Origin of the sequence: Centipeda felix (assembly GCF_900186465.1) — a bacterium.
Lineage (GTDB): Bacteria > Bacillota > Negativicutes > Selenomonadales > Selenomonadaceae > Centipeda > Centipeda felix.
The window spans coordinates 575498-625545 of record NZ_LT891958.1; the positions used below are offsets into that span (position 1 = coordinate 575498).

At 57.0% G+C, this 50048-nt stretch carries 48 protein-coding genes, 1 tRNA gene and 3 pseudogenes (1 of these 52 cut by a window edge); 24 read left to right on the forward strand and 28 right to left on the reverse strand.

The window, feature by feature from the left end; translation table 11 throughout:
- Together C1713_RS07160 and C1713_RS07165 are read right to left on the reverse strand one after the other, a co-directional pair.
- A protein-coding gene (locus C1713_RS07160) for a purple acid phosphatase family protein (RefSeq protein WP_102493463.1) crosses the window boundary here: on the reverse strand, positions 1-821 show its 5' portion. It extends 490 nt beyond the left edge of the window; the window shows 821 of its 1311 coding nt (coding positions 1-821); the start codon lies at positions 819-821; its stop codon lies beyond the left edge, outside the window.
- A 61-nt stretch (positions 822-882) separates the two neighbouring features.
- Positions 883-1620 carry a metallophosphoesterase family protein gene (locus C1713_RS07165; protein WP_102493464.1) on the reverse strand — a complete coding sequence of 246 codons (738 nt, stop codon included), beginning with the start codon at positions 1618-1620 and terminating at the stop codon, positions 883-885.
- A gap of 170 nt (positions 1621-1790) precedes the next feature.
- On the opposite strand from C1713_RS07165, the gene purB reads away from it, so the two are divergent.
- On the forward strand, positions 1791-3083 hold the full coding sequence (gene purB / locus C1713_RS07170; RefSeq protein WP_102493465.1) for an adenylosuccinate lyase: 1293 nt from the start codon (positions 1791-1793) through the stop codon (positions 3081-3083).
- A 25-nt stretch (positions 3084-3108) separates the two neighbouring features.
- A complete protein-coding gene (locus C1713_RS07175) occupies positions 3109-4395 on the forward strand; it encodes an adenylosuccinate synthase (RefSeq protein ID WP_102493466.1) in 1287 nt (428 codons plus the stop codon).
- 311 nt (positions 4396-4706) lie between these two features.
- Here the strand turns inward: C1713_RS07175 and C1713_RS07180 are convergent, their stop codons facing one another.
- From C1713_RS07180 to C1713_RS07195, 4 genes are all read right to left on the reverse strand, one after another.
- Complete coding sequence (locus C1713_RS07180) at positions 4707-5195, reverse strand: OB-fold putative lipoprotein (protein ID WP_245871021.1); 489 nt, start codon at positions 5193-5195, stop codon at positions 4707-4709.
- 167 nt (positions 5196-5362) lie between these two features.
- Positions 5363-6007 (reverse strand): DNA glycosylase, encoded by a 645-nt coding sequence (locus tag C1713_RS07185; protein ID WP_102493468.1) that lies wholly within the window; start codon positions 6005-6007, stop codon positions 5363-5365.
- Positions 6008-6021: 14 nt separating this feature from the next.
- Positions 6022-7005 carry a YeiH family protein gene (locus tag C1713_RS07190; protein WP_102493469.1) on the reverse strand — a complete coding sequence of 328 codons (984 nt, stop codon included), beginning with the start codon at positions 7003-7005 and terminating at the stop codon, positions 6022-6024.
- A 39-nt stretch (positions 7006-7044) separates the two neighbouring features.
- Positions 7045-7410 (reverse strand): arsenate reductase family protein, encoded by a 366-nt coding sequence (locus C1713_RS07195; protein ID WP_009753687.1) that lies wholly within the window; start codon positions 7408-7410, stop codon positions 7045-7047.
- Between the two features lie 391 nt (positions 7411-7801).
- On the opposite strand from C1713_RS07195, the gene C1713_RS07205 reads away from it, so the two are divergent.
- Positions 7802-8260, forward strand: a complete 459-nt coding sequence (locus C1713_RS07205; protein ID WP_009753685.1) for an Hsp20/alpha crystallin family protein — start codon at positions 7802-7804, stop codon at positions 8258-8260.
- 76 nt (positions 8261-8336) lie between these two features.
- Here the strand turns inward: C1713_RS07205 and C1713_RS07210 are convergent, their stop codons facing one another.
- From C1713_RS07210 to C1713_RS07220, 3 genes are all read right to left on the reverse strand, one after another.
- Positions 8337-8972, reverse strand: a complete 636-nt coding sequence (locus C1713_RS07210; RefSeq protein WP_102493470.1) for a DUF421 domain-containing protein — start codon at positions 8970-8972, stop codon at positions 8337-8339.
- A gap of 1 nt (position 8973) precedes the next feature.
- The gene (locus C1713_RS07215; protein WP_009753683.1) at positions 8974-9426 is read right to left on the reverse strand and encodes a DUF3290 domain-containing protein; all 453 of its coding nucleotides are present in this window, start codon (positions 9424-9426) and stop codon (positions 8974-8976) included.
- Between the two features lie 353 nt (positions 9427-9779).
- A tRNA-Ser gene (locus C1713_RS07220) sits at positions 9780-9868 on the reverse strand.
- A 571-nt stretch (positions 9869-10439) separates the two neighbouring features.
- On the opposite strand from C1713_RS07220, the gene C1713_RS12440 reads away from it, so the two are divergent.
- The 5 genes from C1713_RS12440 to C1713_RS07240 all read left to right on the forward strand — a co-directional run bounded on the left by C1713_RS12440 (position 10440) and on the right by C1713_RS07240 (position 12762).
- Positions 10440-10937: an SPFH domain-containing protein gene (locus tag C1713_RS12440; protein ID WP_245871022.1), complete on the forward strand. Its 498-nt coding sequence runs from the start codon at positions 10440-10442 to the stop codon at positions 10935-10937.
- Positions 10895-11554 carry a hypothetical protein gene (locus tag C1713_RS12445; RefSeq protein WP_245871024.1) on the forward strand — a complete coding sequence of 220 codons (660 nt, stop codon included), beginning with the start codon at positions 10895-10897 and terminating at the stop codon, positions 11552-11554. Before C1713_RS12440 ends, C1713_RS12445 begins: the two co-directional genes overlap by 43 nt.
- A 123-nt stretch (positions 11555-11677) precedes the next feature.
- Positions 11678-11917, forward strand: a complete 240-nt coding sequence (locus C1713_RS07230) for a hypothetical protein (protein WP_138774480.1) — start codon at positions 11678-11680, stop codon at positions 11915-11917.
- Between the two features lie 69 nt (positions 11918-11986).
- Positions 11987-12187, forward strand: coding sequence for a hypothetical protein (locus C1713_RS07235; protein ID WP_102493472.1), 201 nt, complete (start codon positions 11987-11989; stop codon positions 12185-12187).
- A 65-nt stretch (positions 12188-12252) separates the two neighbouring features.
- A complete protein-coding gene (locus C1713_RS07240; RefSeq protein WP_170950793.1) occupies positions 12253-12762 on the forward strand; it encodes a hypothetical protein in 510 nt (169 codons plus the stop codon).
- A gap of 44 nt (positions 12763-12806) precedes the next feature.
- Here the strand turns inward: C1713_RS07240 and C1713_RS07245 are convergent, their stop codons facing one another.
- A complete protein-coding gene (locus C1713_RS07245) occupies positions 12807-13115 on the reverse strand; it encodes an RtcB family protein (RefSeq protein WP_245871026.1) in 309 nt (102 codons plus the stop codon).
- A 302-nt stretch (positions 13116-13417) separates the two neighbouring features.
- Here C1713_RS07245 and C1713_RS07250 point away from each other — a divergent pair, with 302 nt between their 5' ends.
- A complete protein-coding gene (locus C1713_RS07250; protein WP_245871028.1) occupies positions 13418-14590 on the forward strand; it encodes an MFS transporter in 1173 nt (390 codons plus the stop codon).
- 130 nt (positions 14591-14720) lie between these two features.
- Here C1713_RS07250 and C1713_RS07255 read toward each other — a convergent pair whose 3' ends face one another.
- Positions 14721-16484: a GmrSD restriction endonuclease domain-containing protein gene (locus tag C1713_RS07255; protein WP_102493475.1), complete on the reverse strand. Its 1764-nt coding sequence runs from the start codon at positions 16482-16484 to the stop codon at positions 14721-14723.
- A gap of 107 nt (positions 16485-16591) precedes the next feature.
- Here C1713_RS07255 and C1713_RS07260 point away from each other — a divergent pair, with 107 nt between their 5' ends.
- The gene (locus C1713_RS07260) at positions 16592-17074 is read left to right on the forward strand and encodes a methylated-DNA--[protein]-cysteine S-methyltransferase (RefSeq protein ID WP_102493476.1); all 483 of its coding nucleotides are present in this window, start codon (positions 16592-16594) and stop codon (positions 17072-17074) included.
- Between the two features lie 33 nt (positions 17075-17107).
- On the opposite strand, the gene C1713_RS07265 is transcribed toward C1713_RS07260, so the two are convergent.
- A complete protein-coding gene (locus tag C1713_RS07265; protein ID WP_102493514.1) occupies positions 17108-17665 on the reverse strand; it encodes an acyl-CoA thioesterase in 558 nt (185 codons plus the stop codon).
- Between the two features lie 180 nt (positions 17666-17845).
- Between C1713_RS07265 and C1713_RS07270 the strand changes: the two are divergent.
- The 8 genes and pseudogenes from C1713_RS07270 to sucD all read left to right on the forward strand — a co-directional run.
- Positions 17846-18781 (forward strand): annotated as a pseudogene (locus tag C1713_RS07270) (1-deoxy-D-xylulose-5-phosphate synthase N-terminal domain-containing protein); the annotation flags it as partial.
- 174 nt (positions 18782-18955) lie between these two features.
- A pseudogene (locus C1713_RS07275) lies at positions 18956-19711 on the forward strand (transketolase C-terminal domain-containing protein); the annotation flags it as partial.
- A 209-nt stretch (positions 19712-19920) separates the two neighbouring features.
- Positions 19921-20187, forward strand: coding sequence for an HPr family phosphocarrier protein (locus tag C1713_RS07280; protein WP_039981290.1), 267 nt, complete (start codon positions 19921-19923; stop codon positions 20185-20187).
- 107 nt (positions 20188-20294) lie between these two features.
- Positions 20295-22028, forward strand: a complete 1734-nt coding sequence (ptsP, locus tag C1713_RS07285) for a phosphoenolpyruvate--protein phosphotransferase (RefSeq protein WP_102493477.1) — start codon at positions 20295-20297, stop codon at positions 22026-22028.
- Positions 22029-22381: 353 nt separating this feature from the next.
- A complete protein-coding gene (locus C1713_RS07290; protein WP_170950795.1) occupies positions 22382-22588 on the forward strand; it encodes a ferredoxin in 207 nt (68 codons plus the stop codon).
- Positions 22589-22647: 59 nt separating this feature from the next.
- The gene (locus C1713_RS07295; protein ID WP_102493479.1) at positions 22648-23721 is read left to right on the forward strand and encodes an aldose epimerase family protein; all 1074 of its coding nucleotides are present in this window, start codon (positions 22648-22650) and stop codon (positions 23719-23721) included.
- A 196-nt stretch (positions 23722-23917) separates the two neighbouring features.
- Positions 23918-25108 (forward strand): ADP-forming succinate--CoA ligase subunit beta, encoded by a 1191-nt coding sequence (sucC, locus tag C1713_RS07300; RefSeq protein ID WP_102493480.1) that lies wholly within the window; start codon positions 23918-23920, stop codon positions 25106-25108.
- Between the two features lie 18 nt (positions 25109-25126).
- Positions 25127-26032 carry a succinate--CoA ligase subunit alpha gene (gene sucD / locus C1713_RS07305; protein ID WP_102493481.1) on the forward strand — a complete coding sequence of 302 codons (906 nt, stop codon included), beginning with the start codon at positions 25127-25129 and terminating at the stop codon, positions 26030-26032.
- Positions 26033-26090: 58 nt separating this feature from the next.
- Here sucD and C1713_RS07310 read toward each other — a convergent pair whose 3' ends face one another.
- The 8 genes from C1713_RS07310 to C1713_RS07345 all read right to left on the reverse strand — a co-directional run bounded on the left by C1713_RS07310 (position 26091) and on the right by C1713_RS07345 (position 34433).
- Positions 26091-26408 carry a type II toxin-antitoxin system RelE/ParE family toxin gene (locus C1713_RS07310; protein ID WP_009753632.1) on the reverse strand — a complete coding sequence of 106 codons (318 nt, stop codon included), beginning with the start codon at positions 26406-26408 and terminating at the stop codon, positions 26091-26093.
- On the reverse strand, positions 26392-26706 hold the full coding sequence (locus C1713_RS07315; protein ID WP_009753631.1) for a type II toxin-antitoxin system RelB/DinJ family antitoxin: 315 nt from the start codon (positions 26704-26706) through the stop codon (positions 26392-26394). The genes C1713_RS07310 and C1713_RS07315 overlap by 17 nt, the downstream gene beginning before the upstream one ends.
- Positions 26707-27017: 311 nt before the next feature.
- The gene (locus C1713_RS07320) at positions 27018-27836 is read right to left on the reverse strand and encodes a DUF6630 family protein (protein WP_050341872.1); all 819 of its coding nucleotides are present in this window, start codon (positions 27834-27836) and stop codon (positions 27018-27020) included.
- Positions 27837-27948: 112 nt separating this feature from the next.
- Entirely contained in the window at positions 27949-29073 is a 1125-nt protein-coding gene (locus C1713_RS07325) for a M20/M25/M40 family metallo-hydrolase (RefSeq protein ID WP_102493482.1), read from the reverse strand.
- A gap of 7 nt (positions 29074-29080) precedes the next feature.
- Entirely contained in the window at positions 29081-30361 is a 1281-nt protein-coding gene (gene dcuC / locus C1713_RS07330; RefSeq protein WP_009753628.1) for a C4-dicarboxylate transporter DcuC, read from the reverse strand.
- Between the two features lie 124 nt (positions 30362-30485).
- The gene (locus C1713_RS07335) at positions 30486-31874 is read right to left on the reverse strand and encodes an aspartate ammonia-lyase (protein WP_102493483.1); all 1389 of its coding nucleotides are present in this window, start codon (positions 31872-31874) and stop codon (positions 30486-30488) included.
- A 226-nt stretch (positions 31875-32100) separates the two neighbouring features.
- Positions 32101-33027, reverse strand: coding sequence for a carbon-nitrogen hydrolase family protein (locus tag C1713_RS07340; RefSeq protein WP_102493484.1), 927 nt, complete (start codon positions 33025-33027; stop codon positions 32101-32103).
- Between the two features lie 14 nt (positions 33028-33041).
- Entirely contained in the window at positions 33042-34433 is a 1392-nt protein-coding gene (locus C1713_RS07345; RefSeq protein WP_102493485.1) for an alanine/glycine:cation symporter family protein, read from the reverse strand.
- A gap of 156 nt (positions 34434-34589) precedes the next feature.
- On the opposite strand from C1713_RS07345, the gene C1713_RS07350 reads away from it, so the two are divergent.
- From C1713_RS07350 to C1713_RS07370, 5 genes are all read left to right on the forward strand, one after another.
- Positions 34590-35471, forward strand: a complete 882-nt coding sequence (locus tag C1713_RS07350; protein ID WP_102493486.1) for a LysR family transcriptional regulator — start codon at positions 34590-34592, stop codon at positions 35469-35471.
- Between the two features lie 75 nt (positions 35472-35546).
- A complete protein-coding gene (locus C1713_RS07355; RefSeq protein WP_102493487.1) occupies positions 35547-36587 on the forward strand; it encodes a macro domain-containing protein in 1041 nt (346 codons plus the stop codon).
- A gap of 108 nt (positions 36588-36695) precedes the next feature.
- Positions 36696-37358 (forward strand): vWA domain-containing protein, encoded by a 663-nt coding sequence (locus tag C1713_RS07360; protein WP_102493488.1) that lies wholly within the window; start codon positions 36696-36698, stop codon positions 37356-37358.
- A gap of 349 nt (positions 37359-37707) precedes the next feature.
- Positions 37708-38478 carry a membrane protein gene (locus tag C1713_RS07365; RefSeq protein ID WP_009753624.1) on the forward strand — a complete coding sequence of 257 codons (771 nt, stop codon included), beginning with the start codon at positions 37708-37710 and terminating at the stop codon, positions 38476-38478.
- 29 nt (positions 38479-38507) lie between these two features.
- Positions 38508-39113, forward strand: coding sequence for a hypothetical protein (locus C1713_RS07370; RefSeq protein ID WP_102493489.1), 606 nt, complete (start codon positions 38508-38510; stop codon positions 39111-39113).
- 42 nt (positions 39114-39155) lie between these two features.
- Here C1713_RS07370 and C1713_RS07375 read toward each other — a convergent pair whose 3' ends face one another.
- A complete protein-coding gene (locus C1713_RS07375; RefSeq protein ID WP_102493490.1) occupies positions 39156-42212 on the reverse strand; it encodes a type I restriction endonuclease subunit R in 3057 nt (1018 codons plus the stop codon).
- Between the two features lie 230 nt (positions 42213-42442).
- Between C1713_RS07375 and C1713_RS07380 the strand changes: the two genes are divergently transcribed.
- Positions 42443-42793, forward strand: coding sequence for a PBECR2 nuclease fold domain-containing protein (locus C1713_RS07380; RefSeq protein ID WP_212669098.1), 351 nt, complete (start codon positions 42443-42445; stop codon positions 42791-42793).
- A gap of 21 nt (positions 42794-42814) precedes the next feature.
- Here C1713_RS07380 and C1713_RS12160 read toward each other — a convergent pair whose 3' ends face one another.
- From C1713_RS12160 to C1713_RS07420, 7 genes and pseudogenes are all read right to left on the reverse strand, one after another.
- A complete protein-coding gene (locus C1713_RS12160; protein ID WP_212669099.1) occupies positions 42815-44188 on the reverse strand; it encodes a restriction endonuclease subunit S in 1374 nt (457 codons plus the stop codon).
- Positions 44185-45762 carry a type I restriction-modification system subunit M gene (locus tag C1713_RS07400; protein WP_102493492.1) on the reverse strand — a complete coding sequence of 526 codons (1578 nt, stop codon included), beginning with the start codon at positions 45760-45762 and terminating at the stop codon, positions 44185-44187. Before C1713_RS07400 ends, C1713_RS12160 begins: the two co-directional genes overlap by 4 nt.
- A 30-nt stretch (positions 45763-45792) precedes the next feature.
- Positions 45793-45951 (reverse strand): HepT-like ribonuclease domain-containing protein, encoded by a 159-nt coding sequence (locus tag C1713_RS12700; protein WP_212669100.1) that lies wholly within the window; start codon positions 45949-45951, stop codon positions 45793-45795.
- A gap of 15 nt (positions 45952-45966) precedes the next feature.
- The gene (locus tag C1713_RS12705; RefSeq protein ID WP_212669101.1) at positions 45967-46164 is read right to left on the reverse strand and encodes a HepT-like ribonuclease domain-containing protein; all 198 of its coding nucleotides are present in this window, start codon (positions 46162-46164) and stop codon (positions 45967-45969) included.
- Positions 46154-46459 carry a nucleotidyltransferase family protein gene (locus C1713_RS07410; RefSeq protein WP_039981282.1) on the reverse strand — a complete coding sequence of 102 codons (306 nt, stop codon included), beginning with the start codon at positions 46457-46459 and terminating at the stop codon, positions 46154-46156. The genes C1713_RS12705 and C1713_RS07410 overlap by 11 nt, the downstream gene beginning before the upstream one ends.
- 265 nt (positions 46460-46724) lie before the next feature.
- Positions 46725-49748, reverse strand: a complete 3024-nt coding sequence (locus C1713_RS07415) for an efflux RND transporter permease subunit (RefSeq protein ID WP_102493493.1) — start codon at positions 49746-49748, stop codon at positions 46725-46727.
- Positions 49745-50048: pseudogene (locus tag C1713_RS07420) on the reverse strand (efflux RND transporter periplasmic adaptor subunit); the annotation flags it as partial. The gene C1713_RS07415 and the pseudogene C1713_RS07420, both read right to left, overlap by 4 nt.

Below are 50048 nucleotides of genomic sequence, written 5' to 3' on the forward strand. Positions count from 1 at the left end.
TCCTTCTGCTGCGTGCAGAGCACAACATAGTGCACGTCTCCGTAGTCAAAGGAATAGTAATACCGCTCAAATTCTTTACTTCCGTTGCGCGGGGTCTGAAAGTAGTTCAGATATGCGGCAGGGAGGCGCGTCTGCCACTGGCGGTCGTAGGTCTCGTGATTCCCCATGACAGGCACCATTGGGATCACATGGGCCATCTCATCTATGCCCTTAAAGAACTCTGTCCACTGAAACCGATCCTCGCCGTTGTCAACGAGATCACCAAGGCAGGCAAAAAGTGCCGTATCCGTATTGCGTGCCCACGCGAGATGCGCCATCTGCTGCCAGTCCGCATAGTCGCTCGACTGGCTGTCGGGAAAAAGAAGCATCTTATACGGTGCATCAGCAGCAGGGGTATAGAGTTCCTGCCAGCCCGTCGTCCCGTCATTCGCCTCAATGCGATAGCGATACTTCGTTCCCGGCATCAGCTTGTCGATCTCCGCCGTATACTGATGTACCATCACATCATCATCGGAAAAGCACGTATCGTTCACAGGGATGCGCCGTATCTTCTCCGCGTTCTCCGCCCGTATCTCGACCATCTGATCCATCTCGTCTGCATCGGTCTCCCACATGAGGACACGGCTGCTCCCGGGATCCGAGGTGATGATCTGCCGCAGGCGTTCGATATAGAGAGTATTGGGAAAGGGATGCAGCCCCTTCCTGCGCAGCCACTCCATGCCGGCAAGCTTCCAGAGCGCCGCACCGCCTGCAGCGGCTGTCCCCGCCGCTATCGCTGCCTTGATAAACGTACGGCGCGTAAACGTCTTTTTCCTTTCCATCAACTTCTTCCTCTCTCCTATATAAAGGAATCACTGATACATCTAAGGAATCACACGAGCCTTACCCGCGCTCCGCCTGCATATAGCAGGATGCGCGTTCTCCCGCCGTGAGTGCATGTCCGCCCGCTCGCAGGCGCAGATAGTGTGCCGCGTCCACACAGCTGATGCGTCCGCCGGGCAGATACGCGCCCGTGTCGCAGGCGATGATATTGTTCGGCAAAAAGAGAGGCACTGCTGCGCCGCCGCGCCGCAGCATCTGCGTCGGCGTATGCCCGACAACAACCAGCGTGCTGCCGTGATACCCCGCGAAAAACTTCTCACGAATCCAAAGCATATCCTCCCGGCAGTCCTCCGCCGCAGGATTCACACCCGCATGAACGAAGAGAATGTCCTCACCGGCATGCGATGTGCGGAAGGAAATCGGACGTGACCGAACGAATGCCGTCAGCGATTCCGCCTCCGCCTTTGGCAGAGCGGCAAGCTGCTTCCTCGTGATCCTGCCGCCGTTCGCCAGCCAGAGATCGAAGTGCCCCATGATTGTGCGCCCCAGTCCATACGCATCAATATAGCTGAGCATCATCGCCTCGTGGTTGCCCATGAGTGCGTGGACATTGCGGTACTTCTCCACCTGCCGCTGCACGAACTGCAGGGCACGGACAGGCGCGGTGCCGCGGTCAATATAGTCGCCGAGAAAGACGAGCAGATCCCGCTCATCGTCAAACGCAATCTTCTTCCAGAGACGTTCGAGCCCGTCTGCCTCCCCGTGCACATCGCCGACAGCAAGAATCCGGCGGAACATTCGATCGCCCCCTCCGCAATAAACATTTCTATTATATCGTAAGAACCCTGAAATCCGCATGAGAATATCCCGTATACAAAACGCTGTTTCCGCATAACATTGACAATCGTCCCATGGAGATATATGATAGTGCAGGATAAATTTGTTTATTTTCAGGCAGGAGGACGCACATGATAGAACGCTATACACGCCCGGAGATGGGGCATCTCTGGTCGATTCAGAACGAGTGGCAGACCATTCTGAACGTCGAGATCGCTGCGTGTGAGGCAATGGCGGAACTGGGCGAGATCCCCGCCGCCGCCGTAGAGAACATCAAGGCAAAGGCGAAGTTTGACGTCGCGCGCATCAACGAGATCGAAAAGACCACCGACCACGACATCATTGCCTTTCTCACGAACCTCGAGGAGAATATCGGAGAGGACTCGAAATACATCCACAAGGGACTCACCTCGAGCGACGTGAAGGACACGGCATACTGCGTCATGATGCGCGACGCCGCCGCCATCATCCTCGACGATCTGCAGGAATTCCGCACCGTGCTCCGCCGCCGCGCGAACGAGTTCCGTCATACGCCGTGCATCGGACGTACACACGGCATCCATGCAGAGCCGATGACCTTTGGGCTGAAGCTTCTGCTCTGGAGTGCAGAGATCGAGCGCGACATCGAGCGTCTTACGCATGCCAAGAAAATCGTCTCCGTCGGCAAGCTCTCGGGCGCCGTCGGCACCTACTCCAACATCAACCCGCGCATCGAGGAACTGACGTGCAAAAAACTGGGGCTGACGCCCGTCCGTCTGGCGACACAGGTCATCCAGCGTGACCGCCACGCCGAGTTCGTCACGACACTCGCCATCATCGCGAGCACCTTGGAAAAGATCGCCACCGAGATCCGCAACCTCCAGCGCACGGACATCCGTGAGGCAGAGGAGTTCTTCAAGGCGGGACAGAAGGGCTCGTCGGCGATGCCGCACAAGCGCAATCCGATCAACTGCGAGCGTGTCTCGGGCATGGCACGACTCGTGCGCGGCAACGCCGTCGCGGCGATGGAGGACATCACCCTCTGGCATGAACGCGACATCTCGCATTCCTCCGTCGAGCGCGTCATCCTGCCCGACAGCACGATCAATGTGGACTACTGTCTGCACAAGCTGACCGGCATCGTGGACAAGCTCCTCGTCTACCCAGACGCCATGCTGCACAACATGAACCGCACGGGCGGTCTCATCTACAGTCAGCGCATCCTCACGGCACTCGTCAACAAGGGCATCCTGCGTCAGACTGCCTACGTCTGGGTGCAGCGCAACGCCATGAAGCGCTGGCTCGACAAGGAGGACTTCCGCACGAACGTCGAGAAGGACGCCGACATCTCCGCCCACCTCACAAAGGAGGAGATCGACGCGTGCTTTGACTACCAGTACTTCCTGCGGAACATCGATGACATCTTTGCACGATTTGATCTCTAAGGAGAAGAAATAAGGGGGACTCATTATGTCAACCATCGTTATTACGGGTACGCAGTGGGGCGACGAGGGCAAAGGGAAAATCGTCGACTACCTCGCGAGCAAGGCAGACACCGTCGTCCGCTATCAGGGCGGCTGCAACGCGGGACACACCGTCGTCGCGGCAGGCGAAGAGTATAAACTCCGCCTCCTGCCCTCAGGCATCCTCTACAAGGGCACGCACAACATCATCGCGAACGGCGTCGCCTTTGACCCCGAGGTCTGTCTGCAGGAGATGGACGCCATGGCGGCGCGCGGCATCGACACATCGAACATTCGCATCTCCGACCGTGCGCACGTCGTCATGCCCTACCACCGACTGATGGACGGCATCGGCGACGCCCAGCGCGGCGCAGACAAGATCGGCACCACGGGACGCGGCATCGGCCCCTGCTACATGGATCGTGACGACCGCATCGGCATCCGCGTCTGTGACCTCATGGACGGCGCAGAGTTTGCCAAGAAGCTCAAGAAAAACCTCGACAACAAGAACGCAGAGCTCGCCGCTGTCTACCACCACGAGCCCCTTGACTATGACGAGGTGCTGAAGGAGTACCAGCGCTACGCCGAGCGTCTGCGTCCGCTCGTCACCGACACCATCCCCCTCATCAACGAGGAGATCGCCGCGGGGCGCAAAATTCTCTTTGAGGGCGCACAGGCGACCATGCTGGACATCGACTACGGCACCTACCCCTACGTCACCGCGTCACACCCCATCTCGGGCGGCGTCACCATCGGCGCGGGTGTTGCGCCGAAGAAGATCGACAAGGTCGTCGGCGTTGTCAAGGCATACTGCACGCGCGTCGGCGAGGGTCCCTTCCCCACAGAGCAGCTGAATCCCATCGGAGAGAAACTGCGTGAGGCGGGACATGAGTTCGGCACCGTCACGGGGCGTCCGCGCCGCACCGGCTGGCTCGACGCCGTCGTCGTCCGCCACGCGGGGATGCTCTCGGGCATCGACTACATGGCGGTCACGCGTCTCGACATCCTTGACGGCTTTGACGAGATCAAGATCTGCACGGGCTACAAGTACAGGGGAGAGCTCCTCAAGGGCGTTCCCGCAAGCCTCAACGTCCTCGCCGAGGTCGAGCCGGTCTATGAAACCTTCCCGGGCTGGAAGACGGACATCTCCGGCATCCGCAGCTACGGCGACCTCCCCGAAAAGGCACGCAAATACCTCGAGCGCATGGCAGAGATCACGGACATTGCCCTCGGCGTCATCTCCGTCGGCCCCTCACGCGAGCAGACCATCGTCCTTGCAAACGATTTGTTCTAAGAGAAATAGAAAAAACGGCACGGTATGAATCATCTCATATCGTGCCGTTTGACTTATTCAGATGTCCACTGGAGGATACACACAGATGATAAATACTCAACCATCAGCAGCAGCATCAACTAATGCCAAAGAAATCCCCCCAGAAGAGCGAAATCATCTCACCCGTATATCGATATCGCAATTACAGAAGCTGAGCAGGAATACCGCATGAACGGAATCCTGATGGACGCATCTCAGGCACTTCTCTCCTTGCGAAACAACCATTTTGGATAAGCTGTTTTTCTCATCTCTTGACGAGACAGGTACTTCTTTTACTGTGCCGACTCCACCTTATCCAGTTTCAGGGAGTATCCCATGATATCCCCGACTTCCTTTATCGTCCCATACACCGTGACATTCTGCCCCTTTTTCAATGCCAGAATAGCATCTTTTAGTTCCTTATTCTTAGCATCTACATCACAACGAATGTGAATCATCGTGTACTTTGCTGCTGTGCCATCAATGGTAATATACTTCACATCCGAATCAATATTACCGATATGTCCACCAATGATCTTTACTGCCTTTCCCTTATAATTTTGATTCGCAGAGGCAGCATTATCCTTTGCTTCACTGAGCAGCACATTGATATCCGCCTCTGCGTATTCCTTCTGTTTTTCTTGCTGCTGTGTGGTAGTGGTTGAATTCCCCTTGTTCGCATTGTCTGACTTATCCTTTCCACCGCCACCGCAAGCACCAACTAAGCTGGCGACAACCACAATACCGACCAGCCCTAAGAGAGCCTTCTTAAACTTGCCCATAACAAACATCTCCTTTGCAACTTAAAGCGCAGTGTTTCTCATCCATATCTATTAATTCCACCCCCCTCCATATTCCTGCTTAATATTAAAATATTTTTGAAGCTTTTCTACGAAAAACAGGTCAACGGCATGAAACGCAGCCGTTGACCTGTCTTTTATTTTTCGTTCTACTCCGCCACCGTGAACCCCGCCGCGCGGAAAAACTGCCGATACGCCTCCGCCTTCTTCTCAAGCTTCATCGGATAGGCACGCGAAGTGGACGGAAGGCGTGTGACGAGGAGCTCACGCGTACCGCAGCGAGCAGGAACGGTCTCGCCCGTCTTGACATCCTTGCCCTTCTTCTCCGCCGTGAGCAGATCAAAAAGGATCTCCGTCGCCTTTCCGCCCGTCGTGCAGATGCGGCGGCACTGTGGGATCTGCGCCAGAATCTCGGGCAGCTCCACCGTCTCCACGACCTTCAGATAGGCGTCGGACGCATTGCCGTGCGTGCGGATGGCGCGCCGCACGCCGGGACACGAGCCGATGCCGCGCTCCGTGAGAAACGCCTTGATGCGCTCCGCATCAAAAGCCTTCTCCCCCGGCACCTGAAAATGTGCTGCATCACCGAAGAACACGAGCCCATAGACGCGCCACATATCGTTTTGAAAGTTCGGGTAGTGGAATGCCATCGCCCGCTTTTCCTTTGCCGGCGGAAAACTCCCCATCATCAGCACTGTCGCCTGCGGCGGCAGAAACGGTGGAAACGGCCGCAGCTCGACATCCTGTTCATCCGTCGCTGTGTTTTTTTCATGCGTGGTTTTTTGATTCCTCATTGTCCCCCCGCCCCTTACAGCAGCCCCAATGCATGCTGAACGATAAGCGACGTCACCGCCACTGCTGCCCAGCACACCATCCCGAGAGCAAGCGGCCGCGCCCCGTTCTTGACAAGCGAAGGGAGATCCGTGTTCAGCCCGATCGCACTCATCGCGAGCACAATCGCGAACTTTCCGAGCATCCCCAGCCCATGCGAGAGCTCTGCGGGGAGAATGCCCGTCGTATTGACAATGCACGCGACGATGAAGTAGAGCACGAACATCGGAAAGATGCGCCGAAGAGAGAACCCTGCGCCGCTCTTTTTCGCCCCGCGCATCACGAGCAGCGCGAAGAAGAGGCAGACCGGCACGATCATCAGCGTACGCGTCAGCTTCACAATCGTCGCATACGCGCCCGCATCGTGACTGTACGCATAGCCCGCCGCGACCACGGACGACGTATCGTTGATCGCCGTGCCTGCCCACATGCCAAAGCCCTGATCGGACATCCCCATCGTGTGCCCGAGGAACGGAAAGAGAAAGACCGCAATCACGTTAAAGAAGAAAATCGTCGCAATCGAGATCACCACATCCCGATCCTTTGCCCCGATCACAGGGGCAACCGCCGCAATCGCCGAGCCGCCGCAGATCGCCGTTCCCGCACCAACGAGCGCCGTCATGTCGCGATCAAGCCCCATCAAACGTCCCACGACAAGCGCCGCAAGGAACGCTGCCGCGAGCGTAAAGGCCATCACATAGAGGGACTGCTCTCCCACCTCCACAACGTGAAAGAGATTCATCTCAAAGCCGAGCAGGATGATCGCATACTGGAGAATCTTCTTGCCCGTAAAGCGGATGCCGCTCTCCGTCTTCTCCGGACGCCGCTTTTTCGCGAACAGCATCCCGAGCAGAATGCCGAACACGGGTCCGCCCACGATGGGGAAATACAGCCCCAGCACGTAGGCCGGCACGGCAAACAGCATCGCATAGAGGATGCCGTCCATGTACTCTCGTTTCATCGAAATCCTTCTTTCAAAACGCGCCTGCGGGATCATCCCCTACGCAAACAGCTCTGCCCACTCCGCCTCGCGAAAGCCCACCAAGACACGGTCCTTCGTGATGAGGAGCGGCCGCTTCACGAGCATCCCGTCCGAGGCGAGCGCGGCGTACTGCTGCTCCTCCGACATCTCCGGCAGCGTATCCTTCAGCCCGCGGTCGCGGTAGATCATCCCGCTCGTATTGAAGAACCGCTTCAGCGGCAGTCCGCTCTTCTTGTGCCACGCACGCAGCTCCTCTGCCGTCGGGTTCTGTGTCTTAATGTCGCGCATCGGTGCCGCACAGCCGTGCGCACGCAGGAATTTCTCCGCCTTTTGACACGTCGAACACTTCGGGTAGCCGATAAAAAGAACTTCCGTATCTGCCATATTGTTTCCTCCAGTTCCATTGACGAAATAACATATATCTTTATTCAGGAATCACTGCTAAACTCAGCCACGCCATCTTGACGCATCTTTTTGCCTGCACTTCGGCAGAAAATCCTCCACAGAGCCCCTCTCTGCGTCCGGTTTTCCGCCTCGTACGGACAAAAAATCTGCGCCAATCCGAGGGACTTCATTTTATCAGTGGTTCCTTTATTATATCGTTACAAAAAAATTTTTCAATTTTTTCTTTTTGACCTATTGACTTTTTGACTTTTAGCAGTATAATAACAATCGAAAGGTGATTGAAGCACCTTCCCAATAAAGATATTCACATGGCTGAGGCGAATACCAAACAGCGCATCAGCCAACAAAAAAACCTAAGGAGTTGATCATCATGTTTGGACTTGTACCTTTTGGCGGACATCGCGGGCTTACCTCACGTGAGCATAATACCCCGTTTGATCTCTTCGACGCCATGCGCGATTCCTTCTTCGACAGCAGCTTCCCCGCAGCGAACTGGGGGGCATCCTCATTCAAGGTTGATGTAAAGGACAGCGGCGACCACTACGAGCTGAGCGCCGACTTGCCGGGCATGGCGAAGGAAGACATCAGTCTCCGCTACGAGAATGGCTACCTCACCATCGCTGCGACGCACAACGAGTCAAAGGACGAAAAGGACGACAACGGCAGCTACATCCGCCGCGAGCGTCATACGGGCGAAGTCAGCCGCTCGTTCTACATCGACGGCATCGATGACGCGAACATCCGCGCCGAGTTCAAGGACGGCGTCCTGCAGGTGAACCTGCCGAAATCGGCATCTGCCCCTGAGCGCAAGCAGATCGAGATCCACTGATCTTGGGGGCTTCCTGTCATTGATAAGCAGAGCCACGCGAAAGCAACTCTTTCGCGTGGCTCTGTTTTTGCCAATTTTAGGACTCCGCGTACGGATAGATGGCGAGATTGCCGTCCTTGTATTCGCCAACGTAGACGTTCTTTAGTTCGTAGCCCGCATCGCGCAGGGCAGCGTTCAGCCACACGTGGTCTTTTTCGATGAGCTCAAGGATATCCTCATCGACCTGCCCGTCGAGGATGAGCGGATAGCGCGCATTTTCCTCACCATACTGGATGATGGTGAGCTGTCCATTCGGCTCGAGCACGGCACGCTTGACATCCTTGATGTAGTAGACGCCCGCCAGACGCAGTTTCAGCGTGAGATCATGCGCGAGGAGCCCCTGCCGCATGCACTCGTCCATGAGGATTTTGCCGCGCTCGATGAGGATGGCAGGCGATCCGTCAACGATCTCCTTGACGCGGCGGTTGTTCGCCTTGATAAATTTCAGCAGGAGCACGAGGAGCGTCCACGCGACGAGCACGAGGAGGAAGTCAATCATAGAGATGGCACTGGTGTAGATAACACCGCCGATGATGCCGCCGAGCACGTAGTTCTGCACCTGATCGGTCGCGGACGTGGGGGCGAGGTTGCCCTTGCCGAGGAGGTTGATCTGCACGATGAGACAGAGCAGACCGAGAGCGAGTTTTGCGAGTACCAGTGAGTAGACGATCATCTCAGTCCTCCTTATCTACGATCTGTATATCCCGCCGCAGGAGATGCGTGCGTTCATACTGAAACGACGTGTAGTCCGCATTGAAATGAATCACGTAGAACGTGCCCTCTACATCGACGAGCATGCCCTGCTTCAGATTGGTCGAGTTCACCTTGATATCACTGACAGGGACATCGAGATCCTTCCCGAGGCTCTGCACGAACTGTGCCATGCGTGAGGTCTGCTCGCGGTCGCTCTTCATGCGGTTGTAGTCGCCGTACTGCATGCCCCCGAGGAAGATCACCGCCAGAAACAGCAGGACGACGAGATCGCGGTAGCGCGAGGAAAAGCTGCTGCGCAGATACTTGATGCTCACGACAAGCAGTGCAGCGAGCGCGAGGAATGAGACGACATACCACGCCGTATGGCTCGCCTGTCCAACTTGCTCAATATAGCTGTAGGTATAAAATGGCAACGAAACGCCCCCCTCCCATGTTCGTATAGGCTACTACGCCGAACACTTTCTGTCAATGGTCTTTTGAGCGGTATATGGATTTGGCACGCACGAGAAACGACAATCTTGCGAAAAAGCCAAAAGCCCGATAAAATATAGGCAGATCATGTGATCCGAGGAAAAGTGATGCACAGATGAATATGAGGATGCTGCACGGCATCCTCGTTTTCTATGTCAGCTCCCCTCATTTCGAGCCCCATAAAATCCACTTTCAAAATCTTGTGTGCCCAAAATGTGCCCAAAATCCTATTTTTCATCCAAAACTACGCGCAGAAAAGGCTTCGTGGAAATCTCCACGAAGCCTTATTTTCCAATGGCAGAGAGGGTGGGATTCGAACCCACGGCAGCTCATCACTGCACTTGATTTCGAGTCAAGCACCTTCGACCACTCGGACACCTCTCCATGCCGCTGTGCGACAAGTCGCATTATATCATAGGAGCGAATGCATGGCAAGGAATTTTTCTGCATTGTATGCCAGGGGGCAAATTGCAAGTTTAATTGTCGCAAGGTCTCGTTAAACATTTAGCGAGTTATATCATCGCAGCATACATATCGTTTGCTGACTTATATCCGAAAATCTTGCGCAGATAGTTGTTGACCCAATCCTCGATCCGCTGCAGCTGCATTCCTGTCAGCTTGCCGAAATCTAAGCCCCCTCAGAAAGCCCCCTGCATAACATCCGATTGCCCCCCCTCATTGCTCCAGCACTTCTAGCTATTGTGTCTAATTTTGAGCACTTCTTTCCCTTCTGTCTTAATATTGAATTCTAAGACCCTTTTCTCCCGTACTTATGTTAAAATGATCCTCGTGTTAAGGAATCACCGATAAATTCGGCACGACCATCTGGCATACCTCATTTTATCAGTGATTCCTTGAGTAACAGAATCTAAGGAGAAAACGATGGGACTGATTCAGGCAGCTGCCGGCATGGTGGACGGGGTTCTCGCCGACCAGTGGAAGGAGTTCTACTGCTGTGACAGGCTGTGACAGCCTCGATGCCGACACGCTGGTCGCAAAGGGCGAAAAGCGCACGAGTGCGCGCGGGCCCAGCTCGATCACGAGCGGTGAGAGCAATATCATCACGACGGGCTCGGTCGTTGTGGTGAATGTCGGGCAGTGCATGATGATCGTCGATCAGGGCAAGGTCGTGGAGATCTGCGCGGAGCCGGGCGCATACACGTACGATGCCTCGACCGAGCCGACAGTGTTCGGCGGCGATCCCGCGAAGGATCAGCGCATCTACTATGTTAATACGAAGGAGATCATCGGCAATAAGTATGGCACGGCACAGTCGATCCATGTTGAGACGGTGCTCGGCGCCTATACACTCAACGTGAACATCCGCTGTTTTGGCACGTACAGCTACCGCATTGCGAATCCGATTCTCGTCTATACCAATGTCTGCGGCAACGTGGATGGCGACTATATATGCGTAGCGAGATCGACGAGCAGCCGCGCAGCGAGCTGCTGACGGCGCTACAGCCCGCATTCGGACGCATCGCAGCGCAGGGTATCCGCTATTCACAGCTCATTAACTATACGAAGGAGATACGCGACGCGTTCGCTGCCGAGTGGGGCGAAAAGCGCGGCATCGAGATTGTCTCCTTCGGTGTGTCGAGCGTCAAGGCGGACGATCGCGACGAGCAGCGCATCAGGGATCTGCAGGACGGCGCGATCATGAGTGATGCAAACCTGCGCGCCGGCCGTATCGCTGGTGCGGCGGCGGACGCGATACGCACGGCAGCAAGCAACGAGAACGGCGTCGCATCGAGCTTTATGGGGCTCGGCATGGTCGGCAATCTCAGCATGGGCGCAATGGGTACGTTCGGCCCGCAGGGCAGCACAGTCGGCGCGGTGAATCCATTCCCCGCACAGACGCAGCAGGGGCAGAGCACTGAGGGCTGGACCTGTGCCTGTGGTCATGCGGGCAACACGGGGAAGTTCTGCGCCGAGTGCGGCAAGCCGCGCCCCGCAGGAGCACCGCTCTATCGCTGTGACAAACGCGGCTGGACGCCCGACGACCCGACGCATCCGCCGAAGTTCTGCCCGCAGTGCGGTGATGCATTTGATGAAAAGGATAGACAGTAGGCCTCTTGCAGGGGTACCATACGCCAGCCAAATAGCGAGGTAAACTCATGGTCGAAACAACCGTCAGTTATCAATGTCCGAACTGCGGCGCGCCCCTCAGTTTCCATCCGGGAGACGCGCGCGTTGTCTGCGCGCACTTGCCATATGGAGCTGAATGCCGCCGCTCTCGAGGAACGCTGCCGTGCACAGGAGAAGGCAGCCGCCAAGACGGCAGAGGAGAAGGAGGCCGCGGCAAATGCACCGAACGTCGCAGTAGTCGGAGGAGGAGCGCGCCGCGATGCAGGTGCAGACCTGCTCTGCCTGCGGTGCAGAACTGGTCTCCGACGCAAATACGATAGCGACCTCCTGTGCCTACTGCGGTAGCCCAAACCTCCTCGTTATCACCGCCGCAGTCTCGATGGAAATGCATAGATTGCAAAGCGGGACGGCGCAGTGCACTATGCGATGGTCCCCGTGTGGATTCTCACGACGCGCTGCAAGAACCAGCCCTGTACATTCATGACGAACGGGCAGACGGGCAAGGTCGTCGGCTCGCTGCCCATCGACCGCCGCAAAGCACTCCGCAATCCGCTCGTCCCTGCGCGGATTGCGCTGCCGCCGCTCTACTACGCCATCAAGTACATCATAAGATAGGAGAGGGTCAGGACAAAACCAACACACCGTATCTCGGTCGCACTTCTCCCGCTCCTTGCGGTAATATGTTCCATGCAAATATCGGCAAATGCCACCTCAGCAGCAGCAAAATGCACACGCGCATCACCGACGGCAGGTGCATGGATGCACTGACCGAGGCATTCCTCCCCGATCTGCGCAAGAACTGCTACGCAGATGCGTTTACCGCCTACGCCAAGACGACGGACATGATGCTCACTCACTATGAGAAGGAAGGCACGCCCTACGACCCGCGTACGGCGTTCAATACGACTGCACTCGGCATCGCTGCTCTCCTCGCCGTCGCCATCTTCTGCCTCGTTCGCTGCTTCCTGATCCACAAGATGAGAGCAACATCGCTGCCGCAGCAACAGCGGACGCCTACCTCGATCACAAGAGCTTTCAGCTCACATAGAGTGACGACAACTACATCACCTCGCGCGTTGTGCGCACCGCGAAGGAAAAACCTCCTCCTCATCATCCTCAGGCAGCGGCAGCCACGGCAGCACGGGCGGGAAATATTGAGGACGTGCTTTGTGTACTTGAGTGCACGATAGCAGCGCAGTGCGAGGAGGTCGACTCCTGCCGCCCCACCCATACATCACGCCCCGAGGGGGACGAAGTGCGCCGTCTCATCAAAGCATGCGAGGTCGATCTCTCCCTTGCCGAGGTCAACCGTATACATGCCGCAGCCGATGTCGACACCGACGAGGTTCGGCACGACCTTGTCCCGCATCGACATCGTTGTGCCAATGGTACACCCCTTGCCCCAGTGCACATCGGGCATGATGCGGATGCTCGCGCCCTCCGTGAATTCGTAGTCACACATCCGGCGGATCTGCTCGATCGCCTCTTCCTCGATCACCTTCGCGTATACAATCGCCGTGCTGCAGCGTCCGTGTATCTCCATGCATTCCATCCTTTTCCCTCCTTCATTCTTCTCTTTTCAGTCGCCGTCCACGATAAACATCTATCCCATCAGCTATCCCCATTCTAACAAATCTCTCACATATATGGGTCGCTGCACAGGCGATATTTTCTTTTTCCCCAAGTATAGTAAAAGTCATGGGCAAGAAAAACCCATGCTGTTTTCTCCTCTCAGCCACTTCTCCACTATAGCGCATTTCCCCACAAAAGACACACGACCCTCTACCGCAGGCGCATGTTTTGTTCTATAATAGAACGCATCTCATTCGGCAGGGGGCATTTTGTGTGGCAGCAACAAAGGTAAGAACCTATAACTATCTGATCTCGTGCGGGCATCTGTGCTCGGATATCAATCAGGGCGCGCTCGCAGCGGTGCTGCCGTTCCTGATTGCGGCCTATCACTATGACTATGCAACGGCGGCGACGCTCGTGCTGTTCTCAAATCTCGTCGGCTCGGTGGTGCAGCCGATCTTCGGGCAGCTCGCCGACCGTCAGAACCGCCCGTGGCTGATTCCGCTCGGTCTGCTGCTCGCGGGCGGCGGCATGGCACTCACGGGCGTGGTAACGACGTTCCCTGCGCTGTGCGCAGCAGTCGCGGTGAGCGGCACGGGTGCGGCGATGTTCCACCCGCAGGCGGCGCGGCTCGTACATCATGCCTCGGCGGAGGGGGAGCGTGCAAAGAATATCAGCATCTTTTCCTTCGGCGGCAATCTTGGTTTTGCCCTCGGCCCGGTGGTCATGACCGCCGCCGTGACGGCGTTTGGTCTCATGGGAACGCTCGTCTTTCTCATCCCCGAAGTCATCATCTGTATTGCCTTCCGCTGCCATCTGCACGGGCTCTATGCACTGAACGCCGCACCGCAGGCAACAGAGGCAAAGGCACGCCCGCAGGGCATCGATCAGTGGGGCTCGTTTCTGCGTCTGACCGCCATTGTCTTCGGGCGTTCGATCATCTTCTTCGGCATCAATACCTTCCTCGCACTGTACTGGATTCAGGAGCTCGGGCAGACGGAGGCGATGGGCAGCGCCGTGCTGAGCGTCTATTACGCGATCGGTGCGGCGTGTACGCTGCTCGGCGGACGGCTCGCCGACCGCTATGGCTATCACCGCATGATCCGCATCGGGGCGGTGATTCTGCCGCCGTGCATCTTTCTCTTTACGCAGGTACACTCCCTCGTGCTCGCTGCCCTGCTTCTCCTGCCGATCGCGGCATCACTCAGTCTCATCTATAGTCCGATGGTGGTGCTCGGTCAGCAGTACCTCCCGAACCGTGTGGGGCTTGCCTCGGGCGTGACGCTCGGGCTCGCGGTCAGTGTCGGCGGCGTCTTTACACCCGTGCTTGGTCATATCGCAGACGGACGGGGACTCACGGCGGCCCTCCTCACCGTCGCCGCCATCGCCCTCATCCCTGCCGTTTTTGCGTTCCTTCTGCCGCCTGTGCGGAGGAGGACGCTCTAGGGCCATCTCTGAGGAATCCCTGGTAAGCGGAAAAACCGGATGCCGAGTGGTACTCTATGGAGGTTTTTCTGTCGAAGTGCGGGCAAAAAAGACGTGCTAAGACAGCGGTGCTGAATATATCCGTGATTCCCTAAATAGGTACACCAAACTTCTGCACAATCTCCTCACTGTCACGCCCGACGATTCTCTTTCCCATTGCAGCAGAGACAGCATCGAGAAGTGCCGTCGCCCGATGGCGCATAAACGCATTGAAATCATCCGTCTCGCAGTCCTCCATCGAGATCCAATGTGAGGAGAGATACGCCGTCAAGCTGCTTCGGTCAACCTTTGCAGCAATATGCTTCAGATATTCGCTCGGGGCAGCACCGCCAATTTCACGATTCGTGATGTAGGAGATCGGCGTCTTATTGATGACGGAGTCCCATTTTTCTTCAGGAAGTCCGCTCTTGATGCAGTAGCTGCGCGGAAAAATATGGTGGATGTCGATATTGGCTGCCTTGAACTGCGTAAAGTCCATGTCCTGCCCGCTGATAAAATCCTTGCTCCCGTGTTTTAGAATCAATGCCATCACGCCCTTGTAGGCAGCGCTTTGCCGCGTTCGCAGGAGGAGCAGACGCGGTGCATTGAAGTATGCGTCCTGTACGGTCTTTGGCAGCTCACCGCCATCCAGCCAGCGCATGACGCCCACGACGTCATTGACATAGCGCGTTTCGTTCGCACTGCCATAGAGCTCGCCAAATACGCCGCACCAGTACCACTGCTTGATTCTCTGCTTCACGTTCGAGGATTTGATCTGATTCTTTTCGAGCAGCAGGGTACACAGTACAGCAAGCGGGATGAGCTGCGTTGTATAAGGAATCTCTCTGCGCGCAAAAATGCGCTCCTCCGCAAGCAGATCTGCTGCCTCACGGAACCCCTCGCAGAGCGCATTGGCATATGCCTTGTAGTCCGTAAGCTTCAGATTCAGCACGTCTTTTTTCTTGCAGCTGACCGTCCCCTTCCCCTGATACGCGGCCAGCAGTGTGCATGCCGTCAGGAAGTCCGTCGATGTGACGACATTGAGAAGATCTCCGCTGAAATAGGTTCTCACGCGATGTTCCCAATCCTGACGCAGATCAAAATCCTCCATCGCAAAAATAGCCGTCACCAACTCGAAAACGGTGAGCGACACGCCGCCCTGGTTGACGTTCTCAAAAACCTGACAGACGGCTTCCTTCGGCGTGTCTTTCTCCATGGTGATGACGGGAATTTTATACTGGAATGCCGGCATCACGATGCGGCTCTTAAAGTCGCTGTACTCTTTGGAGATGTTCGCCTCATGTCCATAGTGTGCTAGATACGCCTGCTCCCATTGAAATGTCTTGGCGGGGTCGAGAATGATATTGAGCGGGAACATTTTTGCTGCATATTCTTTGTTGGGCGTCGTGAGATCCAGCTCCACTTTCCTGCCGAAATCAGACGTCAGCTGTTTCGTCTCCGGCACAGAAATGATGGCATCGAGGCGATCTGCATCCGCGTCCAATACCTGTTCAATGCTGATGTAATAGTAGCGATAGATTTCCTTCCCTTTGTCCGTGCGTGTCCGTACGGCCCCTTCGCCGTAAAGCGCCGAGTAAGCGGAGGTCAGGCGCTGCTGTCCGTCCAGGACAAGATCGTTGGGTACGCTGTTCGCCGAGGAAATCCCCTCAAACAGACGATATTTAAAATGGAGCGAATCGCCGCCATAGGAGAGGAACATCGCCGCGCCGACAGGAAAGCCGCGCGTGATGCTCGCGATCAGCCCGCGGATGCGGTTGTCATCCCAAATCCACCCGCGCTGAAAATCAGGCAACTGTATCCTGCCCTCGTGAATATCCCGCATCAAATCGACCAACGGCTTATCATTCGTTTGCATCACATACACTCCTCTTTGTACTCTACATCTGCAGCATCTCCATATAGTATAATAAACCGTTCTATAAATTAAAAGATTTTATTTTCTTGCATGATAGGAGCACCCACATGACCTACGCAGCGTACTATTTCTCGCCTCTCGGCAGGATTGTCCTCATGAGCGACGGCACGGCACTGACGGAGCTGGACTTCGCCGAAGGAGTCCCCGAGGCATCTGCTGTGCACACACAAAAAGACCTCCCCGTATTTAGAGAGGTCTGTCGTTGGCTCGATGTGTACTTCGCGGGGCGTGATCCCGGTGCTCTGCCGCCGCTTGCGCCGCACGGCACAGCATTTCAGCAGGCAGTCTGGAATATCCTGCGCGGGATTCCCTACGGCACGACGACGACGTACGGCGGGATCGCCGCGCGCATCGCCGCCGCACGCGGCGGCCGGATGTCGGCACAGGCGGTCGGCGGCGCGGTCGGGCGCAACCCGATCTCCATCCTCATCCCCTGCCACCGCGTCATCGGCACAGACGGCAGTCTGACGGGCTACGCGGGCGGACTGGACAAAAAGGAGTATCTGCTGCGGCTGGAGGGGGTTCTATAGCGTTTCCCCGAGCGGCTTCACGACGCACTTACTTCACTGCTTCTCTGCCTCTCTCTGTTCACGTGACGCCTTCGCCTGCTGGGCAATCGCGTCACAGACACAGCCGCCCGTGGGAATAGTGACGCCGCGCTTGCGCGCCTTGTGTGCCTCGTAGCGGCGTTTGCCCTCCTCGAAGGCGGCACGCGCCTCCTCGGTCTTGAGCTCGAGCGGCGGCACGGTCTTCGGGCGTGCGTTGCGGTCAAGCGCAACCATGGTAAAGTACGCTGAGAGCCCGAGCTGCGGATCGCTGCCCTCGTCGAGATCCTCGACGATGACGTTGACGGAGATCTCCATCGAGCTGTGTCCGACGTAGACGATATCTGCCGTCACGACGACGAGGTCGCCGATGCGGATCGGCAGGTGAAACTCGAGCTCATCGACGCGCGCCGTGACGACGTTCGAGCGCGCGTAGCGCCGCGCCGCCGCGTATGCTGCCGAGTCCATCAGCTTCATGATCTCACCGCCGTGGACATTCCCGTTCGGGTTGGCCTGACTCGGCATCATGACCTCGCTGATGACGATGCGGCTGTCCTTCATTTTGCATTCACTCATATTCTGTTCCATCCCTTCCATAAATTACGTAGATCAAAGTGATTTTATCATATTTAACTGAAAAAATCCGTCACATGGGCAACAAAAGATGACCGGCAAAATCCTCCTTGACACCTGCGGCTCCATCGGTGGTATAATCGCCATAGGAATGGATTGGAATACAGGAAAAGGGGGATTTCTTTGTATCTGGAAAAAATCACGTCGCCTGCCGACATCAAGGGGTATACGGCAGAGCAGCGCAGGGCGCTCGCACAGGAGATGCGCGAGGCACTCCTAAAGCGCGCGAGCATTCACGGCGGGCACTTCGGCCCCGACTTTGGCGCAGTCGAGGCGATCATCGCCCTGCACACGGTGTTCGACTCGCCGACGGACAAGATCGTCTACGACGTGTCGCATCAGTCCTACCCACATAAGATGCTGACGGGGCGCATCGAGGCGTATCTCGTGGAAAAGGAGTACGATGAGGTCTCGGGCTATACGAATCCCGAGGAGAGCCCGCACGATTTCTTCAACGTCGGACATACGTCCACCTCGATCAGCCTCGCGACGGGTCTCGCCAAGGCGCGTGACCTCGCGGGACGCCACGAGAACATCATCGCCTTCATCGGCGACGGCTCGATGTCGGGCGGTGAGGCACTCGAGGGGCTGAACGTCGCGGGCGAGATGCAGACGAACTTCATCATCGTCTTTAACGACAACGATCAGTCCATCGCCGAGAACCACGGCGGCATGTATAAGGAATTCCGCCGCCTGCGCGAGACGAACGGCACGGCGGAGAATAACCTCTTTCGCGCGATGGGCCTCGACTACCGCTACGTCGCCGACGGCAACGACTGCGAGGCACTGATTGATGCGTTCCGTGCGGTAAAGGACAGCCAAACGCCCGTCGTCGTCCACATCCATACGCAGAAGGGCAAGGGCTACAAATTCGCCGAGGAAGACCATGAGACGTGGCACTACCGTATGCCTTTTGACATCGAGACGGGCGCGCTGAAGCACCCGTACACCGATCCCTTCCTTGCAGCGACGGTGGACTTCGTCAAGGCAGAGGCACAGAGGAATCCGAACTTTGTCTTCCTCGCGGCGGGCACGATGGGCGGCATTGGGCTCACGCCCGCCTATATGTGTATAAAAGAGAATCATCATCCCCTGACACCGCGGTAACGTCACAGACGGGAAGCAGATAGGCCACGCTGGCGGACTGTGCAAAAAAAAGGAGGAGCGGGAATGTAGGAAACGGTGAGGATCACAGAGGTAGAGGGAGATACAATAAAAAAAAGGAGAATAATTACATCGGGGCTCGCGCGCGGCGGCGCGCGCCCCATCTTCGGTACGTACAGCACGTTCTTCCAGCGCGTCTACGATCAGATGGCGCAGGACGTCGCGGTCAACAACAACCCCGCCGTTTTCCTCACCGTCGGAGCATCCATGTACTACATGAACGACGTGACGCATCTCGGCTTCTTCGACATCCCGCTCTTTGCGAATATCCCGAACCTCGTCTTTCTCGCGCCCGCAGGTATCGAGGAGTATCTCGCGGTGCTGCGCTGGGCGCTCGCGCAGACGGCGCATCCCGTCATGATCCGCGTGCCCGTCATGGGCTATGAGACGTCGCCCTACCCCGTGCGCACGGACTACAGCGCACTCAATCGCTATCAGGTCGTCACGGAGGGCGCGGAGGTCGCCATCATCGGTACCGGCAACTTCGCACAGATGGCGAGTGACGCGGCCGCCGAGCTCGCGAAGGACGGCGTGCACACGACGGTCATCAACCCGATCTTCCTCTCGGGGCTCGATACGGAGCTGCTCGACAGGCTGAAGGCGAAACACCGCCTCATCCTCACCCTCGAGGACGGCACGCTCGAGGGCGGCTTCGGGCAGAAGATCGCCGCATACTACGGCATGGACGAGCACATCCGCGTGCGCTGCTACGGGCTCTCGAAGGAATTCCACGACCGCTACAATCCCGAGGAACTGGCGCGGGAGCATCATCTTACCGCCGAGCAGATCGTGGCGGATACACTGCGCACGCTGAAGAAAAAATGAGTGCCGCTCAGACGAACCATTGACAGCAGTCAGCAGGCTTCACCGGATCAATCATCCGCCAAAATTATCCCGCGCTCACAGCGGTGAGAGTTATTGAAAAGCCCCTTCATTTATAGTATAATATCTATATCATTGGTTCACGTGTGCCCCCACATCGGTGCGGCACAGGGGATATGGTCATCTATCTATTCGGATGGGAGAGGTTTTATATGACGCAGGAGACAGTAACCATCGAGAACAAGACGGGCATTCACGCGCGTCCCGCATCGGTTTTCGTTCAGACGGCGACGAAGTTCAAGTCCAAGATCCAGATCGAGGCAAAGGGCAAGAAGGTCGATGCCAAGAGCATTCTCATGCTGATGAGCATGGGGCTCGTGCAGGGCACGCAGATGAATATCATCGCCGAGGGTGAGGATGAGGCAGATGCCGTGAAGGCTCTTGCCGATCTCGTCAACTCGAAGTTCGGCGAGGAGTAAAATCATACGGAGGACGCCCGAGGGTACATATTCCTCGCGGCGTTTTTTCATCAGTCACCACAGAAAAATTTTCACTGTGCAGATTCCCATGGGGAAAGGGGATTGTTATGGCAGAAACCATCCGTGGAAAAGGCGTCATCTCCGGCATCGCTGTCGGACAGGTCCTGCTCGCGGGGCAGAACCTTGACGGCTACCTTGCCGCCTATAAACCAGGTACGGTGGACGAGGAGCAGGCAAAGGCGAATGAGGCAATCTCCGCCGTCACTGAGGTGCTGCTCTCAACCATCGACCGTCTGCGCAAAGAGGAGCAGACGGAGCAGGCCGCCATTCTCGAGGCGCACCGCATGATGGTGCAGGACCCCATGATGGCGGAGAACATCGCCGCCAAGATCGCGGCGACGGGCAGCGCACCGCAGGGCATCCTCGACGCGGCGAACGAGCAGGCACAGCTCTTTGAGCAGATGGAGGACGAGTACTTCGCCGCGCGCGCGGTCGATCTGCGCGACGTGGGCAAGCGCATCGCGAAATACGTCCTCGGCGTCAAGGAGCCGGAGGTTGGCTCCAGTCAGGTCATCCTCGTCGGCGAGGAGATCGAGCCGTCCGTCGTCGCAGGCATGCCCACCGAGCAGATCGCGGGCGTCATCCTCGGCTCGGGCAGCGCGACGAGCCACGTCGTCATCATCGCAAAGGCACGCGCCATCCCGACCGTCCTCGGCATCGGCGACAAGATCGACCTCATCCATGACGGCGACGAGGTCATCCTCGACGGCAGCCGCGGCGACATCGTCATCCGTCCGACGGAGGAGGAGCGCTCCCTCTACGAGACGAAGATCGAGGAGCAGAAAAAACTCGCGGCGCACTACGCCGCGCTCAAAGATCTCCCCGCCGTCACAAAGGACGGCGTGCGCGTCGAGCTGACGGCAAACATCGGCACGCACATGGACGTGGACAACGCACTGACCTACGGTGCGGAGGGCGTCGGGCTGTTCCGCTCCGAGTTCATCTTCATGGGCTCGACAACGATCCCGACGGAGGAGGATCAGTTCAAGGCATACCGCGCTGCGGTCGAGAAATGCGGCGGCAACATCTGCGTCATACGCACGATGGACATCGGCGGCGACAAGCCCCTGCCCTATCTCAACATCGACCCGGAGGAGAACCCATTCCTCGGCTATCGCGCCCTGCGCATCAGCCTCGACCGGCACGACCTCTTCCTCCCGCAGATCAAGGCGATCCTGCGCGCCGGCCTCTACGGCAAGGCGGCGATGATGGTGCCGATGGTCATCAGCGTCAGCGAGATCCAGCGCGTGCAGAAGCTCGTCGAGCAGGCCAAGGTCGAGCTCGCCCACGAGGGTAAGGAGTACTCCGACGACGTACAGGTCGGCATCATGGTCGAGACCCCTGCCGCCGCTGTCGTCTCCTCACTCCTCGCACCGTACGTGGACTTCTTCAGCATCGGAACGAATGATCTCATTCAGTACACCCTCGCGGTCGACCGCGGCAACGCGCAGATCGCCCATCTCTACAACCCGTTCAATCCCGCCGTCCTGCGTCTCATCAAGCGCACAATCGAGAGTGCGCGCGAAGCGGGCATCTGGGTGGGCATGTGCGGCGAGATGGCAAGCGACCCGTACGCCGCCGTCCTCCTCCTCGGCATGGGCATCTCGGAGCTCTCCATGAGCGCGCCGTCCATTCCGCGCGTCAAGGAGATGATCCGCTCCGTCACCATGGAACAGGCAAAGCAGCTCCTCGACGATGTGATGAAGATGGAGCACGGCGTCGATATCCGCGCCTACATGCACAAGATGCTCGAGGCATCGGACGCCAGCGCGAAAATCTGAGGAATCGCTGATCCGTGATTCTCTGAAAATCTATGCAGACTAGGGGCTGTTGACGAAGTGACAAACTTCGTATCACAGCCCCTGTTTTGTGCCCCTTCCACCGCTCTCGCGGTCCCCCTTGCTGACCTGTCCAAGAAGCAAGTCCACAGGACGAAGCTGATTGGGTAACAGGTCGTATGGGAAAACGTCCCAAGAACACGAGCGACAGCGATGTGTGATTGGCTGACGTTGACCGCTCCCCGTGATAGCGGGAAGGCTTTGGATAACGGCATAGCAGCTTCCCCCGCTTGCGGGGGAAGTGGCGAACGCAGTGAGCCGATGGGGGCAGCCCCATTTTCCATGTGGAGGACATAATGACCCTATCCATCGACAGCACCGCCTGTGTCTCCTGCGGCATGTGCGCGGAGCGGCTGCCCGACCTCTTCGTGATCGATCGCACGCTGCGCTGCGCCCGCCTCCTGCGTCAGCCCGCCCTGATGGAGGAGGACGATGCCCTCGAGGCGGCGGAGGACTGCCCGACGGGGGCGATAGTTTTTTGTACGAAAGCCGCCTCTTTGTGACAGAATTTGTGATAGAATAAGACATATCATTTCGTGTCAGGGACAAAGGGGGACATATCATGACAGAGGTAACCAAATCACCGTTCGGCACGATGCCGGACGGGCGCGCGATCGAGCTCTATACACTGCGGAACGCACGCGGGACAACCGTCGCCGTCACGACCTATGGGGCGCGGCTCGTCTCGTTTGCGCGCAAGGTGAACGGCACGCCGATCGACATCGTCCTCGGCTATCGGAGCGGCGCGGACTACCTGCGCGACACGACGTCGATGGGCGGCGTCGTCGGACGACACGCCAACCGCATCGCGGACGGGCGCGTCACGATCGGCGGGCATACCTACCAGCTCGAGCAGAACTCGGGCTCGCACAAGCAGAACCACATCCACGGCGGAACGCACGGCCTGCACTACCACCTCTGGACGGCAGAGCCCGTCGCGGATGGCGTGGCGCTCACAGCGATCAGCCCCGAGGGAGAGGGCGGCTACCCCGGCAACCTCGAGGCGACTGTGACCTACCGCCTCACCGACGACGACGCGCTCATCCTCTCCTACCGCGCCGTGAGCGACGCAGACACCGTCTGCAACCTCACGAACCACGCCTACTTCAACCTCGACGGCACAGCCGCCCCCTCCGTCATGGAGCACACGGCGGAAATCTTCGCCGATGAATTTACATGGGCGGACGCCGAGTCCCTGCCCGACGGGCGCATCCTCCCCGTCGCGGACACGCCGATGGACTTCCGTGCGCCACATCGCATCGGCGAGCGCATCGACGCGGACTACGACGAGCTCCGCATGGCCGGCGGCTACGACCACAACTGGGTGCTGCGCGGCGATCCCGCCCCCGCGCCCTATGCCCACCTCAAAAAGGCGGCGCGCGTCACGAGCGCACAGACGGGGCTCGCCCTCGACTGCTGGACGACCCAGCCGGGGCTGCAGTTCTACACGGCAAACGCCCTCGGCAAGTCGCCCCTCGTCGGCAAGGGCGGTGCTCCCTACACACGGCGCAGTGCGTTCTGCCTTGAGACACAGTTCTTCCCGAACGCATTCGCGCATCCGCATTTCCCACAGCCCATCCTGCGTGAGGGCAAGGTCTGGACGGCGGAGACCGTCTACCGCCCGACTGAGATCTGAGCGGACAACTTCATCGTGAGACTGCTGCGCACCTTCTGCGCAGCAGTTTTTTGTCCGCATTCATAGAAATCCTTTATGCTGCACGAGGTTTTTTCAATCATTTATTTATACAAAATTGCTAGACTTTTACATACGGGGGCGGTAGAATAGGAGCAAGAGTTGTGCTTTCGTCACAAAAGTTAAGGGAGGATTGTAAATGAACATTCACGAGTACCAATCCAAGCAGGTTCTGCGCGAATTTGGCGTTAATGTCCCGAACGGACTGCCGGCGTTTACCGTCGATGAGGCGGTCGCGAATGCGGAGAAGCTCAGCACCCCCGTCATCGTCGTCAAGGCGCAGATCCACGCAGGCGGACGCGGCAAGGCAGGCGGCGTCAAGATCGCGAAGAACAAGGACGAGGTCCGCGCCTACGCGCAGGAGCTCCTCGGCAAGACGCTCGTCACCCACCAGACGGGCCCCGAGGGCAAGGTCGTGAACCGCCTCCTCATCGAAGAAGGCTCAAAGATCAAAAAGGAATACTACCTCTCCTTCGTCGTTGACCGCCAGACGGCGAGCATCGTTATGATGGGCTCCGAGGAGGGCGGCGTGGAGATCGAGAAGGTCGCCGCCGAGTCCCCCGAGAAAATCATCAAGGAGTATATCGACCCCGTCATCGGGCTTGCTCCGTTCCAGGCGACGCGCATGGCGTACGCCATCAACATCCCCGGCCCCGCCGTCCGCAAGGCAGCGGCGCTCATGCAGGGACTCTACGCCGCATTCATCGGCAAGGACTGCTCGCAGGTCGAGATCAACCCGCTCGTCGTCACCGAGGACGACGATGTGATCGCACTCGATGCGAAGCTCAACTTTGACGACAGCGCCCTCTTCCGTCACCCCGACATCGCGGAGCTGCGCGACGAGACCGAGGAGGATCCGAAGGAGCGCGAGGCAGCGGCCGCAGGGCTCAACTACGTCAACCTCGGCGGCGACGTCGCGTGCATGGTCAACGGCGCAGGCCTCGCCATGGCGACCGTCGACATCATCAAGCACTATGGCGGCGAGCCTGCGAACTTCCTCGATGTCGGCGGCGACTCCGAGCCCGAGAAGATTGCCAAGGCATTCAACATCATGCTCGAGGGCGGCCAGGCCAAGGGCATTTTCGTCAACATCTTCGGCGGCATCAACCGCTGTGACAACATCGCCAACGGCATCATCGAGGCGGCCAAGATCATCTCGAAGGACGGGAAATCCCTCCCGGTTCCCGTTGTCGTCCGCCTCGAGGGCACGAAGGTCGAGGAGGGACGCGAGATCCTCAAGAACACACCGATCGGCAACGTATTCCCCGCACCCACGATGGAGGGCGGCGCAGAGCAGATCGTGAAACTCGTCGCACAGGCGAAGGCGTGAGAGAGGGAGGTATACGATATGTCAGTCATGATCGATAAGGACACCAAAGTCATCGTCCAGGGCATCACGGGCAAAGCGGCCATGTTCCACACCCAGCAGATGCTCGCCTACGGCACAAAGATCGTCGCAGGCGTCACCCCCGGCAAGGCAGGCCAGGAGGTGCACGGCGTCCCCGTCTTCAACACCGTCGCCGACGCCGTCAAGGCAACGGGCGCAACGGCATCTGTCATCTACGTCCCCGCGCGCTTTGCGGCGGACTCCATCCTCGAGGCGGTTGACGCAGAGCTCGACCTCGTCGTCTGCATCACCGAGCACATCCCCGTGCTCGACATGGTGAAGGTACGCCGCTACATGCAGGACAAAAAGCCCCGCCTCGTCGGGCCGAACTGCCCCGGCCTCCTCACCTCTCAGCAGTCGAAGCTCGGCATCACGCCGGGCACCGTCAGCAAGCCCGGCCACGTCGGCCTCATCTCGCGCTCCGGCACCCTCACCTACGAGGCGGCGTTCCAGCTCACGAACGCGGGCATCGGCCAGACGACCACCGTCGGCATCGGCGGCGACCCCGTCAAGGGCACGGACTTCATCGACGCACTCCAGCTCTTTAAGGACGACCCCGACACCTACGCCGTCCTCATCATCGGCGAGATCGGCGGCACGGCCGAGGAGGACGCGGCGAAGTGGATCAAGGAGAACATGCCGAACAAGCCCGTCTCCGCCTTCATCGCAGGGCGTCAGGCGCCTCCGGGCAAGCGCATGGGCCACGCCGGCGCCATCATCTCCGGCGGCAAGGGCACGGCAGCGGACAAAGTCGCAGCGCTCAACGCGGCAGGCATCCCCGTCGCGGACACCGTCGCCCACATCGGCGAGACCATGGTCAAACTCCTCAAGGAAAAGGGCCTCTACGACAAGTGCCACACCTGCTAAGCAGCAGAAAAGCAGCGAATCCCCCGCACACGATGTGCGGGGGATTTTTGCGTGCAGTCTATGGCATAAACGCACGATCTATATCTCTGCCACCATAGATGACGCGAAGGATGGTAACTTTTTCCTGCGCTGTGTCTACCGTGTAGAACACCTCGAAATGATCCACGGGCATGATGCGGACTTGCGGATATCCCGCAAAGTGTTTCGGGTATGCGCGAAATCGCATCGGCAGCTCTGCAAGACTGAGAATCTGTTTCCTGATCCGCGCAAGCTGTGTATATGCGTTCTCCGGTGCTCGCAAAGTATCCGAAATATATCGAAAGAGATTTCTAAGATCTGCCGCCGCCTGAGATGAAACATCAACCCGATACTGCATGATGTCCCTCCATCATCTCCGCAAACACTTCCTCCGCTGGACGGACTCTGCCTGCCGCAAGGTCTTCTAAGCCCTTTTTCAGTTCGCACTCGAGCTCTGCCTCACTGAGATCGGCACGATGGAGCGGCCGTGTTGCCTCCTGTTCCTTCACAGAGAACGGCAGCCCACGATGGATGAGGCACTGACGCAGGAATACATTGACGGCGGTGGAGAGATCGAGCCCGAGATTCTGGAAGAGTGCCATCGACTGTGCCTTGACATCAGCATCAATACGGATCTGTGCGGATACGGTTGCCATAGGATCACCTCCTTTTTACATTCGATAGGCCTATTATATCGTTTTTGCGGTACAACGTAAACAATTTTTCAAAAGATGTCGCCCAATCTTCTGCGATCATATTTGTGGAACAACCCCCATCGAGGAAAACTCCATGATCATTGCCCCGAGTGATGCGAAGGTCTCGCGCCCCCCTGTGCTGTCGCAGGCGAGCGGGGGCGGGCGTCGCACAAAAAGCGCGATTTCTCACGAGATAGAAAAAGGCGCAGGCAAATGCCCACACCTTGCTATGTAAATGCAAATGAAACGATGATTTCAGGCTTTTCCGCGCCTCACATCTCCTCCGCGCGTGCGATGCGCTGCAGGATGGTCTGTGCGTATTCCTTCGCACGGCGAAATTCCTCCGTGGACAGAATGAGCAGCACGTAGTCATCCGTGCCGACGTCCATCCCCGCGAGAAGCGTATCCGTCCACTGCGCGTTTACCTCCTCACACCACGCAGGGACGCCGTATTCTGCGCTGAGTGACGCCGGCAGTGAGAGCTCTCGTCCTGCGGCGAGCTCCTCCAGTGCCGCAGCGAAGTCCTCCTTCGCAGTTCTCGTATCCAGCGCGGCGGCCTGCCCGCAGGAGATCATCTCATCCGAGAGCTCATACCACGCATCATTCCACGCGTCGCTCTCCTCGGTATGCGTCGGCAGCTCCACACGGCGGCAGAACGCCCCCGCGCGTTCTGCCCCGAGCAGCATCTCCGCCAGTGCCGTAAACGCCGCCTTTTGCTCCGCGCTGCTCGCCTCGTGCACCTCCTGATACCGCTCTTTGGGCGGCAGCGTCCCGCGCTGCACAAACGCCCGCATGATCACAGCGGCCTCCTCGTCACGCAGATCAGCGATCCCATAGGTTTCCCCATCGATCGTGAGAGAGAGATTCACCGTACCGTGCACACGCCCGCGCGTCGCCTTCATGCGCGTACATCCCTCAATCGCCTGCGGCGGGTATAACTCCACGTACATATTGACACCGTCCCGCATCGCCGCGAGATGATTTTCGATGGCAACAATATGGAATCCGGATCTGTTGTATATACTGCTCTTCAGCCGCCACGTCTCGTAAGTATGAAAGATTTTTTCCTGCATCCACTGATAAAGTCCCATGGCATATCTCCTGTTGCACCATAATGGATGTTCCTCGGTGCCCCAATCGTAAGTGCACAAATGCACGAAAAGACACGGATAACGCGTCCGTGTCTTTTCGTGTATTCTCATATCAGCCCCGCGCGATCTCCTGTACGATCGCGAGAGTGAGCTCTGCCGCATCATAGAGATCCTGTACGAGGATGCTCTCCTCCTTCGTGTGGCAGTCCGTCATGCCGACGCCAAGGACGGTGGTCGGCACGCCGTAGGCGTTAAAGTGGTTCGCATCCGAGCCGCCGCCCTCCTCCTCGAGCACAACGGGAAAATGGCACTTCTCCGCCGCGCGCCGCAGGTAGCGGATGGGCAGTGCATCGGCAGGCAGCTCGTACGGATCATAGTCCTTCTTGATCTCGATCTCGGCACGGCATCCCGTCCCCTCAAGCGCGCCGTGGACGGCGTCCACCATGCGCTGTGTGAGGGCGTCGAGCTTCCCCTTGTCGCGGCTGCGCGTCTCGAAATTCAGCGTGCAGAATTCTGCGACGACATTCGTCGCTGTGCCGCCCGCGATCTTGCCGACGTTGCAGGTTGTCTCCTCGTCGATGCGCCCCTGCGGGACGGCGGTGAGCACGCGCCCCGCCGCCGTGATCGCGTTTTCCCCCGCCTCGGGGTCGATACCGGCGTGCGCCGCCTTGCCGATGATGCGCACCGCCAGCTGGTTCTTGCCCGGTGCCTTAAACGCCGCTGTCCCCGCGTGCCCGTGGGTATCGAGTGTATAGCCGAAATCCGCGTGGAGCAGCGCCGTATCGAGGCAGCGTGACCCGTTGACCCCGCCCTCCTCGGCGACAGTAAAGACGATCTGCAGGTCGCCGTGCGGGAGGTTCTGCTCCTTGAGACAGCGCAGGGTCTCGAGAATGGCGGCGACGCCTGCCTTGTCGTCCGCACCGAGGATGGTCGTGCCGTCGGAGCGGATCACGCCGTCCTCGACGATCGGCTTTATATTGGCACACGGCTCCACACAGTCCATGTGTGCTGTGAGCATCGCGGTCGGTGCGCCCGCCGCCGTCCCCTTAAAATTCGCGACGATATTGCCGCAGCTGCCGCCGAGGAACTTTCCCGCAGCATCCTCGTGAATCTCCGCCGCGCCGAGCTCACGCAGGCGCGCCGTGAGGAGATCGCCGATCTCGCGCTCATCGAGCGTCGAGCAGCGGATGGAGACGAGATGCAGGAAATCGTCCAAGACTCTTTGTTGATCGATCATGAGATGCCTACTTTCCGAGGAAGAGCACAATCATAAAGGTGATGGTCGCGAGCAGCATCGGGAGCGCGTTGCGCTTTGACAGCTCCATCGGGCTGACCTTTGCAAGGCCTGCGCAGACGAGTGCCGCGCCTGCCACCGGCGACATGGAGCGTCCGATCGAGCCGGCCATCTGGGCGAGCGAGCCGAGGTCGATGATGGTCATGCCGAACGTCTCCGCATGCGGGGTAATCGCCCCGTTGAACGCGAGTGCCGCCGCGTCGCCCGAGCCGGAGATCACCGCAATGATGAAGGGACCGAACGCCCCCGCGATCTTTGCGACGGACTCAGAGCCCTTCATCGCCTCGATCAGGGCGTCCGTCAGCCCCATGGCGGTCATGCCGGCGGTAAAGACGGCGGCGGAGACGATGAGACCGATCACACCGCCATACGCCTCCCCCATGCCGTCGAAGAACTTCCGCGTGATCTCCTGCGGATTGGCACGTGTGACGACGAGGGCGAGCACCGTGCCGACGATCATGGCCGTCGGCACATCAGTGAGCGGCAGGACGGCGATCTGCTTGCTGCCGAGCACGAGCAGGACGAGCGGTACGAGCGGCACGAGTGCGTAGATCGGATTGACCTTAAAATTCTTGCCACCCTCCTCCCGCTCGAGGCGGAGATGGTATGCTTCGCGGCGCGCGTCGTCGGGGCCCTCCCCGCGCAGAACCGCAATCGCTGTCAGGGTCACGACGGCGACGATGGAGGCGATGATCGCCGCCGGCACCTGCGCCATGATGACCGTCATGAGGTCGGTCTGTGCGAGATCGGCGACGAAGATATTGTGCGCCTGCCCCGGGCTGATTGCACTGCCCCACGTCCCTGCGAGAACTGCGGCCGCCGCCATCGCGGGGTGGACCCCCGCCGCCATGAGCGTTGGGATGAGGATGCTGCCGACCGCCGCCGAGCAGCCCGCCGCGCTCGGGATGGCGATATTGATCCACCACGTGAGCAGGGTCGCGAGCGGGATCAGGATCAACTTGCTCCGCGTGATGACCCCCGAGATGGACTCGACGAGATGTCGGTCACAGGTCGTGATCTTCATGACGAACGAGAACCCCATCACCGTACAGATGACGGGGACGAGCGAGCCGTGCACCATCGTCTTGCTGAACGTCGTCACGGCATTTCCCATAACGCCGCCGATAAAGCACATAAGAAAGCCTGCGGCAAGCAGCACCATGCGCGTCTCGTACTTTTTGATAATGGCGGCAAACGCGAGAATAACGATAATCCCTCCGGCAATAGCCAATAAGAAAACCTCCTTCGATAAGACAGCAAAAAACTACCATAGAAAAATTACTATCTATAAGTAATTTCGCCGAAATAATAGAAAAACCTCTGCTTCCCCTAATTAAATCAAAGTTAAGGAATCGCTATTCCGCGATGCCGGGGTGCGTCATCTGGCGCGGCGAGAGGATGTGCGACAGCTCCTTCTTCGTGAGGATGCCGCGGTCGAGGATGATCTCGCGGATGGGCTTTCCTGTCGTATACGCCTCCTTCGCGAGCTCAGCGGATTTCTCATAGCCGATGTGCGGCAGGAGCGCGGTGACGATGCCGACGCTGTTGTCGAGCCATTTCTGGCACTGCTCGATGTTCGGCTCGAGGCCGATGAGGAGCTTGTCGACAAACGTATCGACGGCACGCGTGATGTAGTTCAGCGAGTTGAACATATTGAACGCCATAACCGGCTCCATCACGTTCAGCTCGAACTGGCCGTTCTCTACACCGAACGTTACGGCGAGATCGCCTGCGATGACCTGATAGCACGCCTGATCGAGAACCTCGGCAATGACGGGGTTGACCTTGCCGGGCATGATCGAGGAGCCGGGCTGGCGCATCGGCAGATGCAGCTCGTTCAGCCCGCAGCGTGGTCCCGATGCCATGAGACGGAAGTCGTTCGCCATCTTGATGAGGACGAGCGCGGCATTCTTGAGCGCCGAGGAGAAATCGGCGAACGCATCTGTGTTGTTTGTCGCATCGATGATGTTCTGCGACGTACGATATGTCTCCCCCGTGATCTCCGAGAGGCGCTTGGCGACCGCCTTGATGTACGCGGGTTCCGCGTTCAGCCCCGTGCCGACGGCGGTGCCGCCCATGTTGATCGTGTGGATCGCACGCTGGACAATGCGCGTGCGCTTCATGCAGCGGCGCACAGCGGAGGCATAGGCACCCATCTCTTGCCCGAGCGTGATGGGGACAGCATCCTGCAGATGCGTACGCCCCATCTTGAGGATACCGCGATAGGCGACAGCCTTCTTTTCCAGTTCGGCCGCAAGACGGTCGAGCGCGGCGAGGAAATCGTCCCCCTTCTTTGAGAGACAAACCTTGATGCCTGTAGGAAAGGAATCGTTTGTCGACTGCGCCATGTTCGCATGGTTGTTCGGCGAGATGATGTCGTAGCGTCCCTTGGCCTCACCGCGCAGTTCAAGCGCACGGTTGCAGAGCACCTCATTCATGTTCATGTTGACCGATGTGCCCGCACCGCCCTGAATCGGGTCAACGGGGAACTGGTCGATCAGTCCGCCTGCGATGATCTCATCTGCCGCCTGCACAAGCACATCGCCGATCTCGTGCGGCAGACGTCCCGTATCCATATTCGCGAGCGCCGCCGCCTTTTTCACCTTCGCAAGAGCAATGATGAAATCGGGGTCGAGCTTCTGCCCCGTGATGTTGAAGTTCTCCACGGCACGCATCGTCTGTACGCCGTAGTAGACCTCGTCCGGTACCTCCAGCTCGCCGAGAAAATCGTGTTCTTTTCGCATCGTGATCTCTCCTTTTTACATCCGCACATAGATTATCAACAATTGTATACAGTATACCACAAAAAAGGAAAATAGATAGTGCTTTGAAAAAAATAAATGACATTTATTCTTTTCCCATACCTTCATCCACATCTTTCGCTGCGGATCATTGGAAAAAACGTATGAAAATAGACGAGACAGCTGTACGTAAGCTTCTGACTTCGTACGGCTGTCCCGTCTCTCTTTCTTATCGATCGTGAATATTTAGTTCGAGGACATCAGGGCGCGCATAGTGCCCACACGGGTCAAACTCCATCTTGGCAGCAGCTGCCCTTCCAAGATCGAGGTCGGCGACGATGAGTTCCTCCCGATCCCATACAGGCTCCGTGAGGAACTCACCGAAAGGATCAACAATACAACTCCCACCGCGGCAGGCGATCTCTGGCAGATGATCAATCTCCTCCTTACAGTGGAGCTGCTCGCGCGGGTAGTCTTCCCGTTTGAAGAACATATCGGCATTAATGAAGTAACAGCGCCCCTCAAGGCCGATGTGCCGCGCTGTGTTGATCCACGAATCCACGTCATTCGTGTTCGGTGCAATGAAGATGTTTACGCCGCGCTGATAGAGCGCCGCACGGGCGAGCGGCATATAGTTTTCCCAGCAGATAAGACTGCCGAGTGGCCCCCACGGGCTCTCCACCGTTGGGAAATATCCACGATTCGCGTCGCCCCAAACAAACCGCTCCGCACCGGTCGGCTTAAGTTTACGGTGCACAGAGGCAAGCACCCCATCGGGCGTAAACATGATATTCGTGTTGTAAAGTGTCCCCGTCGTATCATCGCGCTCGGACACACCGATGCTGAGGTAGATATGGTACTTCTTTGCCGCTGCGCCAAGCGCCTCCGTCTCGGGGCCTGGGCAGACAACAGAGTTATCGTAATATAGCTTCCAGTCCTTGCGCCCTTCCTCATCACGACTGCCGACTTTGAAGCCAAATGTCATACCGAACGGATAGCCCGGGAGGAAAAGCTCCGGAAAGACGACAAGTTCAGCCCCCTGCTTGGCAGCTTTGTCAATCCACTCCAGTGCTTTGTTTAGCGATGCCGTTTTGTCGAACATCACTGGGGATGCTTGGACAAGGGCAAGTCGACATTTTTCTTTCAGATCCTGCATGAAAATATCTCCTTTCAGCGATTGTGGCTGCGATAGCGTTCAACAATATCCTCGTCGTAGTCCCAGAGAGGCGCATCACAGATTTTCTTCTGCTCCTGATAGTCCTTCAGAGCAAAGGCAACGTATTTTGACAGACGGAAGAGGGCGATAACGTTAAAGAGTACCATGAGTGCGCCAAAAAGATCAGCAAACTCCCACATGGAGATAACGGGGACGATCGATCCAAAAAGAATTAGACAGAGTGCAAAGATGCGGTAAACTGTGACCGCATGTTTCTTGTCCGGAAAGAGATATCGTGTGTTGACCTCACCGTAGTACATATTGGCAAGTAGTGTTGTATAACCGAACAGAAACATAGCGGCGGCAACCAGCCAGTAGCCGAGATCCCCAAACGAAGAGGAAAATGCAGCCTGCGTCAGCTGGATCCCCGTAAGACTGCCATTCAGTGCGCCGGAGAGAAGAATGCAGAATGCAGTACAGCTACAGACAATAATCGTCGTCACAAAAACTCCAAGCATGCCCGAAAGTCCCTGGTTGACCGGATGCTTGACGTTTGCGGCAGCGTGCATGGACGGCGTTGTGCCGGCACCGGCATCGTTGCTGAACAACCCGCGTGCTACACCATAACGGAACGCTTCCTGTACACTGTAGCCGAGCACGCCGCCTGCCGCCTGTTGAACGCCGAAGGCAGAATCAATGATGAGCCTAAACATATCGGCAATCCACTCAGCGTGTGTCACGAGAACGATCAGAGCAAGAATGATGTAGGCGAAGGCCATAAAGGGAACAATATAAGAAGCGACCGTCGACAGGCGTTTAATTCCGCCGAAGATGACAAGTCCGACGAGCGCGACGAGGATCACACCGACGGCAAGCGGTGGAAGCTCCGCCTGTCCGCTGAACGATCCGGCGATAGAGTTACTCTGCACCATGCAGTAGACAACGCCGTTGCCGAGGATGACGGAGATCGAGAAGAGAATCGGAAGTACCTTTGCGTTCAGTCCGCGCCGCATATAGTAAGCGGGACCGCCGCGAAAGGTTGTCCCATCCTCATTCTTTACACGGAAGATCTGAGCGAGAACCGCTTCGCCAAACATGATGGGCATTCCGAGAATCGCAGTGATCCACATCCAGAAGATTGCACCTGGACCGCCGGAGGCAAGTGCTGTCGCGACACCGACGAGGCTGCCCGCGCCGACCTCGCTGCCAATCGCAGAGCAGAGTGCGCCGAAAGCACTGACCCCCGTGGCACTGCGGCTGGCCTTCCAGAGATTTGGTACCAGCTGGGTAAAATAGCGTACCTGCGGGAAACCGAGACGGATCGTGTAGAAAATGCCGCAGGATAGCAAGATACCTGCGATCAGCCAGCCCCAAAAGACGCCGTTAATGGCCTTGATGACTTCCACGATGAAACTCCTCCCTTCAGAAGAACAATGCGGATACTGTCATACGACAAAGAACTCTATCTGTTCTCTAAAAATTATGGTATCATAGATGACGAATGCAGTAAAATTGAAATCTATAAAAACATTCATCGAAAAAATCGATTAGGAGACTCATCCATGGAACTGCGCAATATCAAAACATTCATCCATGCGGCGGAAACAGAAAGCTTTACAGCGGCAGCTCTGCGGGAGGGGTATGCACAGTCTACTGTAACTCAGCAAATCCAGACGTTGGAGCGGGAGTTGGGTGCACAGCTGTTCATTCGTTCCGGGCGGCGTGTCAGCTTGTCGAGCGCAGGACGGGAGCTCCTGCGTTGTGCGCGACGCATGACGGCACTAGAGCAGGAGACACTCGCGAAGTTTCACGGCACGGCAGAACCAGCGGGGATTTTTTTCATCGGCATTATCGAGACATTGGCAACGTCACGCTATATGACACAAATTGCGGAATTCATGAGGCTTTATCCTAAGGTGCAGTTGCATGTGTGCGTGGACACAGCACCACGTTTGCGGCGGGCACTGGTACAGGGCAGCGTAGATCTCGTCATCCTATTGGATCGCATGAATGAAAATTCACAGCTACGTATCTTGCATCGATGCTGTTCAGAGGTGCAGTTCATTGCTGCATTGCACTCCGCCTATGCCGGACATCCGATCCAACTGGAGGAACTGGTGAGTGCCCCTTGGATTCTGACAGAGCGCGGGACGAACTATCGAAAAAAACTCGAGGATGATCTAGCGGAACGCCAACTTGTATTGAATGAACGCATGGAGATCGGCACGAGTAAGACCATCGTCGACTTTGTGGCGGCGGGGCTGGGGCTCTCCCTACTGCCCGCCGTCACGGTCGCCGATGCTGTACGCGGTGGCCGTCTCGCTATCCTCAACGTGACAGACTATCAAATCCGTATGGATCTGCAGATCCTGGCTGCTGATGGACGTTGGCTGCCGCCGCCGCTTGCTCTCCTCGCCGCAGATGTCGCGGCGGGATGGTCATGAAGGCGCGCACATCAGAGTAAGAAACGATGATCGCAAGGAGATAATTGTCAAAATTATGTAAGGAGGTTCGATATCATGCCGTTTGCGATTGTACGCAACGATATCACAAAGATGCAGGTGGACGCCATTGTCAATTCTGCGAACCCCCGTGCCATTGTGGGCGGCGGTGTGGATCGCGCCATCCATCAGGCGGCGGGAGCGGAACTCCTAACCGCGCGCAGGAAGATCGGCAATATTGCCGCGGGTACGGCTGCTGTTACGCCTGCGTACCGCCTCCATGCCCGTTATGTCATCCATACGGTGGGGCCGGTCTGGCAGGACGGCAGTCATGGGGAACGCGAACTTCTCAGCCGTGCGTATCAAAACTCCCTGCGGCTGGCGGCAGAACGCGACTGCTCCTCCATTGCTTTCCCTCTCCTGTCCGCGGGCGTGTTTGGCTGTCCTTCTGAGATCGCGATTGCTGCAGCAGTGCAGGCCATTCGTGATTTCCTGCAGGAACATGACATGGACGTCTATCTGGTGGTGTTCGACCGAAAGAGCTTTAAGATCTCAGACACGCTCTTTGACGACGTGCAGAGCTATCTCGACGAAAGATATGTCGCGGAACTGCTGGATGAGGAATATCGCGGCGATGATCGCGACCGTCGGATCACGGTCTGTCACGAGACGGCATATTTGGATGCTGCGGAGGCCTGCGTGAGAGAAGCTGCGCCGACGCCTGCGGCGAAGGATGCTGATGCGGGCGCCGGTTCGTTGGAGAATTTACTGGACGAAATCGACGATACATTTTCTGAGACGCTGCTTCGGCTCATTGACCGCAAGGGGAAGAGTGATCCGGAGATATACAAACGGGCAAACGTGGATCGCAAGCATTTCTCAAAGATCCGCAACAATCCTGCCTACCAGCCCAGCAAGAATACAGCCCTGACCTTCGCCGTGGCGTTGGAACTCGATCTCGATGAGACGCGTGATTTTATCGGACGCGCGGGATATGCGCTCTCCCGCAGTTCTAAGATGGACGTCATTGTGGAGTATTTTATCGAGCGAAAGGAGTACGATATCTTCACCATCAACGAGACACTCTTTGCGTTTCAACAGCCCTTGCTTGGCTGCTGAGGGTTGCTCGGGTAAATTTAGTGTTTCTCTAGATGTCGCCTGACAGGCGACCTTGTGCCTTCGCATTTTTGCTAGAATGTAGTCAGCTAAAAGAAGGAGGCGCTTATCATGAAGAAGGGTTTAACAGAGATCGTGTTCATTCTGGATCGGAGCGGTTCGATGGGTGGCTTGGAGGCGGACACCATCGGCGGGTTCAACGGACTCATCAAAAAGCAGCGTAAGGAGAGCGATGAGGCACTTGTCTCCACTGTGCTGTTCGACGATGTGTGCGAGGTGCTCCATGACCGCGTGCCGATGGAGCAGGTGGAGGAAATGACCGCGGACACCTACTTTGCCCGGGGGTGTACGGCGCTCCTCGATGCCGTGGGCGGTGCAATCCATCACATCGGCAACATTCACAAATACGCCCGCGACGAGGACCGGCCGGAGAAGACGCTCTTTATCATCACCACGGACGGCATGGAGAATGCCAGTCGCCGCTATACCTATGACAAGGTGAAGCAGATGGTCGAGCGACAAAAGGCAAAATACGGCTGGGAGTTCCTCTTCCTCGGGGCGAACATGGACGCCATCGCGGCGGCGGGCGATATCGGCATCTGCGCGGATCGTGCGGTCACCTACCAAAGTGACCAACAGGGGACAGCACTCAACTACGAGGTCTTGCAGGAAGCCATACACCACGTGCGGACCTGTGCCGCGCCGCTGACGGGCACGTGGAAAGACCGCATTGATGCGGACATGCGTCACAGAGAAAAACGCTGGAGCCTTTGAGTGAATGCCTTCGGGCAGAAATAAGGGGCATTGTACGAAGTTCTGGCTTCGTACGACGCCCCGTTTTTCATGTGTATGTGGTGCTTTTACAGATGACTTTTGGGCTTATCCTGCGGTGGAAGAATTTGCTGAATAGCTTTGCAGAAGCCTCTGTATTCCTGATCAAGAGCATGTTGATTCTCTAATTTCACTTTATTTGTGCTATAATAATGTATATATTCTGTGGGATTGCTCGGTCGGTCTTCTCCTCATTCCAAGTCAGGGATACGGCAAGGTCGCGCCGATCCAACTGGAAAACAAGTAATATGAACGTACGCCTACCATACGATAAAGAGAAAGGAGATTCCCCATGAATGCAGTTCGACAAGCCCTCTACGCCTCGCTTCTCGTCGCTATTCTCCTGATCGGACTTTCTGAGACGCAGCCTGTATATGCGGCGCGGATGGAGCAGCAATATGTAACATCTGTGTTGAAACTGATGGAGGGCGATTGGTATGATACTTCCGGCGCTTGTATCCTCCAAATTAAAGGCGGGTATATCAACGGATGTCAAGTCCTTGCCGCATACGACTTTGCAGGAAGCAAACCAAATGGTACCGGGCGCTTTGAGATTCTGGAGCGTACGGGACCGCGCAATCTATACCTCACTTGGGATATCCGTCACTCGGACAAGGACAGCGTCAAGCTGAATGATCGTCAGATGCTGCATCGAACAGCAAAGCCGTCCTTCAATGAATCAGTTGCAGGCATCCACCTCGGCATGACCTCAGGAGAAGTGCTCGCCGTGCTTGGCTCACCCACACAAGCAGGGAATCTGAGCCCCTATGTAAATACGTACGGTTGGTACTACTCCGACCGCCGCATCGCTATTACGTTCGATGCAGATACCGTTGACCGTATCCTGCTGTTCAAAGGGAGCAGCGCGGTTCTGGAACGCTCCGGACTAAACTGTGAAAATACACCGTATGAGTTTGCACAGGCATACCACATGAAGCGTGTTCCCGTGATCAACTATGACGCGCATTATTCCAGCAGCGGGATTTACTCCATCGGCGCTGACGAGTATCTTGCATTCGGCAACCGCATGGACTACATCATGCTAACCAAATATATGACCTAAGGAATTTTTCAAATTCAGGAGGTGCTTGTATGGACCAAATAAAACAGTTCATTATGGACAACCATATTCAAATGGTAAAGGATAAGGATCCTTTACTCAAGAATGGATTTTCTCCCTACAAGTGGCCAGCTCCTGTCATCCAACAACCAAACCATTTGAAGGAATACGTTCAGTTGCTCGGAATCTTTGATGCCGTGATACAAGAGGTCGCTGTGGTAGAGTATCCTTGTATGTTTGGCCCTCCTTCGATATGGGAAAACGCATGGTCATTTGAGCTTTGCAATCCGATCGTTCTGATAACCACACACGGAAAGTTTGAAATCGAGTATACTGAATCAAGTTCTGTTCGCATATCCAAAGACTGCATTCCGGAAAAATTTTACTGCAATCCCGAGGAGTTAGCTCGCTTTCATCTGCAAGACCTATTGTCCCATTTGATTGGCGAAAAAATAACGGGCATCACGGTACACGAGCAGACCTTCAATGCAGCAGACTTTGATTTTACAGGATCCTGCGGGATTGATCTTCCAGACGATTTGCCTTCGTATATCAAGGAAATGCAGCTTCGTCTCGAAAGTGGACGCCTGCTCTCGTTCTCCAGTGATTTTGACTGGGGAATCATCTCCCTGATATAGCAGAGAATGGGCCCTCCTCCCATTCGCCAGCAGTCCCTTTTTCTACGCCTCCACAACCCCCATGAACTTGTCGAAGAACGCCTTGAGCTTCTCAATGACACTGCGCTTCTTTGCGGCGCGTCCGCCGCCAAAACGGCGTACGGGTGGGAGGATAGCGTCGAGGGCGGTGCCCGTTGTCTTGAGCCGTCCGTCGCGGAAGGTGCTCGCGACGAATTTCTCCGTCTCGGCGGGTTTCAGGTTCTCCTCCGCAACAATGGAGGCGAGTTCCTTTTCCTTCTCCTCCGCGACGTATTTGCGCCAGTCCTCCATCACCTTGGTATCCGTATTGACGGTCGCGAGGAAGCCGTCGATCAGCTCCTTCTTGCTCCTGAGCTCGGGGCTCGATCCGACGGCGCGGTCAATCGCGCCGATGATGCTCTTATCCGCGCCGTTCGACGCGTGATACTTCTCCACGAGCATGAGGATGTAGTCGATGTTAATATCCACCTGACGAATGAGCTCCAGCTCGAACACGACATCGTCGTTGATGTTCTCCTTCTCCGTATTCCCCTGCCCCGTCAGCAGACGGTGTATATCGAGATAGACGCTCTGGTAGTCCTGCAGATCGCGCGGCGGCAGCAGAGGATCGTCCTCCGCAAAGTCGTCAAACGCCGTGAGGATGTTCCGCAGGCGCAGGATGCTGCCGAAGATCCGCACAAAGTCTTTCTGTGCCGCCTCGCCTAAGACCTGCTCACCGACGGCGAACTTCGCACGCAGCTCTGCGATGAGCTCCGCATAGCCCTTGTGGTGCTGCCCCTTTTCATCGTCATAGCCATCGTAGTAGTCACGGAAGCCGCGCAGAAGAACGACACTTTCGGCATTCTCATCGCCAAAGAGCGAGATCGCATCATCCGTCGCCTTCGCGAGATTGCGGAACGCGACAATATTGCCGAATGTTTTGACGGAGTTCAGGATCCGATTCGTCCGCGAGAACGCCTGAATCAGCCCGTGGTATTTCAGATTCTTGTCCACCCAGAGCGTATTGAGCGTCGTCGCGTCAAAGCCCGTGAGGAACATATTCACCACGATGAGGAGATCGATCTCGCGCTTCTTCATCCGCTGCGACAGATCCTTGTAGTAGTTCTGGAACGAATCCCCGTCCGTCGAGAAATTCGTGTGAAAGTGCGCGTTGTAGTCCGCAATCGCATGCGCAAGAAAGTCGCGGCTCGTCGGGTTGAGGCTCGCCGTATCAAAGTCCTCATCGGGCAGTGCATCCTCGGGATCGTCCTCGTTCGCCGCATAGCTAAAGATGGTCGCAATCGTGAGGTCGCGCCCCGCCGCGCTCAGCTGACGGTGAAACTCCTCATAGTACGCCATGCAGGCGGGAATCGACGCGACGGCAAACATCGAGTTAAAGCCGAGCACACGCTGACCCTTCAGCGAATACGCCTTGCTCCGCATCGTCTTCTGATCGAAATGCGCGAGGATATACTTCGTCACCTCACGGATGCGCTCGGGTGCAGCGAGTGCCTTTTCCCGATCAATCGCGCGCACCTCCTTGTCATCGACCGCCTCCTTGCTCTTGATCGTATTGATGTAGTCGATGCGGAACGGCAGGACATTCCCGTCATTGATCGCATTCACAATCGTATAGGTGTGCAGCTTGTCCCCGAAGAGCTGCGGCGTCGTCCGCGCCGAGGGACGCCCCGCACCTGCCGCATTCGGCGCAAAGATCGGCGTCCCCGTAAAGCCGAAGACGTGGTACTTCTTGAACGCCTTGGTGATCGCCGTGTGCATCTCCCCGAACTGCGAGCGGTGGCACTCATCGAAAATTAACACCACATGCTTGCCATAGATCGGGTGCGTCCTGTTCTGCCGGATAAAATTCGACAGCTTCTGGATCGTCGTCACTACAATGCGTGCGGCATCGTCCGCCAGCTGGCGCGCGAGCACCGCCGTCGACGTATTGCCGTTCGCCGCGCCCTTCTCGAAGCGGTCGTACTCCTTCATCGTCTGGTAGTCGAGATCCTTGCGGTCGACCACGAAGAGCACCTTCTCGATCTCAGGCATCGCCGCAGCGAGCTGCGCTGTCTTGAACGAGGTCAGCGTCTTGCCCGAGCCCGTCGTGTGCCAGATATAGCCGCCGCCCTCGATGCGCCCCCACGTCTTGTAGTTCGACGAAATCTTGATCCGGGCGAGAATCCGCTCCGTCGCCGCGATCTGATACGGGCGCATGATCATCAGCACTTCTTCCGTCGTGAAAATGCAGTAGCGCGTCAGGAGCGCGAGCAGCGTGTGGCGTGCGAGGAACGTCCGCCCGAAATCCATCAGATCGGTGATGAGACGGTTGCCCGCATCCGCCCAATAGGACGTAAACTCAAAGCTGTTGCTCGTCTTTTTGCTCGCCTTGCGCCCCGCCGCATCCATCTCACGGATATGGCTCTCGCGCGTCGTATTGGAATAGTACTTCGTATTCGTCCCGTTCGAGATCACAAAAATCTGGACGTACTCATAGAGCCCTGTGCCCGCCCAGAACGAATCCCGCTGATAGCGTTTGATCTGGTTGAACGCCTGACGGATCTCCACGCCGCGCCGTTTCAGCTCCAGATGCACGAGCGGCAGCCCGTTCACGAGGATCGTCACGTCATAGCGATTCGTGTGTGCCGCCGCATTCTCCCCCACGCCCGCGCCGCCCTCCACCGCATACTGATGGATCACCTGCAGTCGGTTGTTGTGGATATGATCCTTGTCAATCAGACGTATATTTTTCGTCGTGCCATCGTCACGTTTTAGATTCTGAATATAGTCCGTCTGGATACGGCGCGTCTTCGCTGCGATACCGTCACTCGCGGGTGCGATGGACGTTTTGAAGAACCGTTCCCACTCCGCATCTGTAAAGTCATAGCCATTCAGCGCCGCGAGCTGCGTGCGGAGATTGGCGATCAGCTCCGCCTCATCGTGAATGGGGAGATACGCATAGCCCTCCTCCTCCAGCAGACGGATGAGCGCCCGCTCCAGTGCCGCCTCCGACTGGTACGAGCCGTACGGCGCACGCTCCTCCCGCACATACTGTGCGAGTACCGTACTCTCCTCCGCACTCGCGATGAGATTGTAGTACATGATGTCCCTCGTTTCTTTCTCTGTGGATGTGCGCCCGAAACACCCCGCACCCACTTGTCTAAAATACTTTACAAAAAAATAATTTTACGCTATAGTGTAGATAACTTCTCCCCCATGTCTCTGCCATCCCATGGATGATATGCACACTTGGGGGCGTTTTGTTTCAATCAAAACCACAGGAAGGTGGTTTTTACTTGTTATATCTCGGGGAAATTGACAAAACCATATTTATGTCAATTACAACAGATTTATTGACAACAGAGGTAATTCTATCTGATACACAGATCAAACATATCCAATCACATCACCCAAATATTTTTGAAAGATACTGCACATATCTAACTCAGATGATTGAGTTTCCGGATTACGTTATTGAAGCAAATCTTCCAAACACAGCTCTGATTCTAAAGAGTTTTTACGAATATGGCGAACAGTTCAAGCTAGTTCTTCGCCTCCAAACCTCTAACGATCCCAATCATTATAAAAACTCTGTCATAACGTTCATGAAGATTGATGAAAAAGAATGGAATCGTTTGCTTCGCAATAAAAAAGTTCTTTACAAGTCGAAGAATATCGGCTAAACTAAAGCTAACAACAGGCAGTTATTTGAGGTGGTAAATTTCGTCCGAACCACACGCCGACGGTATGACAGGGGAAACCCGAGAGATGCAGGAGACGCGGACGCCTGCCAAATAATTGTCTGTCACTGAGGGGAGCGCGCGCAGAGATGCGAGCGCTTCTTTTTTATGCGTCCTTCCGTGGGAAGGTGAGGAGCTTTTCGCGATAGTATTCGTACTGCTTTTTGCGGGCGGCGATCTCGGCGGGCAGCCCCTGCGTGAGGTCATGGCAGAGCGTATCGAAGCGGTCGAGGATGGAGACGATTTTTGCCTGCGTTTCGAGCGGTGGGATGGGGAAGGAAAAATCTTTAGTTTCCCAGTTGTAATAATTGGCATTCCGCCGCTCTGATTCGCATTCTTCTTACACCATTCTGCGAATACATGAAAATAATAAAATGCAAATTTTACATCAAGTACATCCTCAAATTCCTTCTTTATTGCAAAATTTGTCATTTGCTGATTGGATAAAGATGGAGTCATAAGTAGAGCATATTCTCCGATTGTCGCGGTCGTTGACATTAAAAGTGATTTTGTTGGGTATAGATTTCCCTTTACGCCAGAAGAATGTACATGTTGGATTGCGTCATAAAGTATTCTCCCCTGTGTACGAATGTCCTCCAATCGATACCAAGGGATTGTCCCATTTTCCCAATAAGTATCTTCTTTTTTTGAAGGAGTATATCCATTTTGAATATTGAATATGTCTCCTACCATATAATGCGGAGTCTCAGCAACAGAAGAAGCTGTATCATCCACATCATCCCGCGAAAAGTTCAAAAGACTGTCACGATAGAAAGAATACTGCTTTTTTCGCAACTGAAGCTCCGCTGTTAGCTCCGCTGTTAGCTCTGTAAAATTGTCTAACAATTTTACGATTTCATTTTGGATGGCAAGCGGTGGGACGGGTATTGCGTAATTCATCACTGCCTTTTTATCACCACGTGGCATTTTTGCGCCTTTTGCATATTTCATATCGTACATAAAAAACTGTTCCGATGACAATATGTAAAAAAGATACTGTGGCGAGACATACATTTTATCAACAATACGTATCGTCAGTACATCTCCATTCGTTCCTCCATTACAGTCTGCCAACCAAGCCTTTTTTAGGTAGGGTCTTATATTGCCGATAAGAATATCCTCTGGATAAAAGGAAATCACAAAATCAACCTCAGGTAGTGTTACGGACATTTCACGTCCTTCTGTATTTTGTCGCAAATGTTCAACACCGACATAATTGCGGGCGTCAATATCACTGATCTTAATACGGTCTTTTGCGTAATGTGCAATCTCCCCCAGTTTCTTATACTCCACCCCATCGGGACAGAGTTCCTTTATCATCTCACTCAGTTTGCTCATCCTGCTGTCCCCTCCTCTCCCTCGATCTCGGCGACGATGCGGTCGATCTCCGTGCGCAGGACTGCCTCACGCGCGACGATCTCACGGAGCTCTGCGTTGAGCTGTGTGATGTCGATGATCTCGCGCGTGTCCTCCGGCTCGACGTAGGTGCTGACGGAGAGGTTATAGTCCTCGGCGGCGATGTCCGCGCCCGTGACGACGTGAACGATATGGGGGACATCTGCACGCTCTGTGTAGAGCCGCAGGATGTTCTCGATGTTCTCCGGTGTGAGTTTGTTGCTGTTCGTGACCTTGACACATTCCTTCGATGCGTCGATAAAGACAGTCGTCGTATCTGGTTTGGATTTCTTAAGCACCATAATGCAGGTCGCAATGCTCGTACCGAAAAAGAGATTTTCCGGCAGCTGAATCACGGCATCGACGTAGTTGCTGTCCACGAGGTACTGACGAATCTTCTGCTCCGCGCCGCCGCGGTACATGATGCCCGGGAAACAGACAATCGCTGCCGTGCCGCTCGCCGCGAGCCACGCTAGGGAGTGCAGGATAAAGGCGAAGTCCGACTTGCTCGTCGGGGCGAGGACGCCTGCGGGCGCATAGCGCGGGTCATTGATGAGCAGAGGGTTGTCTTTCCCCGCCCATTTCTTGGAGTACGGCGGGTTGGAGACGATCGCCTCGAACGGCTCATCGTCCCAGTGGTGGGGGTTGATGAGTGTGTCCCCATGCGCAATGTCGAAGTCGTCGAAGTTGATGTCGTGCAGGAACATGTTGATGCGGCAGAGGTTGTACGCTGTGATGTTCTCGTCCTGCCCGTAGAATCCGTTGCGGACGTTCTCCCTGCCGATGACCTTGGCGAATTTCAGCAGGAGTGAGCCGCTGCCGCAGGCGGGGTCATAGACCTTGTTCACCTGCGTTTTCCCAATGACGGTGAGGCGCGTGAGGAGCTCGGAGACCTCCTGCGGGGTGTAGTACTCGCCGCCGCTCTTGCCCGCGTTCGAGGCGTACATCCGCATGAGGTATTCGTACGCGTCGCCGAATGCGTCGATGGTGTTGTCCTGATAGTGTCCGAGGCGCATCGCGCCGACGCCGCTGAGGAGTTTTGTCAGCTTGGCGTTGCGCTCCTTGACGGTCGCGCCGAGCTTGCTGCTGTTCACGTCGAATTCGTCAAAGAGTCCCGTGAGGTCGTCCTGACTGGGCGTGCCCGTCGCCGAGCTCTCGATGTGACGAAAGACCTGCTCGAGTGTCTCGTTGAGGCTCTCGTTGGTCTCCGCCCGTGCGAGGACGTTCTGAAAGAGCTCGCTCGGCGGGATGAAGAAGCCGAGGATCTGGACGATGTTGTCCTTCTCCGCCATTGCCTCATCATCGGGCAGGGCGGCATAGTCAAAGTCTGTATCCCCCGCCTCGCGCTCCTCCGCGTTGAGGTAGTCAGTCAGTTTCTCCGAGATATAGCGGTAGAAGAGCGTGCCGAGGACGTACTGTTTGAAGTCCCAGCCGTCCACACTGCCGCGCAGGTCGTTCGCGATCTGCCAGATGGCGCGGTGCAGCTCCGCCCGCTCTACTTCTTTCTTGTTGTCCATGGTCTTTCCTCCGTCGACAGAATCGCGTCGTTATAAGTGAGGGCATCCGCCCGTATCATGATCCATTTTCGCGAAATGCTTTTTTATACAGATCAATGAGTTTCTCAGTTCCGGCATATCATCGGCAATGATCTCCCAAATCAACCGCAGGTTCACGCCCTCGTAGTCGTGGACGATGCGATTTCGCAAGCCGTAGATTTGCGCTCATGCCACCTGCGCGTTCTCCTGCTTGAATGACTGGCCCAGCCTCGCCGTCAATTCTCCGATCTGACCGAGATTGAACACACAGGCCTCAACGAGCATATCGTTCACGCGAAATTCCTCATAAGACATGCCTTCGCAGTATGCACATATCTTGTCGGTATAACGGAGCATTTTGTCAATGATGACCTTATCGCGCATAAATCTGAATCCCCGTTTGTCGAATTTCCTCAGCGAGGCGAGACTTCGGCTCGATATGAGTGATATCGAACACATCCATGTCCTTATCATCCAGTGCCTCACGCAGATCCTCAACAAGCCCCATGAATTGCAGCCCACGGAGATTGCTGTCAACGAGCAAGTCCACATCGCTGTTTTTCGTCGCCGTCCCCTTGCCGTAGGAGCCAAAGAGTATTGCCTGCCGAATCTGATGCTCTGCCAGAATCGGCTGCAGGCGTTGTTTTATCTCGTCACACGTAAATATTGTCTCTGACATGTCAAATCCTCCGATGTCCCAATAGCAACAATATCTTTTTTATCATTCGCCACGGATGAATCGTTGTCCTGCTTTTATGCAGGAACATACGTGGAGTTTGTATTTGGTGTTTCACAGACATCGAGATGTCGCTCATGGCGCCCGCTCCGTCACGCTAACGCATGCCCCTCTCCCGCTGCGGCGGGGGGCTTAGCGCAGCGGGAGAAGCGCAAAAAAACTGCCGCACGAGGATGTCTCGTACGGCAGTTTATTTTCGTTGATGGAATTATTTGATCCGATACGCCGCGGCGTACATGACGGGGAGGACGAGGAGGGTCAGGACGGTGGCGACGATGAGGCCGCCCGCGATAGCGACAGCCATCGGCCCCCAGAAGATGTTGAACATGAGCGGCAGCATGCCGAGGATGGCAGCGGCTGCCGTGAGCATGATGGGGCGGAATCGCAGAACGGCGGAGTCGATGATAGCGTCCATGGGCTTCTCGCCTGCCTCCTCATGTTTCTTGATCTGGTCGATGAGGATGACGGAGTTGCGGATGATCATGCCGAAGAGGGCGAGTACGCCGAGGTAGGCGACGAAGCCCATCGCGGAGTCCGTGAGGAGCATGGCAATGACGACGCCGATGAGGCCGAGCGGTGCGGTGAGGAGGGTGAGTGCCATCTTGCCCATGCTGCCGACTTGGAACATGAGCAGGGTCATGATGATGAAGATCATGGCGGGGACGGGTTTTACGAGGTAGTTCATGGAGTCGTCAGCGTCCGCGAGCGCGCCCGACGGGACGATAGTGGTGCCGGCGGGGAGGTTCTCGCGCAGTTCCTCGGTCGCATCGTAGATGCGCAGGGCGACGTCGTTGCCCTCGCCCTGTGTGACGTCCGCCTCGACCATGATGGACGGGAGGAGGTTATGCCGCTTGATGAGCCCATCCTCCGCCTCGTAGGAGAGGCGCGCGATCTGGTCGAGCGGGATGCTCCCGCTGCGCGTGGGGATGGGGAGTGCACCGAGCTGTCCGAGGTCTGTGCGGTCTGCCTCGGTGAGCCGCAGGACGATGCCGAGGGTGCGGTCGCCCGTGTAGAACTCCGCTGCCTTTGCGCCCGAGATCTCGGTGTAGAGCATCTGCTTGACATCCTTGGCGCTGAGTCCGTAGCGTTTCAGCTTGTCCTTGTCGAGGTCGACGCGGATGCCCTTTGCCTTTTCGGTCCAGTCGAGATGGACGTTGTCGGTCGCAGGGTCGGCGGCCGCAATGGCGCTGACCTGCTCGGCGACGCGGCGCACCTCGTCGGTGGTCGGTGCCGAGACGCGCAGCATGACGGGGTAGTCCGCCGGCGGGCCGGTCTGGATGTACTGTGTCGCGACGCGCGCGCCCGTCAGCTCGTCGTCGGCGGCGTCACGGATGATGGCAGCGAGTGCCTCGCGCTCCTCCGTGCCCTTTGCTGTGATGACGAACTGGGCGCGGTTCTCCGCGTCCGCCTTCGGGTTGACGGTGAGGACGAAGCGCGGTGTAGACTGTCCGATGTAGGCGACGTAGTTCTCGATTTTGTCGCTGTTTTCGTCCAGTATGGCGGTGAGGCGATCCGCCTCTGCCTGTGTGGACGCGAGCGAGGAGCCCTGCTGGAGGGTGAGGCTGACGAGCAGCTCGGGGCGCAGCGAGGGCGGGAAAAAGGTCTGTTTGATGTGCGGGAAGGCGGCAAGGCTCACGAAGAAGACAAGGGCCGTGCTGACGAGGACGACGGCACGATGTGCGAGGAAGAAGGTGAGCACGCGCCGAAAGAACCGATAGAACGGCGTTGCGTACGGGTCGTGCTCCGCGTCCCCCTCGATGCGAATGAGATGGTAGCCGAAGAGCGGCGCGACCATGATGGAAACGATCCAGCTAAGGAGGAGTGCGATGCCGATGACGGGGAAGAGGGCGGCGCAGAACTCGCTTGCCATGCCCTTGGAGAAGGCGACGGGGATGAAGCCCGCGCAGGTGATGAGGGTGCCTGTGAGCATGGGTTTTGCCGTCTGGGTAAAGGCGTGGCAGGCGGCGTCAAAGCGGGTCTTGCCGCGCTCGAGCTGGACGCTCATCATCTCGACGGCGATGATGGCGTCGTCGACGAGCAGTCCGAGGGCGATGATGAGTGCGCCGAGGGAGACCTTGTGCAGGTCGATGCCGAGGGCGTACATGCAGACGAATGTGCCTGCGAGGACGAGTGGGATGCAGCACGCGACAACGAGCCCGGTGCGCAGTCCGAGCGAGAGAAAGCTGACGGCGAGGACGATGACGATGGCGAGGGCCAGCGTCTCGACAAAGTCGTGGATGGAGTGCTGTACGACGGCGGGCTGGTTCGATACCTCGTGCAGCTCCATGCCGAGCGGGAGGTCCTCTCGGAGCTGCGCGGTGAGTTTTTTGAGGTCTTCGCCGAGCGCGAGGATGTTGCCGCCGTCCTCCATGGAGACGGCGATGCCAACGGCGGGTGCGCCGTTATACTGCATTTTCGGATCGGCGGGGTCAATCGGGCGACGCGAGATGTCCGCAATGTCGCCGAGGCGGAATACGCGTCCGTCCGCCGCGATGGGGAGGGCGCGGATGTCGTCGAGGCTGTCAAAGACGCCCGAGACGCGCAGGTTCACACTGCCATCCACGGTCTCAATCGAGCCACCCGGGAGGACGGTGTCCTGTGTGCGCAGGGCCTCCGTGATGGCCGTGGGCGGGATGCCGAGGGAGGCGAGGCGGTCGCGTGCGATCTCGACGTAGACGCGCTCGCGCTGGACGCCGACCAGCTCGACTTTCTGTACGCTCGGGACGGAGAGGATGCGGCGGCGCACGTTCTCTGCGGCGGCGCGCAGCTCCTCGTCCGTGTAGTCCTCGCCCGTGACGGCGTAGATGGAGCCGTATACGTCGTCAAAGCGGTCGTTGTAGAATGGACCGATGACGCCGTCCGGCAGCTCACTCTTTACATCCTCGCCGAAGTTGCGCACGTCGCGCCACGTCGGGCGGATGAGCTTTGCGTCGACGTCGTCGCGCAGGTCGACGTAGATGATGGTCTGTCCTGCACGCGTCTCGCTCGTGATCTCCTTTAGTCCCGGGGTGTCTTGGAACCGCCGCTCGAGTTTGTCCGTGACCTGCTCCTGCATATCCTCTGCTGTCGCGCCGGGCCATACGGCGGTGATGACCATCTGGCGGATGATGAAGGAGGGATCCTCCATGCGTCCGAGGGACTCGTAGGCAAGGATGCCGCCGACGGCAAAGACGATGATGAAGTACCAGACGATGGAGCGGTGGCGCAGAGAGAGCTCGGTGAGGTTTCTCATTTCGTGCGCACCTTCTCTCCGTCATGGAGGCGGTGGACACCCGCCGTCACGACGACGGCGTTCTGCGGGAGCCCTGTGACGACGACGTCCCGCTCGCGGAATGCGGTCACGGTGACAGAGTGAAGGTGTACGACGCCGTCCTCGACGACGTAGACCTGTGCCTCGTCACCCGTCTGATGGATGGCAGAGAGCGGGAGAACCGCGCCGCTCTCCGCCGGTGTGCCGAGGCGTACGCGTGCCGTCATGCCGAGCGGCAGGTCGGCGGGCGCGTCCGCGAGGGCAATGCGCACGGTGTACGTG

What these genes read in the sequence shown, in the direction of transcription:
- C1713_RS07260 (WP_102493476.1), top strand. Translation starts at nt 16,592, where the DNA reads ATGACCTACGCAGCGTACTATTTCTCGCCTCTCGGCAGGATTGTCCTC.
- C1713_RS07380 (WP_212669098.1), top strand. Translation starts at nt 42,443, where the DNA reads ATGTCAATTACAACAGATTTATTGACAACAGAGGTAATTCTATCTGAT.
- C1713_RS07190 (WP_102493469.1), bottom strand. Translation starts at nt 7,005, where the DNA reads ATGAAACGAGAGTACATGGACGGCATCCTCTATGCGATGCTGTTTGCC.
- C1713_RS07410 (WP_039981282.1), bottom strand. Translation starts at nt 46,459, where the DNA reads ATGTCAGAGACAATATTTACGTGTGACGAGATAAAACAACGCCTGCAG.
- C1713_RS07340 (WP_102493484.1), bottom strand. Translation starts at nt 33,027, where the DNA reads ATGCAGGATCTGAAAGAAAAATGTCGACTTGCCCTTGTCCAAGCATCC.
- C1713_RS07165 (WP_102493464.1), bottom strand. Translation starts at nt 1,620, where the DNA reads ATGTTCCGCCGGATTCTTGCTGTCGGCGATGTGCACGGGGAGGCAGAC.
- C1713_RS07320 (WP_050341872.1), bottom strand. Translation starts at nt 27,836, where the DNA reads ATGGGACTTTATCAGTGGATGCAGGAAAAAATCTTTCATACTTACGAG.
- C1713_RS07400 (WP_102493492.1), bottom strand. Translation starts at nt 45,762, where the DNA reads ATGGACAACAAGAAAGAAGTAGAGCGGGCGGAGCTGCACCGCGCCATC.
- C1713_RS07415 (WP_102493493.1), bottom strand. Translation starts at nt 49,748, where the DNA reads ATGAGAAACCTCACCGAGCTCTCTCTGCGCCACCGCTCCATCGTCTGG.
- C1713_RS07355 (WP_102493487.1), top strand. Translation starts at nt 35,547, where the DNA reads ATGCCGTTTGCGATTGTACGCAACGATATCACAAAGATGCAGGTGGAC.
- C1713_RS07210 (WP_102493470.1), bottom strand. Translation starts at nt 8,972, where the DNA reads ATGATCGTCTACTCACTGGTACTCGCAAAACTCGCTCTCGGTCTGCTC.
- C1713_RS07335 (WP_102493483.1), bottom strand. Translation starts at nt 31,874, where the DNA reads ATGCGAAAAGAACACGATTTTCTCGGCGAGCTGGAGGTACCGGACGAG.
- C1713_RS07240 (WP_170950793.1), top strand. Translation starts at nt 12,253, where the DNA reads ATGTTCCATGCAAATATCGGCAAATGCCACCTCAGCAGCAGCAAAATG.
- C1713_RS07245 (WP_245871026.1), bottom strand. Translation starts at nt 13,115, where the DNA reads ATGGAGATACACGGACGCTGCAGCACGGCGATTGTATACGCGAAGGTG.
- sucC (WP_102493480.1), top strand. Translation starts at nt 23,918, where the DNA reads ATGAACATTCACGAGTACCAATCCAAGCAGGTTCTGCGCGAATTTGGC.
- C1713_RS07375 (WP_102493490.1), bottom strand. Translation starts at nt 42,212, where the DNA reads ATGTACTACAATCTCATCGCGAGTGCGGAGGAGAGTACGGTACTCGCA.
- C1713_RS07265 (WP_102493514.1), bottom strand. Translation starts at nt 17,665, where the DNA reads ATGAGTGAATGCAAAATGAAGGACAGCCGCATCGTCATCAGCGAGGTC.
- ptsP (WP_102493477.1), top strand. Translation starts at nt 20,295, where the DNA reads ATGGCAGAAACCATCCGTGGAAAAGGCGTCATCTCCGGCATCGCTGTC.
- C1713_RS07360 (WP_102493488.1), top strand. Translation starts at nt 36,696, where the DNA reads ATGAAGAAGGGTTTAACAGAGATCGTGTTCATTCTGGATCGGAGCGGT.
- C1713_RS07255 (WP_102493475.1), bottom strand. Translation starts at nt 16,484, where the DNA reads ATGCAAACGAATGATAAGCCGTTGGTCGATTTGATGCGGGATATTCAC.
- C1713_RS07175 (WP_102493466.1), top strand. Translation starts at nt 3,109, where the DNA reads ATGTCAACCATCGTTATTACGGGTACGCAGTGGGGCGACGAGGGCAAA.
- C1713_RS07370 (WP_102493489.1), top strand. Translation starts at nt 38,508, where the DNA reads ATGGACCAAATAAAACAGTTCATTATGGACAACCATATTCAAATGGTA.
- C1713_RS07280 (WP_039981290.1), top strand. Translation starts at nt 19,921, where the DNA reads ATGACGCAGGAGACAGTAACCATCGAGAACAAGACGGGCATTCACGCG.
- C1713_RS12445 (WP_245871024.1), top strand. Translation starts at nt 10,895, where the DNA reads ATGCGTAGCGAGATCGACGAGCAGCCGCGCAGCGAGCTGCTGACGGCG.
- C1713_RS07180 (WP_245871021.1), bottom strand. Translation starts at nt 5,195, where the DNA reads ATGGGCAAGTTTAAGAAGGCTCTCTTAGGGCTGGTCGGTATTGTGGTT.
- C1713_RS07185 (WP_102493468.1), bottom strand. Translation starts at nt 6,007, where the DNA reads ATGAGGAATCAAAAAACCACGCATGAAAAAAACACAGCGACGGATGAA.
- C1713_RS07290 (WP_170950795.1), top strand. Translation starts at nt 22,382, where the DNA reads ATGACCCTATCCATCGACAGCACCGCCTGTGTCTCCTGCGGCATGTGC.
- C1713_RS07315 (WP_009753631.1), bottom strand. Translation starts at nt 26,706, where the DNA reads ATGGCAACCGTATCCGCACAGATCCGTATTGATGCTGATGTCAAGGCA.
- C1713_RS07205 (WP_009753685.1), top strand. Translation starts at nt 7,802, where the DNA reads ATGTTTGGACTTGTACCTTTTGGCGGACATCGCGGGCTTACCTCACGT.
- purB (WP_102493465.1), top strand. Translation starts at nt 1,791, where the DNA reads ATGATAGAACGCTATACACGCCCGGAGATGGGGCATCTCTGGTCGATT.
- C1713_RS12705 (WP_212669101.1), bottom strand. Translation starts at nt 46,164, where the DNA reads ATGCGCGATAAGGTCATCATTGACAAAATGCTCCGTTATACCGACAAG.
- C1713_RS12160 (WP_212669099.1), bottom strand. Translation starts at nt 44,188, where the DNA reads ATGAGCAAACTGAGTGAGATGATAAAGGAACTCTGTCCCGATGGGGTG.
- C1713_RS07310 (WP_009753632.1), bottom strand. Translation starts at nt 26,408, where the DNA reads ATGCAGTATCGGGTTGATGTTTCATCTCAGGCGGCGGCAGATCTTAGA.
- C1713_RS07295 (WP_102493479.1), top strand. Translation starts at nt 22,648, where the DNA reads ATGACAGAGGTAACCAAATCACCGTTCGGCACGATGCCGGACGGGCGC.
- C1713_RS07195 (WP_009753687.1), bottom strand. Translation starts at nt 7,410, where the DNA reads ATGGCAGATACGGAAGTTCTTTTTATCGGCTACCCGAAGTGTTCGACG.
- C1713_RS07350 (WP_102493486.1), top strand. Translation starts at nt 34,590, where the DNA reads ATGGAACTGCGCAATATCAAAACATTCATCCATGCGGCGGAAACAGAA.
- sucD (WP_102493481.1), top strand. Translation starts at nt 25,127, where the DNA reads ATGTCAGTCATGATCGATAAGGACACCAAAGTCATCGTCCAGGGCATC.
- C1713_RS07365 (WP_009753624.1), top strand. Translation starts at nt 37,708, where the DNA reads ATGAATGCAGTTCGACAAGCCCTCTACGCCTCGCTTCTCGTCGCTATT.
- C1713_RS07325 (WP_102493482.1), bottom strand. Translation starts at nt 29,073, where the DNA reads ATGATCGATCAACAAAGAGTCTTGGACGATTTCCTGCATCTCGTCTCC.